Source organism: Cryobacterium sp. Y82, assembly GCF_002929495.1.
Taxonomy (GTDB): domain Bacteria; phylum Actinomycetota; class Actinomycetes; order Actinomycetales; family Microbacteriaceae; genus Cryobacterium; species Cryobacterium serini.
Genome location: NZ_PJJJ01000018.1, coordinates 1 through 50,005, shown reverse-complemented (window position 1 = coordinate 50,005; position 50,005 = coordinate 1). Strand labels below are relative to the sequence as shown.

The following is a 50,005-nucleotide window of genomic DNA, read 5'->3' as shown; positions in this document are numbered from 1 at the left end:
GACATCTCAACCCCGAAAATCAAATCTGACCAGCACCATTACAACCAACATCGGCATAGCCCCAAGGTCGGCATAGGACATTTAATGCCGACGTCGGCATTAGATGTCGCCGACGAACTTCACCCCGGGGCGGTCGGCAGTGAAGTCGCGTTTGACGAGGTCGGGCATGCTCGCCGCCGCCGCGGCATCGGCTTCGGTCGTGATGCGGAAGGGCCGTGGTTGGCAGGCTACGAGGCCGATCTGGCGCATGAGTTGCCGCACCAGCTCGGGCGAGCACTCGGTCTGCTCGGCGCCCAGGTCGGCGTGGATCCGGCGGTATCCGTAGGTGCCGTCGGACTCCTCGAAGAAGTGCCGAATCCGGGCGATCAGGGCCTCGCGGCGAGCCGCGGTCGCGGACTGCGGCCGGATTGCCCAGTGGTAGAAGCCGGACGTGGACACGGCCAGCCAGAGGCACATTTTCACCACCGAATTCTGATTTGTGGGGTCCGATTTTTGGGAGTCGATGTACTCGTACTTGCTCACTACCGCTGCTCCCGCGCGAAGTAAGCGCTGGCTTTTTTCAAGAACGCGGTCTCCGCCCGCAGCTCTTGAACTTCCTGCTCGAGCTCCTTCAATCGGGCCCGTTCCGAGACGGTCAAGTCGGCTTCGGTAGCGCCGTTGGCCTCGCGGTACCTGTTGAGCCAGTTCCGAAGAGACTCAGCGCCGACGCCGTACGCGGTGGCCACGTCCTTGATCGGTTTGGAGGTGTTGACGACCTCACGGCACAGCTCGTCTTTAAACTCCTGGGTGAAGCGCCTGCGTGCTGCGGTCATGCTGATCTCTACTTTCAGTGATCCCTCATTTTAAGAGGGCCGACTGTCCGAGATATCCGCGGCAGGTCATGTGTAAATCTGAGATATTCGGCGTGCGCTGATTACAATCGCGTGGCCATTCTTTCCGCCATCCGCCAACTGCACAACGGGGCCAAAGTGGCAGTCGACTTGCTGAAGAATCATTGAAGAGGATTTGCGGTCAGCGAAAGTCATGATGAAAGTGAGCCGAATATTCGTGGTGCATTACTTGGCCGGGCTCATCGCTCTACAGCTGAACAAGATCAGAGCCGTCGGAACCAACGCAAGAGCCTATTCGCAAATGACGAGCGAACACGTCGTGGCTTTTTCTCATCTCCAGCATCGGGCCAGCTGCCATTGAAATAGACCGAGTTATTAGGGTGATCCGAATCGGGATACCAGCCCGCGTTGCCAATCATCTGACCTGAACATTAAATCGACTATGAACAGGAATCCTCCGCGAGGACGACCTTTCAACGCCGACAGGTTTCGCCTTTTGGCCGTCCGACTTCGTCGAGATGCTGTCTGATGCTGATTCGCGCATAATCGTAACCTTCCGTTAGCCCTACTTCCTGAAGCATAGAGACATCCCCAGGCAGAATGTGAAAACGATAGGTATGGCTGTTCGTCAATCACGCGAACCTGACCCGTTAGATAATTTTACGGGTCCGTGGTTACGAGCCAATCCGTGATGCCGTTTCAGGCGGTGGCTGCGCTGCTAGCTTGCATTCACGAGTCAGCAATCGACACAGGGTTGGTTCCCAGACCCTTTCGGACGATATGAACACCGATGGTGCGATGGTCATCACTGGCCCGAACACGCCGTATTGGCGGGCCATCAGACGATTGAGGCACCTAGTGTCGCGTCGCCGACTCAAGCCGTTGCAGGCCCGGCTCAGGTGACTCCGGTGGTCGTTGCGAATGCACTAGTCAACAAGGACGTGCAGCGGCAAATGCGCAAGCTTGGGGTCGCGGATACCGCACCTGCAGGTGGTGGCCCACTATTCCCTGAGTAAATCCTTAGCTAGAACCGGAAGGCCAAGTTGTTCGAGACGAAGGCCGAGCATTCGGTCTTCAACCAGCAAGGCCACAAGATCGGCGCTGTTCGGTATCAGCATGTCGCGCCTCGTCGCGGGGCGGGAGAACGAGATCAAGTGACTCCGAATAGTCGACGCCGAGGGGCGTCAGATTTTGACCCTCACCAAGTTGGCTACGGTTATGAAATCAAAGGTGACCGTCAAGCGTCAAGATGGCATTACCGTGGGTCAGATCGTGCAGGAGGACGTTGGCGTGATGGCATCCGTGCTGGGCGGTCGGCTTAACATTCGCTTTCGCAGGGAATCCGCCGGAGTGACGCTTGGCACGATCAATGCCGAGAGTTCGCGTGCCTGGGACTTCCGCATTCAAGACCCGCAGAGCACCGAGATTGCACGGATCACTAAAACGTGGGCGGGCCTCGGCACGGAGATGTTCACGAAAGCCGACAACTACGTGCTGCATATATATATCGACCGCTCGAAGCTCCTCTGCTCTCACTCGTGGTCTCCGCGGCGCTCGCAGTGGACACAGTATTGAAGCAGGACGGCCCTACGTGATGCTCCTATAGTTGTCAATTGATCTTTTGGGTTTCCTTTTGCTCATGGAGCCAGGTCCTGAATTGGTTAGCGAGGTCGTCGTCGCGGTTGAGGCCTCGTTCGATTCGGGAGAGGGTGCCAGGCCAGGTGTTGAATTGTCCTGCAGCCTCGCGGAGGGTGATGTGGAGGTCTTCGCGCGCGGGGCGTAGGTCGGTGACTGCGGGCGCCGCGTGTGGGTTGGTGAGTTGACGGTAGAGCTCCCGGGCGACGTATCGTTTTAGGCAGCGCATGATTTCCTTTTTGGTCTTGCCTTGAGCCGTTCGTCGGGCCGCATATTCTCTCGTCCGGGAGTCTGTGCCGAGGCGTGACACGACGACGTGGTGGATTACCGCGTTGGCGGCTCTGTCGCCGCCGCGGCTGAGGCGATGCCGGCTCGTCGTTCCGGATGACGCTGGAATGGGGGCGACGCCGACAAGGGCCGCGAATTGCGCTTCAGTGGCGATGCGTTCGGGGTTGTCGCCGACGGTGACGAAGAGTTGGCTCGCGACTTCGATGCCAACGCCGGGGACGTCCCGCAACAGTGGCGCGCAGTCCCGGAGGATCTCTGCCAGCGTTTTATCGGTGTCAAGAATCTCCCGCTCGAGAAATTGGTATCGGCCGGCGAGTTTCTTCAAAGTGAGAGCCGTCGCGGTGTCAGGGTCGGTGAGGTTTCCCATTGGACGGGAGCGCTCCAACGCCGGGATGAGTTGGGCGCTGGTCAGTCCGCGAAACCTGCTGCGCACTTGCTCGGGAGCGGAGACGAGGATTCCCTTGATCTGGTTGATGGCGATGGTGCGGGCCTTCATCGCTGAACTGCGAGCGGCGCGGAGGACGCGGAGGCATTCGACGGGGCCGTCTTTGGTTTTCGGCGTCGACGTGCCTCGTTCAGCTAGGACTGATTCCGCTGCTTGGTAGGCATCCAACGGATCCGATTTTCCGCGCAGGCGCCGAGCTTGACGGTTGGGTCGGTTGACCTCGTAGACGGGGAGTCCTGCTGTCCGCAGAACTCGACTCAGTCCAGCCCCATAACTGCCCGTCCCTTCGACGCCAACGCCGATGGCCAGGCCGAAGTGGGTGATGAACGAGAGGATCTTCCGGTAACCGGACCCGACCGCCAGGAATTCTTCAGCAGTGAGGTGCTTGCCGTGCTCATCGATGATGGCGACGTAGTGAGTATCGGAGTGCGTGTCGACGCCGACAATGACACTCGGTATCTCTGTTGCCAAGATGAAATTGACTTTCCATTGCGTCCATCTGGGTAAATGATCAGTACGTTGGCCAGGTGGGCAGACAAGACGTTAAGGGGAATTCGCTTCAGGCTCCTATAAAGTGAGGGTGTCAGATGGTCTGTGTAAGGGGTTGCGGATCTTTTTGAAGGAGTGACACTCATGGTCATGACAGAACGAAATGAGAAGCTCAAAGCACCGAAGTCACCGGCTCAGCGTGCGGCCGCCGATGCGATCAAGGAGCTGCGCGATAGCGGCGCTCTCGATGGTCTCTTCGCGAAGATCGATGCCGGCACGATGCAACTCACCGGCGAGGGCGGGTTCGTGCCCGGCCTGATCAAAGCGGCCCTCGAGCGGGGCTTGCAGGCCGAGCTGACCGAGCACCTCGCTACGACAAGGGCGACCCCGAAGCCAGGTTCTACCCGAATTCGCGAAATGGAACGTCCGTGAAGACCGTCGCAGCTGAAGTCGGCGACTTGGAGCTGGAGATCCCCCGGGATCGCGATGGGAGTTTCACGCCCCGCCTGGTGCCCAAGGGCGAGCGGCGCCTCGGCGGCCTCGACGACATGATTATTTCGCTCTATGCCGGCGGGATGACGGTGCGCGATATCCAACACCACCTGGTCTCCACGATCGGCACCGAGCTGTCCCACGAGACGATCTCGAAGATCACCGATGCCGTCCTCGACGCCGTCCTGGAATGGCAGCGCCGCCAGCTGGAACCGCTCTACCCGGTGATCTATCTGGACGCGCTGATCGTTAAAGTTCGGGACGGCGGGCACGTGCGCAATAAGGCTGCGCACATCGCTGTCGGTGTCGATATGGACGGTATCAAGCATGTGTTGGGCATCTGGGTGCAAGACACCGAGGGCGCCAAGTTCTGGGCGAGCGTCCGCGCGCAGCTGGCCAACCGCGGCGTCAAGGACGTCCTCATCTTCTGCTGCGACGGCTTGACCGGGGTCCCCAAAGCGATCGAAACGACCTGGCCGCAAGCGCCCGTTCAGACCTGTGTCGTGCACCTGCTGCGGGCCGCGCTAAGGTTTGTCGGCTACAACGACCGCAAGGCCGTCGCGGCCGCGCTCAAGCCGATCTATACCGCCGCTGACGCCGAGACGGCCTGGGACGCCCTTACCGAGTTCGCGGCGTCGCCGCGGGGCGTGAAATACCCCACGGCCGTCAAAACGTTCGAAGATGCTTGGGAACGCTTCACCCCGTTTCTCGCGTTTCCGCCCGAGCTGAGGCGGGTGATTTACACGACGAACAGCATCGAATCGTTGAATTTCCGACTGCGGAAAGTGACCAAGAATCGCGGCCACTTCCCCAACGACGACGCCGTGATCAAGATGCTCTGGCTGACCATCTGCAACATCGAAGACAAACGAGCTCGAGACCGAGCCAAGGAACGCGGCCAACACCGCGGCACCAAACTCACCGCCGAAGGCCGCCTCGTCGAAGGCCAAATCACCACCAACTGGAAGCAAGCGCTCAGCCAGCTCGTGATGATTTACCCCGACCGAATCAACCCCCACCTCTAACCAATTCCCGACACTCACACAAAAAACTTGACAGGCTCTATAAAGTCATGTCCGCTTGGTCAGCGCACCTTGAGCAGCCTTGAGACCGCGGACAGATCACGTAAAAGACAGCCCTCGGAAGGACGTCAGTCAGGGTTAGGGTCACGCAGCCTCAAGACTCTTCTCATCATTACCGTCAGGGTTGGGTGAGGCCAGTAGCTCAGAGCAAGTTCGCCGTGTGACGTAGGGCGAGAATCAGGAATCATCACCATGCCTAGTTCGTCTTTGAGCGCAGTGCGCGACGATAGTCATATGAGTAGTCCCGGACCCCGAGCTGGTGGTCCGACCTCGAGAAGGTCATTCACCCCAGCGCAGAAGCTTGCGTACCTGGCCGCGTATGACACGGCCATCAAGAACAGCGAGGGCGGCGCATATCTGCGCACCGAAGGGCTTTACTCCTCACAGATCACGGAGTGGCGAAGACTGCGTGACGCGGGTGTCCTCGCGGGCAAGAAACCTTGGGGAGTAAATCGGCCGGTTATCGCCGGAGCAGGCTGAAATCGCCAGGTTGCGCCGCCAGTTGAGCAAGACCGAGCAGCGGTTGGAAACGACGGGTGGCGTTGGGGTTCTGTCAAAAATGCACGAGCTACTCGAAAGTCTTTCGAAGAGCTCGCGGGACGAAACACCGTGCGCGTTGCCGTGATGACCGCCTACCGCGAACTGGCCAGCCGAGGAATCTCGACTCGTGTCGCGGCCGACTTGGTCGGGATCCCACGAGCGACAGCCACCCGGAAACGACGCATTCCGGTGCGTCGGCTGGCGATGATTCCGGCGAATAAGATCGGCGACGAAGGCCGCCGCGAGATCCTTGACGTCGTCAATTCGAAGCCGTTCGTGGACTTGCCGCCGATCCAGATCTTCGCCCAGCTGCTCGACGCANTTCGCCCAGCTGCTCGACGCGGACACGTACTTGTGCTCAATATCAACGATGTATCGGGTGTTGAACGAGAACCAGCAGGTCAAGGACCGCCGCCGACAGGCACGCCACCCGGCCCGGGCGATCCCGGAACTGACGGCCACGGGACCCGGCCAGGTACTCAGCTGGGATATTACGAAACTCGCCGGTCCAGTCAAGGGGAAGTACTTCGATGCTTACGTGATGATCGATATTTACTCCCACTACATCGTCGGTGCGTATGTTCACGCGTCGGAGTCGGGCGAGCTGGCGGTGGAGATGATAAGGGAGATCTTCGGTATTCACGGCGTCCCGCAGGTCGTTCACGCTGACCGAGGCACGTCGATGACATCGAAGACCGTCGCGGCGTTGTTGTCTGATCTTGAGGTCACCAAGTCGCATTCCCGGCCTCGGGTGAGCAACGACAACCCCTACAGCGATTATGCCGAGGTCTTGATTATGCCGAGGACGGTCCTGAGCGAGTCTGTTTGTGCTGGTCAGCGGGCTGCGGCGGCCTGAACTCCTCGGCATAATTCAGAGCGCATCCAGGTAGGCGAGAAGCGAGTCCGGTTGGCGGTAACGGTTTGGCGAGACCTCCAGCGGTGTGGTTTTGTCCAACGCGCGTTGCTTGAGGGCAAGGTCCGCGTGCATATATATCTGGGCCGAGGTGATGCTTTCATGCCCGAGCCAGAGGGCAATCACCGAGATGTCGACGCCAGCTTCGCGTAAGAACATGGCCGCGCTATGGCGCAGGATATGAGGATAACACGCCTGCTCGCAAGCGATGGACACTGTGAAGTTGCAGCGGTGGCGTATTTGTTGACCAACCACTCAACCGCGTCAGTGCTCATCCGTGTTCCCAGCCGGCTCGGGAACAAGAATGAACCGCCCGGGGCGTCATTAGCTTTCAACCACTCCGCTAGCGCGGACACGGTGCCCTTCGTCAGGGGCGTCGAGCGCTGCTTTCGCCCCTTGCCATTGCACCGAACGCGAGGCCCTGCCGTCAGTGCGACATCTTCCCGGCGCAGACTGGTGAGTTCGGCGACCCGCAGACCGGTTTGGACAGCGAGCATGAGCAGAGCATGGTCGCGCCGGCCTATCCACGTGGCCTTGTCAGGGACGGCAAGGATCGCTTCGACCTCCGTTTTGGTCAGGAACGTCACAATGGTTCAATCGAACTTCTTCTGAGGGATTGCCAGCACGCGCGAGATCAGATCGGCGAGTTCCGGGTGCTCGAGCGCCGCGAACTTGAACAACGAATGGATCGCGGCCAGGCGGGCGTTACGACTCCGCACGCTATTGCCCCGCTCGGCTTCCAGATAGGTGAGGAACGCGCCAATGGTCGGGGCGTCGAGATCGGTAAGGTCCAGGCTCGACGGCGCAATCTTCTTGGTGTCAGCGATGAAGCCGAAGAGGAGCCGAAAGGTGTCACGGTAGGCAGCAACGGTGGCCGGGCTGACCTGGCGTTGGGTGATGAGGCGGACGGAAAAGAACTTCTGAAGGGTCGGTGCGAGGGGGCTCATGGTTGTTTTCCTAAGAATTCTTCGAGGCGCTGGCCGACAAGGGTGAAGAGCTCGGGTGCGCCCTGCAAGTACCAGTAGGTGGATTCGGGATTACTGTGGCCAAGGACAGCAGAAAGCAGTGGTCTTCGGGCATCAACATCGACATGCTGCTCGTTCCAGTCGATCAATTGACGCACCGCGAAGCTGTGTCTCAGATCGTGCAGCCGGGGCCTGGCTCGTTGTCCCCACCCAGCCAGCCCCGCCGTATCGATCAGGTGCGGGAACGTCGCATTGATTGAGTTCTTATTCAGCCGGGTGCCCCGTATCGAAACGAATAGCACCGGTGACATCGGGGCCGAGAAAACGCGATCGATGCAGTCGAAGTAGCGCTGGAGGGCCCGGACGGTTGTTTCCTGAAGCGGAACCGTGCGGCCGCCGCCTTTAGCTTGCCTGATTACCAGCGACAGCTGCTTCAGGTCGAGGTCATCACGATTGAGGGCCAGCGCTTCTCCTCGGCGGAGGCCGGTCACCGACAGCAACCCGATCAGTGTCTCGTAAGTGGCGGCACGAAGCGGCGGGTTCAGAGATCGGGCGGCCTCCATTACCGAGTCGATCTCGGCCGCGGAGTAGAAGTACGGCGCAATCCGCTGATAGCGCGCCGGCAGCAGGCCGCGTGGCGGAACCTCAATGTCTGGGTCGATGTTGCGCAGGTATTCAGCGAAGCCGCGGACGAAACCCAACCGTTGCCGCCACCACACCGGACTGGTATTGGCTGGCTGGGTTGCCCAGGCGACGGCCAGCTCCGTGGTGACGTGTCCGGCACCGTTCTCCCGCAGAAAACCGATGAAGTCGGGCAACAACGAAGCCTCATCGACCAGTGTGAAACCCAACCTCCGACGCAGGGCGAGATACGAGTCGACCGCAGACGACAGATCATTCATCGCGCACCTGGCCACGGCCGGGCCAATTCGCGTGTCAGCGCGAGGGTGACGGTGGCATAGGACGCGGTGACCTCGACGTTTCGGTGCTGGAGGATTTGCGCTATCTCTGGCCAGGTCGCGCCGGCATGCACCAGTTGCGTCGCGGTCCCGCGGCGGAGTTGGTGTGCTCCCATCACGGGGAGGCCCGCGCGATGACAGAGGCGCGCCACGATGTCACCGATACCGTAGGGGCTCATCGGGCCATCCGGTGCTCTCGTCTGAACGAACACGGCACGACAGCCCGGCGGGACGCGGCGATGCCCCTCTTGGAAGTGGCGGACGAGCGTGTCACCGACATCGATCGGAATCGGGAGAATGTCGTGGCGGTTCCCTTTTCCACGGATCGTGATTTCGCCGTGCCTCCGGTCGATGTCATCGATCAGCAACCCGCTAATCTCGCTCCGCCGCAGTCCGAGCCGCCAGAGAAGTGTCAGGATCGCAGTATCGCGTAACCCCACGTCACGGCTGGTATTGCAGCCTCCGAGCAGACGTGTGAAAGCATCTTCGTCGAGGTCACACGAAACGGTGCGGCGATGTGCGGCGATCTTAGGCAGCGCCGCAGCGAGCGGCTGATCAGTGACTCCGACGATGTGGAGGAACCGCAGAAAGGTGGCCAGCGCGGTCACAGTCTTCTTTGACCAACCGACGCTGGATCGTGCGGCGAACGCTTGTCAGCGACGGTTAGAAATTGAGCCAGAATCGACGGTGAAAACTGAGCCACCCGAGCACGATTGATGGGTGATTACGGTGGAAGAGTGGGCTTTGGTTCGTCGCCTTCATTTGAATGAGGGCGTGTCGCAACGGGAGATCGCTAAGCGGTTGGGGATCGCGCGGAACACGATCGCGAAAGCGATCAAGTCAGACAAACCGCCCCGGTATGAGGGTGTCGACCGGTCTTCGGGGATGCGGTCTCTGGAACCGCGGATTCGGGAATTGTTGTCGCAGAACGCGCGGATGCCGGCGACGGTGTTGGCTGAGCGGTTGGCGTGGACCGGGTCGATTACTTGGTTTCGTGAAACCGTTGCGCGGTTGCGGCCGGAGTATGCGCCGGCGGATCCGGCCGACCGGTTGAACTATGCGGCCGGGGATCAAACCCAGTGCGACTTGTGGTTTCCGCCGGTGAAGATCCCGTTGGGAGCCGGCCAGACGGGCTCACCGCCAGTGCTGGTGATGGTGTCCGGATTTTCCCGCTTTATTACGGCGGTGATGCTGCCCTCGCGAACGACGCCGGATTTGCTGGCCGGGATGTGGCAGCTGATCTCGACCCAGCTGCTGGCAGTGCCGCGCCGGCTGATCTGGGACAACGAGGCCGGCATCGGCCGTGGCAACCATTTCGCCGCCGGCGTCAGCGCCTTCACCGGGATGTTGGCGACGAAGATCGTGCAGCTCAAACCGTTCGATCCCGAATCCAAAGGAATCGTCGAACGTGCCAACCAATACTTGGAGACGTCGTTCTTGCCCGGCCGCAGCTTCACCAGCCCGGACGATTTCAACCGGCAGCTGGCCGACTGGCTCCCCAGAGCCAACGCCAGGACTGTCCGCCGGTTGGGCGGCAAACCGATCGAGTTTATCGGGCAGGACCGGGCAATGATGCTGCCCGTGCCGCCGCTGGCCCCGGTGGTCGGCTTCACAGCCCGGGTGCGCCTGCCGAGGGACTACTACGTGCGTGTGGCCAGCAATGATTACTCGGTGGACCCGACCGCGATCGGCCGGCTGGTCGACGTCTCCGCAGATCTGGCCCAGGTGACGGTGCGGTTGGAGGAGCGTGTGGTGGCCTGTCATGACCGGGTGTGGTCGACCGCGCAGACCATCACCGATCCCGCCCATGTGGTTCAGGCCGGCCGGTTGCGCCGGGCATTTCAACATCCGCCTGCGCCGACGGATGCGGACTTGCTGCGGGATTTGGCCGATTACGATACCGCGTTCGGCGTCGACTTCGACGTCCAAGGTCTGGATGAGGAGGCCGTGTGATGGGCGACTCGACCAGCAGTGAGATCGAGTATCTCGCTCGAGCGCTCAAAGCGCCGCGCATTCGCGACGCCGCCACCCGGCTGGCCGAGCAGGCCCGGCAGGCCGCCTGGACCCACGAGGAATACCTCGCCGCGGTCCTCTCCCGGGAAGTATCCGCGCGAGAAGCGTCCGGGGCGGAGATCCGGATCCGAGCTGCCGGGTTCCCGGCTCGGAAATCTTTGGAAGACTTCAACTTCGACCATCAGCCCGCGTTGCGCCGCGACACCATCGCCCACCTGGCGACCGGATCCTTCCTGGCCGAAGCGCAAAACGTCGTGTTGCTCGGCCCTCCAGGCACCGGAAAAACGCATCTTGCGATCGGTCTCGGCCTCAAAGCCGCCCACGCCGGCCACCGGGTGCTGTTCGCGACCGCCGTCGAATGGGTGGCCCGGCTCCAAAGCGCGCACCAACTCGGACGGCTCCCTCAAGAACTCCTGAAACTGCGCCGTTACGGGCTCGTAATCGTCGACGAAGTCGGCTACATCCCGTTCGAACAAGACGCCGCGAACCTATTCTTCCAACTTGTCTCGTCCCGTTACGAACACGCCTCACTGATTTTGACGTCGAATTTGGCCTTCGCCCGCTGGGGCGACGTGTTCGGCGATCAGGTCGTGGCTGCCGCCATGATCGACCGCATAGTCCACCACGCCGACGTCATCACCCTCAAAGGCGCCAGCTACCGGCTGCACAACACCGGGATCGAATCTTTACCTTCAGTCCGCGCCGAGAACGCGGCACAATAGAACACACAACAAGTGGCTCAGTTTTCACCGTCGAAAGTGGCTCACTTTTTAACCGTCGTCGACAACGCTTCGATATAGGCCGTCACTTCAGCCGCCGAGAGGCCCTCCACGGTGTGACCCCGGTGGCTGCAGAAATTCTCAGCGACACGCATGTCCACCCGGATGGAACTCGGCACGAGTCCCCGCTCGGTCCGCAGATACCCGCGATACTGTTCAAGAATCTGAGTAGCCTGATCGGCTCGAGGCAGGACTTCAGGCTTGACCACGCCGATCTCACGCAGATACGCGATCGGGAGTGAGAAGTTCGCCGGCGAGATCATCGTCGATCGCCCGTTGGCCCGACGTGCCGCGACCAACGGTTCACGCACTCGGCATCCAGATCCCCAACGGTCAGACCGTGATCGCGAAGCCACCGGTCCAACACGGCAAGCTGCCTGAGTCTGAACTGAATCGGTCCCGGCAGGTAACCGCGGTCTTCGAGATGCTTGCTGAATCCGTCGGCGTATAACGCGAGCAGGTTCGTGGCACTCACTGGCTGTTGCTTGGTCATCTGTGTCTCCTCTGAACGGTAAATCCGTAGAGAGAAGCATCGGCTCGTGACCTGAATTATGCCGAGGAGTTCAGGCCGCCGCAGCCCGCTGACCAGCACAAACAGACTCGCTCAGGACCGTCCTCGGCATAATCAAGACCTCGGCATAATCGCTGTTATTCCGAATTCGGGATAACAGCGAGGCGTGGTTCAAGACCCTGAAATTCGCTCCGACGTTCCCCGAACGCTTCGGCTCCCTCGCCGACGCGAAGACGTTCATGGGCTCGCCACTCCGGAATCGGCCTGAACACGCCCGCCGACGTGCACTACGGTCTCGCCGAGGCGAAGGCCATCGAACGAGCAGCGACGTTGGACGTGGCCCGCGCACGCTTCCCCGAGCGATTCAGCACCAGCCACGCACCAAAGATCTTGTCCATTCCCGCGACGGCTTGGATCAACAAACCAGCCGTCAAACCCACCGAGAATGACGGGCTCGAACTAGCGGCCTAATCTCCCACTGGTCTCATTCGCCTTGACAAATTCCGCGCGGCGCGGCGGCTTGCGGGAGGCAACGCCTTCGACGCACCAGAACTAAGTGACAACGTGGTGCTTCCGCGGGCAAGCATCCGGATCTAGAATTTTTGTCAGGAAACCGATATTGCGCGCCATCGCTCGTTGCGATGACAAGATCTGAGAGGCCGCGCCATGTTCGAATTCATTTTGGCCGCCACGGCCCGTAGCTACTACTTTTTGCGGCGGTTCATGCCGACCAATATCGTGATCGACGCCATCAACACTCGACGTGGTCTCAAGTGGGGCGTGCCCGCGATGCTCCTCGCCGTTCCGTATCGGCTGGCTGCGGTGTACTGCGGCGGGCTGGTTGAAGGCGGGGGCACGGGTTGGCTCTATGTGCTCGTGCTGCTGTTCGTGTGGAACGCGCTCAAGTTTCTCGTCGTCGGGCCTGTGAGCGTGATGCGATTGGTTTCGGTGCGCGTTCGCGAATCGCGTGGGCGCCGTAGCCTGAAGTCCTCTGAAAACGTCACGCCGGAGCGCGTCGATGAGCCGGAGCTCGCGGAGAGACGTCGCTGACGCTCGCGTTTGATTCGCCCCGCCGGTCACGGCCGGCGTACCTCCTTCTAGCGGCATGATTGGCTCATACCCGTCCGCTCACAGGAGGCTTCACTATGACGATCCCGCAGGAGCACTTCGACGACCTGCTCAGCCGCACCGCGTTGGCTGCGCTGTTCTACTACCCAGAGATTGCCGTCGACGATGACGGCCACAACCTGCAGAACGACATCGCGTACTGCTTGGAGCCCGTCGCCGGGATCGAGGACGATGACGCCGAACGGCTCCGCGTCGCGATCGGGCGCATGATCTCGAATCCCACCGCGCATCGATCTGAACTCCTTGCACTCGTCATCGAGCTGGCCCCGCCGTCTGAGTAGCAGCGATCATGAACGACCCCTCTGAAGAAAATGCCGCGCCGAGGAAAGCGCCGGTGATGCATCCGTCTGTTGATGACGAGGCCGAGAAGCGGCATCAGTATGTGGCGGCGCACCGCGACCGGATCCGCGAGATGAATCGACTCTGGCGGTCGGAACACCTGGACCGAGCCCGGCAGCTCAATCGCGACTCGATGCGTCGGGCTACGGCCCGCCGGCACCGCGCGGCCGAGGTGCGTGAGCGGGGGCGGGAGCGTGCCAAACGCTGGCGCGAAGCGCACCCGGAGCGCAGGCGCGAGTACCAACAGCGGTGGGTGGCCGAGAATCGCGAGAAGGTGCGCGAGTACTCCAACCGCTACTACGAGGCCCATCGCGATGAGGTGAACGCGCGGGCCGCTGCCAGGCGGGATGCCGACCCCGAGCGCACGAAGCAGATCACTCGCGACTGGGCCGAGCGCAACAAAGAGCGCCGGGCTGAGCTACAGCGCAACCGGCGCAGCGACCCCGGGGTCTACCAATCGGAGCTGGAGGCCAACGCCGCAGCGCGACGTCTCAAGCGCAGCCTCAGTCGGGCCGGCCTTCCGCCGAAGCGTGTTCACCCTGCGACCGCGGCCGAGCGCCGGGCCAATGAGCGCGAGGCCGACGCGTATTTCAATGACCCAACGCGGCCCGAGCATCTTCGGCAGTTCACTGTGTTTACCGAATCGCTCACCGAGCACATGGTCAAAAACGGCGCCCGCATGCGCGAGTTCGCCGAGGCCTACGTGGCGGCCAGGGCACGTATGGGGCTGCCGCTCGTGTCGGTGGAGGACATCGTCTATGCACGCGCGTCCGAGATAGTCGCAGAGCGGATGAGCCGGGTTGACCTGCTGACCGGCCGCGACGTCGCCGCAGGCGTGCGGAGCACAAAGGCCGCGGTCGGGCGCGAAGAGCATCGGCGGCAGTTTGAGAATCTTGTGAAGATGATTGTGAACGATGTGGGCAGCAATCGAGAGCGGTATCACTCCGACGCGGAATTTGAGAATAGAGCGAGGGTGAACCGCGGATTGGCGCGTGTGCCTGTAGAGTCGCTGATCGTGCAGTTCGCCTTGCAGAAAGTCCTTCAGCGTGTGCCTAGGAATATGCTCACGGCCGACGATGCCTGGGAGGCTGCCCGCATCGCCAAACTTCACATTGCAGCGTCCGCTCACAAGCCAGAGCCGACGGTCGACGATCGGATTCGCCGACGGTCGTTCAGGTAGGTGATTTGGGCGTCGCCGCTTGCTTTCACAGGAAAAGAAGAGTCAGGAAAGCCGGGCCAATTCACTCTGTCAGGATGGCGCGAAGCTTCAGCGATGCGAGCATAACAGCCTCGCGCGTTAGGTCTCACGTGCGGGCATGTTCCGGCTCGGCCCTCTTGGAGTTGTCAGGGTCGACCTGAGGTTTACTTTACGGACTGCTGCGCGGTCGGTATTACGCGATACGCCAAAGCCGACCGGCAACAGTAGGATCATCCGCGAGCGCGATCGGGAACAGGTCCTTTACCGCGGGGTCGTGGCCAGGTAATAGGATCCCGGATCCTCCATCGGCACGCAGGGCCAGCTGTCCCAGCCTATCGAAAGCATCGAACATCGTAGGCACGGTATGCGCGATGGAGAAGGGACGCCTGGCTCCTTCATTCTCATAAAAGTGGCTTGAGTCGGAAGCGATTACCACGACCTCGCCGGAGGGGAGGGCGACGCGAACCACCTGGGTGCCCGCCGTGTGACCTCCGACGAGGTGTGCGCTAACCCCCGGGGCGATCCACGCGTCACCGTCGTAGAGGTCGACGCCCCCAGCGAAGTTGGACCTCACAATAGTCACAACGTCTTCCTCGTCCACGATGTCGCGGTACATCTGCTGTTTCGCGTGGGGTCCGGTCCAGAAAGCGAGTTCCTTCTGTTGCAGGTGGATGCGGGCACCCGATAGCGCGGGCAGGTAACCCGTGTGATCATAATGGGCATGGGAGACGACGACACTCGGGATGCTTTCCAGCGGGTATCCCAGTTTGTCGGCCACTTCGAGTGGCGAGCCGAGGTGTTCGCGGCCGTGGCGGGCCAGAGCAGTCTCGGGCGTGAATCCGGCATCGACCAGGATCGCTGCGCCCGGCCCGGCAATCAGCCAAACGAAGTAGTCGATTGGCATTAAATTGTCACCGCAGTCGTCATGCCCATAGAAGTGCTCGCGGCGGAGCGCGGTGGGCCGGGTGGCATAGCGGATCGCGTAGACGGCGGATGGACGCCACTCACGATTGATGACGCTTCGGTAAGAAGGCGGAATGGTGTCGTGCATCGGTTCAACCCCTCGCGTAATGCGTAACTATAGACTTTAGCTGCGTGTAGCCGTGGAGAGCCTCGAACCCTTTCTCCCGGCCGTGGCCGGAATGCTTTACGCCGCCGAAAGGGATCTCTGCTCCTGCACCGATGAAACCATTAATCTGCACCTGTCCCGCGTCCAGCGCCTGAGCCATCCTTGTCGCGACGGTGATGTCGGACGTGAAGACTGCGGCCGCCAACCCGTAGTCAGTGCCGTTAGCGATGCGCACGGCCTCATCTTCGTCATCGAACACGATCACGCACTGTACGGGCCCAAACACTTCGGCGCTCGCCACGGTCATTGAGGGGGTAACGCCGCCGAGCACGGTGGGGGCCGCGAAGAATCCCTGTTCCAGACCGGGCGCATGAGGCGCGGTGACTCCTCCGGTAAGCAGGGTCGCTCCCTGCTGGACGGCTTCTTCGACGAGCGCGAACACTCTCTGGCGCTGTGTCTCGGAGATCAGTGGACCCACCTCGAGGTCGTCGATGCCCGGTCCGACTCTGAGCTTCTCGACGCTGTGCACTAGCAGGCGGGTGAATTCTTCCGCGATGTCGCGGTGCACGATGAACCTGGTAAGCGCAGAGCACGATTGGCCCGAATTGCGGATGAGCGCGCCGGTGGCTGTTTTTACGGCGGCGGTTAAGTCGGCATCGGGAAAAACGATGGCTGCCGATTTACCTCCGAGCTCGAGGTTGGTGGCTACAACGTTGCGAGCGCACGCCGTCGAGACGGCGATGCCAGTCCTTACCGAGCCCGTAAAAGTGAGGTGGTCGATTCGCGGATGGCTGGCGAGAGCTGCACCGGCGGTTATGCCGTCGCCTGGCACGACGTTGAACACTCCGGCCGGGAGCACATCGCGCAGTATTTCGGCGAGAAGAAGCGAGGAGAGCGGGGCAAGTTCGGAAGGCTTCACCACCACGGTGTTGCCGACCGCCAGCGAGGGGGCTACGCCCCGGGCGAGTTGACTGATCGGCGCGTTCCACGGTGTGATGTGGGCGACGACGCCGTATGGCTCTCGCTGAGTCATGACGAGCATTCCCTCGGAGGTGGGGATGCTGTCTCCGAAGAAGTGCTCAGCGGCGTGGGCGTAGTAGCGAAAGTAGCGCTCCGCTATGCGCACATCGCTGACCGACTGGTTCAGGGGTTTGCCCGTATCGAGGGTTTCGATTTCTGCCAGTGAAGAAGCGTGCATCTTGATGGCGTCTGCAACGGCTTCAAGCTGTGCTGCGCGCGCGGACGTGCTTTGTCGAGCCCAGCTGGGGAACGCCAACCGAGCCGCATCGATCGCCAGTCCCACGGTTTCGGCGGTCGAATCTGAAATTTCTGCGAGGCGGTCGCCAGTAGCTGGGTCGAGAACTTCGCGCCTGACGCCGGTCGTCGCAAGCCAAGCCCCGCCGATCATCGCGCCGTGCGGCACTAATATGTCGCCGCTCGGTAGAGATACGAAAGAGCCGGACGCTTTGTTGTGTGCACGTTGCATGCAATTAGTGTACGGTGAATGCTCATGAAGCGCAATCAGTGCTTCACCATGAATTGAGGAAGAGTTTCATGTCTGATGAAGTAGTGGCGCCCCCTTCCAGCAAACGTGACCAGGTCGGGAGCACGCCCATTGGCGTGATCGGCCTTGGAAATATGGGCCTCGCGGTCGCCGAGCGTCTCAACGGTCGCTTCACCGTGTTGGGGAGCGACCTCTCGTCCGATCGACAGGCAGAGGCTCGCACCGCAGGCATTGAGGTGGTTGACGCCAAAGAACTCACGGCCCGATGCGCGACAGTGGTGCTTTCGCTGCCACATCCAAGCGCCTCGCTCGCGGTTGCGACTGGCATCGCGCGTGAATCCGGGATCGTGACCAGAGTGGTCGAGACCAGCACGGTCACGCCGAAGGATATCTTGACTACAAAGGCAGCGCTGGCGGTCGGCGGCGTTGAACTGATCGACGCAGCCATCCTTTCGGGCGTGGCGCAGATGCGCGCCGGCACGGCGGGCCTCGTGATCGCGGGAGATTCCGCGCACATCACTTTCCTGCAGCCCTTGTTCGATGCGCTCACGGTCGAGCAGACCGTGCTCGGTGATTCCGGCACAGCAATGGCCGCGAAGGTCATTAACAATGCAGTCGCTCACGTCGTGATGGTGCTCCTGAGCGAGGCGGTCGCCATGGCAAAGGCCACCGGACTCGATCCTCAAATCTTGGTCGATATTCTTTCCACGCCCAGCGGAGGCCTCATGCGTCCTTTGACGCACCGCATTGGCGAGCGGGTGTTCTCGGGCCACTACGACGGCGGGATGTCCCTCCAAGCGGCCCTCAAAGACTCGGTACTCGCCCAACAGCTGGCCCAAAACGAAGGCATTCCGATCTTCACCATCCCCGCGGCACACAGCGTATTCGAGATGGCTATGGCGGAGGGCTGGGCACGCGAGGACTACGCGGCCTTAACGAAATTGTGGGAGAATTGGTCAGGCCGCTCGTTCATGCAGGCACGCATAGAGGGCGAGTAGAGGCGGGAACGATGGAAGCGAACGACGAGGTGAGTGTAGAGCCGCCATCCCTGTCTTCCTATAGGTTCGCTCGGGGCGGGCGAGGCAATGCGGTTGCCGACACAACGAGGGCGCTTCGAGAGGCCATACTCGATGGGGTGCTCGCGCCCAATGAGTGGTTACGTGAAGAGTCTGTCAGGGAGGTGCTTGGCGTGTCCCGCACTCCGGTGCGAGAGGCGCTCAATCGACTCGAAGAAGAAGGCTTGATTCACCGCACGCCCGGTCAAGGGGCACGCGTCACCACGCTCACCATCGAGGACATGTTGGTGGTCTACAACGTACGCGGTAGTCTCGAGAGCCTAACCGCGCGGATGGCAGCCGAAAACGCCCCTCGGCCTGAGAAAATTGCCCTCGAAACGCTGCACAGAGCCATGGCCGTGGCAGCCGATCGGGGCGACCCGGTGGAATTTTCACGGATTAACATCGGATTTCATGCCGCCCTCACTGCCATGGCCGACAACGCTTACCTCGACCGACTGTTGAGTACTGTCGAGACGGCCATTCGCCGCTTCGGCACCCGAAGCTTCAGCGCCGAGCGGATGGCGCACATCGTGCTCGAACACGAGGCCATAGTGAGTGCCGTAATCGACGCCGACGGTGCCCGTGCTGCGCAGGCGGCACTTGATCACGCCGAATTTGCCCGCACATCTACCCTCGATCGCTTCCTCGCGCGCACGGCCACTCTCAATCAGCTTCTGGCCCTGCCTCGAACTCGAGAGAAGCACCCTTAATAACCAGGATCTAGTCGTTATGCCCCACTGCGTTGATTTCCAATCGCGGTGAGGCGTTTATGAAATTGGAGCCGTTATGCGGTTCCGATGATGACGGCGTTATGGGGAAGAATGGTGCATTTCGACAAGAGGATCTCTCAATCCCGCTCAAAGTTGAGTGCCCGATGACGTTTGAACTGACGCCTTAACACTCTTAACCGCCATTGGTCCATTAGGTGATTGACACCCCTGCACGACTCTGGGATACTAATTGCATACAACGCTGTATACAAGGGAGCATACACATGCACATTCTGCAAAAATCCGCCGTAGCTTTGGCCGCGACATGTCTTTTGTTGTCTACGGCTGGATGCGCTGTCGCTGGTACTTCAGGAAATTCGAGTGGCAGTGAGGCCTCTATTGATGGACCCATCAAAATTGGATACATCGGGGCGCTAAGTGGTGGATCCGCGTATATGGGTGAACCTGGTGGAAACGGTATGAGCTTGGCAGTCAGCGAGATAAACGAGGCTGGAGGCATTGCCGGCCGCCAGCTAGAACTTATCGCGATCGATGACAAGGCTGACCCGGCGACATCAGCGACGGCCGCGCAAAAGCTCGTGTCTGAGGACGGCGTAGTAGCAGTAATTGGTGGTCCAAACTCCGGAACTGTCAAAGCTAACAACGTAATCATTGCTGGCGCGGGCGTTCCGCAGCTGATCGCTATAGGTAGCGAAGACACCCTCATTGATCCGAGCAACGAGAATTTTGGGCTGACATTTCGGACCACGGAAAACAACTCTTATGACGTGGGTGCGATTGCCAGTCTCTTTGAGAGCGAAGGATACAGATCTATTTGTATACTCGCCGACACTACTGCTTACGGCGAGGGTGGCATCGCAAGCATTAAAAGGGTTTTCGGGGCTCGAGGCCTGGAGATTCACTCGGTGCAGCAACACCCTGTAAACGCTACTGATCTCACCTCCCAGACCCTTAGCTTGCGTGATGCCGGCTGTGACTCCATTTACCTATTTAGCCTTGCCCCTGATGGCGCCCTCTTCTTCAAGACCATGCAGCAGATAGGTTGGGACGTGCCCGTGGTCGGCGGTCGCGGTCTGGCCGGTGCCTCGTTCATCTCGCTCGGGGGAACAGCGGCCGAAGGCCTTATCGTGCCCGGTGTGGTCGACCCAAACAAGGCAGAGGGTGCTGCATTTATCAAGGCCTATGACACTAAATACGGTGCTGAAGGTGATCCGACTCATTCGTATTCAGCTCTGGGTTACGACTCGATTCAGCTCCTTGCGGCAGCACTTGAATCCACAGGTGGCGCAGGAGGAGACAAACTAGCAAAGGCCCTGGAAGCCACCAAGCTCACAGATGGCGCAACAGGCAAAAAGGGCTCATCGCTCTCTTTCAACGGCGATAAGCACGAGGCTCCGAGTGAGAACTACGTAGTTTTCTATGAACTTCGTGACGGCACCTACCAGTTCTTGACGAGCGACGTCGAGTCGGGCCAGTAGCAGTTAGCTTAGGTGAGAAAAAGAAGGTATCCATATGGAAACTGCACTCCAACTTCTGCTCGCAGGGGTAGCCACGGGAAGTATCTATGGCCTCATCGCCTTGGGCTTCCTCGTGATCCATCACGCCACCGGCATAGTCAACTTCGCCCAAGGCCAGATGTTGATGATCGGAACGGTGTCAAGCTACATTATTCTCAGCCAGCTGGGTATTGGCTATCTCCTAGCTGTTCCTTTGATCGTGATCATCGGAATAGTACTTTCGCTCGCGTTCAATAATGTGCTCGTCAAACCGCTCGTGCGGCGCAACGCTCCGGTTTACAGTGTTGTTGTGGGTACCATCGCCGTCGGGTTGCTTCTCGAAGAAGGAGCAGCCCTTATCGTCGGAGATCAGATGCATGGGGTCCCGCCCGTTATGCCGAATGTCCCCATTCAGGTTGGTTCGCTGACCGTCCTACCTCAAACCGTAATTACGGTCGTTGTCGCCTGGGCTATAGTCGGCGCCATCTGGTTGTTCTTCAACCGCACGATCACAGGTGTCTCTTTGCGCGCTGTCGGCATTAATCGCACGGGAGCGGCCGTGAGCGGTATCTCCGTTCCGCGCCTCATAGCCATAGCGTTCGGCATCAGCATTGTTGTTACAGTCATTGCGGGAATGCTGATCGCACCGACGCTAGGAGCTGGGCCCCACCTCGGGTTCGACATTGGGGTGAAAGCGTTCGCAGCGGCAATTCTTGGTGGTTTTGACAGTGTCTATCGAGGAATGATTGCAGGAGTGTTCATTGGGGTGTTGGAAATATTCACCGCATACTACGTTTCCAGCGCTTTTGCACCAACGATCGCCTACGCGGTGTTGTTGCTCGCGTTGTGCTTGCAGCCCCTGCGTTCAGGCGCTGTACGCATGCCGCGCCGTCGAAAGCAGCAGCTCGCATGAGCGCCGTGAATATGCTCATGTCACGCTATGTTTCTCGCGCTCCGACCGTGGGTGGGCGAAAGGGTCGGCGATTAGTGTGGGTCGAGATTCTGCTGAGCATCGCAGTGGTTGTGCTGCCCGGATTGCTGACCAGCGCTTACCAGGTTCGGATGCTGGAGAATATCGCGATCTTTTCTCTGCTGGCGATCGGGCTCAACCTCGCCTTTGGGTTTACCGGGCAGATTTCCCTCGGGCACGCTGCCTTCTATGCGGTGGGTGCTTACGGATCGGCCATTCTCGAAACTCGGTTCGGTTTACCAGCGATGATCGCATGGCCAGCTGCCGTGGCTCTCGGGATGCTGCTGGCGCTATTGATTAGCCTTCCCGTTATGCGGCTAAGTGGCCATTATTTAGCCATGGCCACTCTGGCATTCGGTTTGATTGTCGAGAAGTTACTTTCGCAGGGGGGCGCGGTGACTGGCGGTCATGACGGGATCATTATTCCCGTTTCGCAGGTCATGGGGCAAGCGCTGCAAGATCGCTTCGTTTACGTCATTGTTATCGTCGCTGTGCTCGCCTACTGGCTATTGCGTAACGTGACCCAATCCTCGGTTGGGCGTTCACTTCGAGCGCTTCGGGACGATCCAGACGGTGCGGCATCTCTTGGCATTCCTGTGGCTCGATATCGCACGATGTCGGTCGTGGTTGCCGGGGGGCTGGCCGCAGTCGCCGGAATCTTTTATGCGCACGTTGCGCAGGTCATTACCCCCGAGGTCTTCGCGGTTGATACGTCCATTCAAATTTTGATGATGGTCATCATCGGAGGTATGGGTCACCGGCTGGGCGGTGTACTCGGCGCCGCTGCCGTGCTCATTATTCCAGAGCTTCTCTACGGCCTCGACGAGTACCGCAACATCACTTTTGCGGCCCTCGTTCTCGGTGTTCTCATCTTTTTGCCGCGTGGAATCGCTGGATTGCCTGAGGCAATTCGGTGGTTGTACCGCCGTCTACCCGGTGACCATCGTCGGGGTGCGAACGGCACCCTTGGTAGCAGCCGCCCGGAGGTCAAATCATGAGGCTAGAGGTTCACACTGTCTCGAAGAGGTTCGGCGGACTGCATGCTCTAGACGATGTCTCGTTCACCGCTAAATCGGGAGAACTGACGGCGTTGATCGGGCCCAACGGTGCGGGCAAAACCACCATGTTCAACTGCATCTCAGGTTCGTACCCGCTTACGGCCGGAGAAGTTCGACTCGGCGGCACATTGTTGACCGGAATGCGGCCGGCGCAAGTATTGACGCATGGCCTGGCTCGTACCTTTCAGCTGGTGCGGCCTTTTGAGGGGCTGACCGTGCTCGAGACGGTTATGACGAGCGGGCACTGGCGCAGCGGCCAGACCTTCTGGGGCGCGATGCTCCCCACGCCAGCGGGATTCCGAAGCGAAAAGCGGCTGCGTACCGAGGCGATGCAGACTCTGGCAGCACTGGGTGTGGATCATCTGGCCGATCAACACGTGCATCAGCTGCCCTATGGGCAGCAACGGCTCGTCGAGATCGCTAAGGTTCTAGCGACTGGGGCCGATACGCTGCTTCTCGATGAACCGGCCGCTGGTCTTCACGCCACGGAGCTCGAGGCGCTCTCAGGTGTTCTCATCGACATTCGACGGGCTGGGCGGACCATTCTCATGGTGGAGCACAACATGGCTTTTCTCATGAGCCTTGCCGATCGCGTCGTCGTATTGGACTTCGGTCGCAAACTCGCCGAAGGCACACCGGAAGAAGTGAACGCGAATCAAGATGTGATCGACGCCTATCTAGGTAAGGGGACTGACAATGCTAAAAGTTGATGGGGCTCATGCCGGCTACGGCGAAGGTCCAGACGTGCTCGGTGACGTGTCTATTGAGGTCAATGCCGGCGAAGTTGTTGCATTGGTCGGTTTAAATGGTGCAGGCAAGTCAACTGTCGTCAAGATTGTTGGGGGGTTGCTGCCCACAAGACAAGGCACCGTAACCTTCCTCGATAACGATATTACTCAGCTGAAAGCCGACGAACGGGTGCGCCGCGGACTCGCGCTCGTGCCGGAGGGTCGTCAGCTTTTTTCTTCGATGACGGTTGCCGAAACGCTTCGTTTGGGGACGGTGCCGCTGCTACGGGCGGACCGAAAGCGACAGGCGGCAGGGGCATACGAGAAAGTCTTTAGCCTCTTTCCCCGGCTCGCCGATCGACGAGCCCAGTCGGCCGGAACGTTGAGCGGAGGCGAACAACAGATGCTGGCCATCGCGCGTGCGCTCATGTCATCGCCTCGGCTACTCGTGCTTGACGAGCCGTCGCTCGGTCTCGCGCCACAGCTCGTGGACCAAATTTTCACTGTGCTTCGAGGGCTGAACAATAATGGCCTGGCAATCTTGCTGATCGAACAGAATGCCACCATCGCGCTGGAAGTAAGCAGCCGGGCCTATGAACTCACCCTTGGCCGGGCGTCGGCCTCAATTGCCAGCTCCGAGATGCGTGCGTCCGGAGTGATGCCGCAAATTGCTGCCGCCAACGACAGCGTCTCCTCCGAGATGAGCGCGCCGGTGCCGGGGGACGCTTCAATTCGCCGTCCGGGGCTTCCTGAGTACAGCGGTGTTCCGTCGCTGGTTCGTGGCGGTGATCGTCCGTGACGGGGCGCAAACTGCAGCCCCGCAGGAACTGGCGAGAATTCGTTGCAGCGTGGGGGACAGTCGCTCACGGTGATGGCGACCTGATCAGGCTAATTGGTGTGGCGCAGGTGACCTTTGCTATCGCTTACGGTGCCGAGACGGTCGTGTTCACTGCGGCAAACGGCAAACTAGATGTAAGCGAGGGTGAGCCCGCATTCACGTTGAAGGCGGAGGAAGGCGACTGGGACTTTTTTCTTGAAAAGCTCCCCCCGCCCGCATACCAGAATTTCTTCGGAATGCTCATGCGGGTGGAGAGCGCCAGAGTCGAGGGTGACGAGCTCGCCTTCGTGCAGCACGTGCACATTGTTCGACGGATTCTTGAACTGGCCAGGGGCGTTGCCTCGGGTAGCCCAGACCGCGCACCCGCCGCCGTTGTCGATGCCGTAGCCGACGCGCGCTCTGGCTCTTACATCCCGATCGCGCTGGGGACTGGGACCACAACGATCTATGTCGAGCAAGCGGGTGCTGGCCAAGATGTACTGCTGCTGCACACGGCTGGCGCCGATTCGCGCCAATTTCGACACCTGATGAACGATGCGCGCATTACCGATCACTTTCGCCTCGTTGCGTTCGACCTTCCCGGTCACGGCCGCTCAGATCAGCTTGATGGTGTGCGGCCAGGCGCCCAGGCTTTGACTACAGACAGCTATATCGATTGCATTATGAGCGTCGTGCGCAGCCTGAAGTTGGCGCAGCCTATAGTTGTGGGTGCTTCGATGGCTGGCGCTATTTGCCTCGAACTCGCGTATCGCCACCCGGATGAAATCGGGGGAGTCGTACCGTGTGAGGCCAGTGAGAAGATCGAAGGACGTCAGGTTGCGTGGGCGCAGCATCCGTTGGTGAACCAGTCGTTATTTGTGCCCGAATGGGTCGACGGGCTGATGGCCCCGCACAGTCCAAAAAAGTACCGAGACGAAATCTGGTGGGGGTACTCCCAGGGTGGCTACGGCACCTTTTACGGCGACATTTTCTTTTACAGCGCAGAATGGGACGGGCGCGACCGTGTGGCGCACATCGATACCGCCCGGTGCCCGGTGGTGATGCTGACGGGAGAATACGACTACTCCTGCACCCCCGAAATGTCCCGTGCGACGGCGGAGAAGATTCCGGGAGCCGTCTTTTCGGTCATGACTGAGCTTGGGCATTTTCCCCATGCCGAAAACCCGCCACGATTTCGGGACTATCTGCTGCCGGCCCTGGCGCAGATCGTCAACGCCCCAAGGCAACTGTCGTGATCGACCTCGACACGACCACCTCAGACTCCTTGATGGCGGGAACCGAGCGATGAACTCACCGATGGATACCGATGGTGACCGGGGCAGCGCCCTACCAACCGACGGCGTTGTGGCGCTCTGCGGCCTGGGCAATATGGGAGCCGCAATAGCTTCCCGCCTCGTGCGCAGCTATCGCGTTATCGGCTTTGATCTCGATGCGGCGCGCCGAGAAGACGCCCGACGCATGGGAGTGCAGGTCGTCGACGAGGCAGCAGAGTTGGCGCAGGCATCCGTTGTCATACTTTCATTGCCGGTGCCCGCGATCTCCCTCAACGTGGTGACAGCCCTCGCGCCCGGGCTGAAACCCGGAAGCGTCATCGTGGAGACCAGCACCGTCAATCCGGCAGACATGGCGACGCTCGTCGGTGCTGCCGGCGAGAGCGCCGTGGTCGACGCCGCAATCTTGAGCGGCGTCGCTGGAATGAGCGCCGGTAATAGCACTCTCCTGACCGGTGGCGATGGCGAGGTGCTCGACCGGCTCGACGATATGTTCGGCACCATGAGCAGCCGCATCATTCGCATTGGGCCAAGTGGCAGCGCCATGGCCGCGAAGGTGATTAACAATGCGGTCGCTCATGCGGTTATGGTCGTTCTAGTTGAGGCCTCGACAATGGCCGTCAAATCGGGACTGCGAATCGAGCAGCTGGTAGACCTGCTGCGAGACCCGAACGCAGGGCTGATACGCCCCCTCACTCACCGGGTCGCCGATCGTGTAATGAACGCTGACTACGACGGTGGAATGCCCACCGAGGCCGCCAGGAAAGATTCAACACTCGCTCTGCAGCTGGCACAAAGTGTCGGAGTGCCGCTGTTTGCGATTCAAGGTGCACACACGGCCTATGAACTTGCCCTGGCGCAAGATCTCGGCCGGCTTGACTACGCCGCGATCGCGAAACTGTGGGAGCACTGGACGGGGGCGAGCCTGGTAGCGGGCGGTGGCCCCGTGACCAAAACCGAGAATGCCCAGAACATTGAAACCTCTGAAAGTGGTGTCGCTTATGAACAGTGAAAAAACGGAAATTGCCGAGCGCGCAGACGTGGTTATTGTCGGCGGGGGAAACGCCGGGTTCAGTGCGGCGCATGCGGCGATCGAGAACGGTGCTTCTGTTGTTCTGCTCGAGAAGACCAGCGAGGCGGCGGCCGGCGGTAACAGTTTTTATACGGCGGGCGCGTACCGGGTGATCTATGACGACATCCGCGATCTCTTGGATGTGCTCGACGACGATCTCACCGGCCAGCGGATAGCCAAAACGGTTGTCCCGCCCTACCCGGCCGAGGAATTCGCGGCCGACATGGTGAGAATAACGGACGGACGCTGCGATCGGCGCCTGACGGACACTCTGGTGTCGCGCTCGACCGACACCTTACGATGGTTGCATTCTAAAGGCATCCAGTTTCGGCTCATGTATGAACGTCAGTCTTTTGAGCGCGACGGCGGCTGGACTTTCTTCGGCAATCTTGTTGTCGGAACGGTAGACGGCGGTCGTGGTTTGATCGCTCAGCACACGAGCGCCGCTCGGGCATCCGGCGTCGACATTCGGTACCGCGCCACCATGACGTCTTTACTGCGCGGCCCCGACGGGGAGGTGGTCGGTGTGGAATACACCGATGCTCACGGTGAAAAAATAACGGTTCACGCTGCTAGCGTAGTGTTGGCCGCTGGCGGCTTTGAAGCAGATTCCGAGCGCCGAGAAAAATATTTGGGTCCAGGGTGGGGAAAGGCCCTCGTACGAGGAAACCCATCGAATACCGGAGAGGTGCTCGACATTGCGCTCGCTGCCGGTGCACAGCGATTTGGCGATTGGTCGTCGTGCCACAGCGTGGCGTGGGACGCGGGCGGGCCGCCGAACGGCGGCAATCGCGAACTCACGAACCAGATGACTCGGCAGAGCTATCCGCTGGGCATCGTGGTGAACGTCGAAGGAAACCGTTTCGTCGATGAGGGCGCCGACTACCGCAACTACACGTACGCGAAATATGGTCGAGAAATCCTGCGTCAGCCGCAGGGGATTGCCTTCCAGCTCTTCGACGCCACCACGCGACCGATGCTTCGTACCCAGGAGTACGACTCCGCCCCGATCACCTGTGAAACGGCGGACACTGTTGAAGAATTGGCGGCAAAGCTCAACATTAATGTGGCGGGCTTGAAGCAGACTGTCGATGAATTCAATGCGTCGATTGTCGAGATGCCATTCGATCCGGCGGTCAAAGACGGGCGGGCGGCTCGCGTGAGCCTCCCCAAGTCAAACTGGGCTTTAGCGTTGGAAACGGGGCCGTTTTACGGCTACGCGGTCTCATGCGGCATCACGTTCACCTTCGGCGGGGTCAAGATCAATGACAACGCACAAGCCGTTGATGACCACGATGTGCCTATCCCCGGCCTTTACGTGGCCGGCGAGATGGTGGGCGGGCTCTTTTCGGGCAACTATCCGGGCGGGAGTGGCCTTACCTCGGGGTCGGTTTTCGGCCGAATTGCCGGTACGAGTGCTGCGGAAGCGGTGAAGTCCCGATGACCACATTCGTGCTTCGCAGGATCCAGCCTCTTGTGGTGGGGCTATAACTGTCCGCCCCCGTGCAGAGCCAAGTATTTGCAGATGACCCGTGGCGAGCTATCCGTTTCGAAACCCCCTCCATTCCGGAGCGGCATGCTGCTGGGGCTGATGGAACGCCGCTACGGGGAGAACTCAACGGTGTTCTGCACGCAGTTTCAGCAGAAGGCCTGGCAACAGCGCCCCGGCTCGGGTGTTCACGCCGACGCGATCATGGACCGCATTAATCACAACACCGTCTGGGTTGATAGCGGCACCGACAACATGAGGAGGTAGCGGCCCTCACTATCGCCTAAGAATCGGGCGGAGAAAGCCAGCGGCCCACAGCCGCACCAACGCTGGCTCTCTTCGGCACGACCGGTGGCTCTGAACCGCACGACTTCGTGGCTCTGGAGGCATCAAATACTCATCTGAATATTGAGCTCTATGAGCTCCACCTGTGGCGCGGGTGAGCGTCGTCTCCCATGAGCTCGATTGGCGTGGTTGCGCCTCACCGCTGGTCTGCTCGAGCACCAGCGAAAAGACTCCTTCTCAACTTGGTGGTGGCCACCTTGTCGCTAGCCAGTGATATGGGACCACCCTGTTGACAGGAGTATGGGACCACCTGGAGCTGTCACCGAGCATCGCGACACCTCGATCCGTGTCAAGGGCGACACGCGGGACTGTAAATTATTTGGTGTAAATCCTGGAATGGAGATACGCAGATGATCGATGCAAGTGCAGACCTGATGGAGGTGGACGCCGTTGCGACGGTGAAGACGGATGACGTAGTTGATGGCCGGCTGGTCGGCCTGCTGACCGGCCGCGACGTCGCCGCGGCAGTGCGGAGTACGAAAGCCGAGGTTCGGCGTATCGAGCGGCAGCAGCAGTTCGATGGACTTGTTGTTGTACGTCTCCCGGGGTGACGATGAGGTCGTCACGGTGCGTGACGATGGGGCGTCGAGTGGTTCTCTACGTCGGCGGCGTCATCGTGACGAGCAGCGACGCTCGCGGACGAACGCGCGGGCCGGGATCGTCGCGTTGATTCTGGCCGGGCTGGCCGGCATGGTGACGGCGACCGCGAAACCCTCAACACGAGATGGCCCCTTCCCCGGTCTGGTGTGGTAATGAAGACTTACTGACATGACCTGGTGGCAGCAGAACGGAGCTGGACGCGATGTTCGTGGTTGCCTCGCCGGAGCACGCCTCGGCTCTGCTCGACGCGGGGAAGCTCGGCTGTCCCGGTGGCGCTGGCGCGTTGCGCCCGCACGGGTATGGCCGCATCCGCAGGGTGCGCAGCCTTGGCCACACACCCGTCACAGTGCGCCCGCGCCGTGCCCGTTGCTTCTCGTGCGCGGTCACCCACGTGCTCCTGCCCGCCGGACTGGTTCTGCGGTGGGCGGACACGGTCGAGGTGATCGGTACTGCCCTGGCGGCGAAGGCGCGCGGCGACGGGCGCCGCACGATCGCGGCCCGGCTGGACCGCCCGGCCTCCACGGTGCGCCGCTGGCTGTGCCGGGCACGGGGCCCTCACGCCGACTGGCTGTATGAACAGGGCGTGCAGCACGCGTACCGTGCCGATCCTGACATCCTGAACCACGACGTGATCTGGCCAACCGCGCTCGGCGACGCACTGAACCTCCTGGCCGGCGCGGCGCTGGCCTGTCAGCAGCGTTGGGACAGCCCGCTGCCGGTGTGGACGCTGATCGGCCTGTTCACCCGCGGCCGACTCCTGCCCCCACCCCTGCGAATCTGAAAACTCGCGCCGGGTTGTTTCCGCGCGCCCAAAAACCGCCGTCACCGTGACGACCACGACAATCCCCGCCGTCACCACTGACGATCACCACGTCACCGTGCCGACCACACCCCCAAACCCATCGTCAAACACGATGACGCCGCCATCGTCAAATAACGTGACGGACAACACTCGTGAAAACGGTCGTGGTGCAGGTGCACCGCAATAGTGCGCGGTACGGCGTCGATGCAGAGATGGAGAACCAGGCGAGGGCGCATCAGGGAAAGCCGCGTGCACCCACCGATTCCTTGGTCGCGATGCTCGCGATGCAAGAAGTACTTGGGGAGGTGCCCACGAGCCTGCCTACGATCGAGGATGCTCGGAGTGCTGCCCGCATCGTGAGTCTGCGGATTTCGATGTCCCGTACGACTCGTCCGAACGTGGTGGACAATTTGGTTCACCGACGGCTATTCCGGGAGCTGACCGGTGGATAAGTACATCGTATTCGGCACGACTCGGTACGCTGTGACAGAGTTACAGCGTGCTCTGGATGGATCCGACCAGCCACGAACTCCACGAGCGTTTGCACCGCGCATATACCTTGAGGCCGTTCCTTTTTCCATTTCTCGCGGAGAAATCCAGAGTGCGAGCCAGGTCGCCCAGCGTGGGCGGACGTGTAGCCCCGCTATCGAACTATGCGGGTTCCGGTGGGCGCGATACATGGCGCCGGTGCCCGCAACGGCGCGCTGGTCGGGTATTCTTCCTAACTGAGAGGCGGCCACATGAAGATTATTCCTGTCGTGACGCTCGGAGCCAGCGTTGGCGGAACCGAAACGGCCGACCGCGTCGCCGATATCCTGCTGCTATTCAGTCAGGCCGAAGGGGCTCTGGGCGGAAGCGAAATTTCCCGAAGCCTGGGCCTGAGCAAGGCAGTCGTGCATCGCATTCTGCAGTCACTTAATTCACGCGGGCTGTTGCAATCGGCTCCCGATTCCCCCGGTTACGTGCTCGGATCCGTCGTGATCGGCATGGGCAACAAAGCCTGGAACCAGCTCGACATTCGCGCGGTCGCCGGTCCCATTCTGCGTCGGCTTCGTGACACGACCAACGAGACGACGACACTTTCGGTTGTCTCGAGCCACGAGCGGGTCTACCTCGATCAATATGAGAGCACCCAAGAATTCAAGATGGTGGTGGAACTCGGGGTGCGTTACCCCCTACATTCGGGAGCATCCAGTCGTGCGATCCTCGCCCACCTCTCCGACGTCTATGTGCGTGAGGCCCTGAAGCAGCTCGCGGTCTTACACTCCGATTTCTCGGAAGCCGACTACCTCGCAACCCTCGCTAGCGTGCGCCGCAACGGGTACGCGATGTCGCTCAACGAGCGTGAAACGGGCGCAGCAGCCGTTGCGGCCCCGTTCTTCGACAAGGCCGGGATCGTGCTCGGTTGCATCAGTGTCTGCGGCCCGGCGTTTCGGTTTCAAACGGAGACCGCTGAGCGCCAAGCCCACCACGTCGCTGAGGCAGCGCGCACCATCACTTCCCTTCTCGCTCGCTGAACAGAAAGCTCCCCATGCACCACACCGCTGTACTTCCGCGTTCATTCCTCTACGTTCCCGCCGACCGCCCCGAACTCTTCGCAAAGGCGTGCAACGGACCGGCGGATGCGCTGATCTTCGATCTCGAAGACGCAGTACCACTCGGCCGCAAAGATGAGGCCCGGCGGGCCCTGCGCGACTGGTTGGCCGCCAACCCTACGAGCCGCCAGCAGATCTGGGTGCGCATCAATCAAGCCAGCATCATGGCCGATTTGCAGGCCGTCGTCAGCCCGGGCCTAACCGGCATTATGCAGGCGAAATGCTCCCCGGCTGTGCTGCTGGAGGCGACTGCTGCGCTCACCGACCTCGAGCGTAGCCGCGGCCTCGAACCGATCGGCATCATCGGCCTGGTCGAAGATGCCCGGTCGTTGCAAGCTCTCGACTCCATGGCCACCAATCCCCGTCTCGTCACTTTTGCCATTGGCGAGGTCGACCTGATGGCCGACCTGCGCATGGCCCGCACTCTCGCCGCCGAGCCCGCGCTGGACTCAATCCGGGCGCGCTTCGTCATCGCCTGCGCCGCGGCCGGTCTACGCCCGCCGCTTGCGCCCACGTCGACCGCCATTCGCGAGCTCGATGCCTTTGAGCAGTCCAGTCAAAAGATGCTCAACCTGGGATTTCGTTCCCGTACGGCCATCCACCCCGCACAACTAGCCGTCATTCACGCAGTCTTCAGCCCGAGCCTGGCAGAGCTAGCCGCAGCGCGTGACGTCATTGATCGCTTCGATCTGGCCGGCGGCGGGGTAGCCCTCGATGTCGCTGGACGCATGATTGATGCCGCCGTGGTACGGGGTGCTCAGGAGACGCTCAGCCGTACCGCCGAGCGGAACGATTAATCCGCGTCGCTTCGACCAGTAGACCGGAATTGCGGTTCGATCTCCTATTTTTCGACACGATGCGCGATAAATCGGCAATTTACATGGTCATTTCTACAAAATCTCGTTAGGCTCATACTCGAACCTGTTTCTTTGAGCGGAACGAGCAAATGCAATGATGCCAAATCTTCCCCTAGCCGGGCTTCGGGTTCTTGATGCCTCCACCATTCTCGCGGGCCCCTTGTGCTGCCAGATTCTGGGCGATTTCGGTGCCGACGTGATCAAGATCGAGCACCCGAAGCAGGGCGATAGCATGCGTGGGCATGGCGAGAGCAAGAACGGTGTACCGCTGTGGTGGAAGGAGATCAGCCGCAACAAGCGCACTTTGGGACTAAGCCTGAGTACCGTTGACGGCGCCGATATCTTTCGCAAGCTGATCCAGACCGCCGATGTCTTGGTCGAGAATTTTCGGCCGGGCACCCTCGAGCGCTGGGGCATAGGCCCCGAACTGCTTCTCGAGCTGAACCCCGGACTGGTCGTTCTGCGCCTCACCGGTTTTGGACAGACCGGCCCGTATGCCTCCCGCGCGGGGTTCGGCACCCTTGCCGAAGCGATGAGTGGGTTCGCCCACCTCACCGGCGAAGCGGATGGCCCTCCCACGCTGCCAGCATTCGGCCTCGCTGACAGCATTGCCGGCATTGCCGCTTCATCGGCCGTGCTCATGGCTCTTCGTCACCGTGACGCCACCGGAGAAGGCCAGGTGATCGACATCAGCATTCTGGAGCCGATCATGACAGCCGTTGGTCCAGGTCCTATGGTCTACCAGCAACTCGGCCTGATCGGGCAGCGCAATGGCAATCGCTCCACCAACAACGCGCCGCGCAACACCTACCTCACCAAAGATGATCGCTGGGTCGCTATCTCGACGAGCGCCCAACGCATTGCCGAGAAGGTCCTTGAGGTCGTCGGTCACGCCGAAGTCATCACTCAACCGTGGTTTGCTACCGGCAGCGGGAGGGTCCAGCACGTCGACCTGCTCGACGGTTACGTGAGCGATTGGGTGGGGCAGCACGAGCGAGCCGAGGTGCTCGCCATTTTCGCCGAAGCTGGTGCAGCCGTAGCCCCGGTATACGACGCCCGCGACATTGTCGAAGATCCGCACATCCAAGCCACAGAGATGCTCGTCGAGATCCCCGATGACGACCTGGGCCCCTTGCTGCAGCACAACGTCATGTGGCGTATGAGCAAAACGCCGGGAAGTATCCGGTTCACGGGACGCGATCTCGGCCAAGACACCGACGGCATCCTGAGCGAGCTTGGGTATGACAGTTCTGCCATCACAGCCCTGAAAGAAAGCGAGTCCGTTCGATGAGTGACCTTCTGTTGGATGCCGTTGTAAGCGGGGTCCAGGTCATCGACCTGGGGCGGCAGCTCAAGGTGGGAATGCCGCAATCGCCGAACCACCCGCAGTTCTGGCACACCATGCCGCGCCGCCACGGCGACGTGATGCGCAGCGACGGGGGAAGCGCTGCCAACGACATGATCACCACCGGCACGCACGTCGGCACGCACATCGATGCCCTCGCGCACGTGAGCCAGGATGGCAAACTATTCGGAGGGGTAGACGCCTCGGCGTCCTGCTTGGGCGGAAAGTATGTTGAACACGGGGTGCACACGATCGAACCCATGATCCGACGGGGCATCCTGATCGATCCGCCGACCTGGCTGGGAGTCTCCGATCTGGAGGGCGGCCGAGAAATCACCGTCGACGACCTTCAGCAATCGTTGCAGAGTCAGGGAACGGTCATCCGCGCCGGAGACGTTGTACTCATTCGTTCTGGCTGGGGCAAAAAGTTTGCCGAGGGAGCCCCTTATCTTGGTGGCACCTCTGGCGTTCCTGGCATCAGCGAGGAAGGTGCCACCTGGTTGGCCGCTCAGGGAATTCATACCGTCGGCGCCGACACCATCGCCTTCGAGCGGCTCGCCCCCGGCGGTGGCCACGCCCACCTGCCGGCGCACCGCATTTTTCTCGTTGAAAACGGTATCTACATAGTCGAGGCGCTCGACCTCGAAGAACTCTCCGCGCGTAAGATCTACGAGTTCACCCTGGTGCTCGTTCCTCTCAATATCTTCGGGGCAACGGGTTCGCCCGTGCGCCCCCTGGCCGTGGTGGCCGCATGAGCGCCGATCAGAATATCACCCTGGCGCAGTCACTCGCGCGTTTCGCTGTGCAGACGCGCTTCGACGATCTGCCCGAGGGCGTCGTGGAGAGCGTCAAGTCGCGGGTGCTGGACATCCTCGGAATCTGCGCCGCGGCATCTGCTCTCGACACGAGTCGCGCGGTGCGTCAATGGGTGGAATCTCAAGGCGGTGTCGCCCAGGCCAGCGCCGTCGGTGTGGCTGGTCGCTTGCCCGCCGCGCAGGCAGCTTTCGTGAACGGGGTGCTCGCGCACTCGCTCGACTACGACGACACCCATCTTCCCTCGGTGCTGCACCCCAGCGCGAGTGTCATCCCCGCCGTTCTCGCTGCGGCTGAAGCCTCCGGCGCCAGCGGTAAAGACGCGATTCGAGCCATTGCTATTGGCCTGGAGGTGTGTGTGCGCATCGGCATGGCGGGATACAACACTGAGACGAAGAACTCAACCTTCTTTGAGCACGGCCAACACGCGACGTCGATCTGTGGTGCGATGGGTGCCGCCGCCGCGGTCGCGGCTCTCGCGGGCACCGAAGCCGACGTCTGCAACGCGCTTGGTGTAGCGGCATCGATGGCCTCGGGAATCATCGAGTCGAACCGAACCGGCGGTACCGTCAAGCGTATGCACTGTGGCTGGGCCGCTCACTCGGCCGTCACCGCCGTCGAACTCGTGCGTGTTGGGCTCACCGGGCCGCCCACAGTACTCGAGGGGCGGTTCGGCTTCTTCGAGGCATGGCTGCATGGCGAGTTCGACGCCACCGGGATCACGGCCGGATTGGGCGCGGAGTGGTCGATTGAAGGTATATTCTTCAAGCCCTACCCGGCGAACCACTTCACCCACGCGGCCGTTGACGCGGCCGCCGCGTTACGTCGCGCGGGCATCGTTCCTGCCGACATAGCGTCGGTGACGCTCGGGGTGCCATTACCGACCTTGCGCACGATCGGGCAACCGATCGAGGTCAAACGTCGCCCTGAGACGGGCTATATGGCGCAGTTCTCTGGCCCGTATGCAATCGCCGCCGGACTGCTCGGCGGTGGTGGACTTGAGGTGGGCCTCGACGACTACACAGACGAACTCGCCCGGGATGCCGATCGGCGCGCGCTGATGGACAAGGTCGACGTCGTGGCGGATGACCGCTGCAGCGCAATCTTCCCCTCCCAGTTTCCGGCCGTGGTCACGGCCCGTCTCAATGACGGCAGCACAGTCGTTGAGGAAGTTCTGGTCAATCGCGGCGGACCGGGCAATCCGCTGAGCTTCGATCAGCTCACGCGCAAGTTTCGCGACAATGCCCGGCGCGTGATGTCAGAGGGGGCGATGGACTCTCTGGAACGGACCTGTCGCACTTTGCAGGACACGACCAGCGTTCAGCTCCTCTTCGCGGACTTGATCGCGGTCGACCCCCTGCTGTCGGCCGCTTTCGCCGATGCAACTCACTCTCGTTTAGACGATTAGAAAGAGAACCATGTCTACCTATGACCTCATCATCAAAAACTGCATAGTCGTTCGGCCAGACAGCGATTCCACTGAGAGGCTCGATGTTGCCGTAAAGGACGGCAAGTTCGCGGCGATCGAGCAGGACCTCGACGCGAGCCTCGCCGCCAAGGTCGTCGATGCAGGGGGCAAGCATCTCTTCCCCGGAGTCGTCGACGCGCACCAGCACTGGGGCATCTACAACGAGCTCAGCGAAGATACCGACTCTGAGAGCCGCGCGAGCGCGCAGGGCGGCGTCACGAGCGGCATTACCTACATTCGCACCGGCGCCTATTACATGAACAAGAGTGGCCCTTATCGGGAGATCTTTCCACAGATTTTGGCCGCTGCTGAGGGACGCGCCTTCATCGACTACGGTTTCCACGTTGCCCCCATTCTCAAGGAACATATCGACGAGATCTCCGATCTGATCGATATGGGCGTTCCGTCATTCAAGATCTTTATGTTCTACGGAATTCACGGTCTGCACGGAAACTCGAACGATCAGGGTAAGTTCCTCATGATCCCCGAAGACGAGTCGTATGACTTTGCGCACTTTGAATTCGTGATGCGTGGCATAGAACAGGCTCGGCGCGATCCCAAGTACGCGAAGATCAAGGACCAGATCTCACTTTCCCTGCACTGCGAGACAGCCGAAATTATGCGTGCCTATACCAAGCTGGTCGAGGCTGAGGGAACCCTCACCGGCCTCGAAGCGTATAGTGCGTCCCGGCCGCCGCACTCTGAGGGTCTCGCTATTACAATCGCCTCGTATTTGGCCTACGAGACCGAGCTCCCCAACATCAATCTGCTCCACCTCACCTCGCGCAAGGCGATCGAGGCGGCCATGATGATGCAGGCAACCTTCCCACACATCAACTTTCGCAGGGAAGTGACCGTGGGACACTTGCTGGCCGACTTCACGACGGCCAACCTCGGCGGCAAGGTGAACCCGCCCCTACGTTCTCGCGAAGATGTTGACGCGCTCTGGGATCACCTGCTGGCCGGTCACTTCTCCTGGGTGACCTCCGATCACGCCTGCTGCAAAGATGAGACCAAGTTCGGTGACCCGCGCGACGACGTCTTTCTGGCCAAGTCCGGTTTCGGCGGCGCGGAGTATCTCCTGGCTGGGCTCATCAGCGAGGGGCGCAAGCGCGGGCTTTCGTACAACTCGATCGCGCAGCTGGTCTCCAAGAACCCGGCCGAGCGCTTTGGGCTGGCGGGCAAGGGCAATGTGGCTGTTGGCTTCGATGCCGACTTCTGCCTCGTTGACGACACAACCACCTACACCGTTCGGGCCGAGGACTCGCTCTCGAGCCAAGGCCATACGCCGTTCGAGGGCTTCGAGCTCACGGCCAAGGTTACCGATACCTACCTGCGCGGATCCGGAGTGTTCGCCGACGGTGAGATCGTTGGCGCACCACGCGGGCGATTCCTTAACCGGTCCGGCGAATAGAGTCTCTGCTTCTTTCCGCTGAGCGAAACCAGCATTGGTTCGCTCAGCGGAATAAGGGTCTCGGAGAAATTTCAAATAATTGTAAGTAAATAAGGCGGTAAGTCGACAGAATAGGAATTGAGAGATTCCTCGAATCGATTCTCGGTCCGCTAAGCGGAACTGGTTATGAAGCAAAGGAGCATCATGAAAAAACACACATTGGTTGTAGTGGCCGTAGCGGTCGCACTGGGCATGTCAGGTTGCAGCGGGACCAGCAATGTGGCAGCTGGTGGGGACAGCGTGGACAGCGTAACCATCGGTTCCATCCACCCGCTCAGTGGCTCGCTCTCCGGTGTCGGTGGCTTGATGAATGCGGGCGCCAAGATGGCTGTCGCCGACATCAACGAGGCCGGCGGCATTGAAAGCCTTGGCGGCGCGACCCTCGTTCTCAACGAGGGTGACAGTCAGGGTAAGGCCGAAATCGGCCAGAGCGAAGCGCAGCGGCTGATCAGTGAGGGCGCGGTGGCCCTGATTGGTACCTACCAGTCAGACGTTACGCAAAACGTGGCCTCCGTCGCGGAACGTGCCAAGGTGCCGCTGGTCATCGACGTTGCCGTCGACGACAAGATTCTCGAGCAGGGGTACTCGTACAGCTTCCGCATCCAGCCGGATGCCACGAGCATGGGAGCCTCCGGTGCGCGTTCGCTCATCGCGATGGGCGAGGCTACCGGCACGGAGATTGACACGGTCGCCTACATCCACATCGAGGGAGCCTTTGGCGGCAGCGTATTCGAGGCTTTCAAGACCGAGGCTGAAGCTACTGGAATTACAGTTGCCGACGAGATCACCTACTCCGGCGCAAACTTCTCGGACGCGACTACGCAGGTCACCCAGGCCCTCGCCAGCGACCCTGACGTCATCGTGGTCACCGGCTACTTTCCTGACAACCTGCTCATAGCCGAGGCAGTGAACGCGCTGAAGCCCGACATCAAGGCGGTATTCGGCATCGCCAGCGGCGCCTACGACGACAACTCGTTCCCGGCAGCGGCGGGCGAAGCGGCCAGCAACATTCTGAGTGCCAACTACCACTACAGCGCGACGAGCGATCGTGTCGCTGACATTCGCACCCGCTTCGAAGCCGCCAACGGTGAGTCAATGGAGACGGCGTCGATGCTGTCGTACCAGGCCGTAGAGGTCATCGCGGCAGCCCTCGAAGAGAGCGGTTCAGTTGATCCAGAGGTGCTGCGCGATGCCATCTCGGCTCTGAGCCTGACCGACCCGCTGCTGGAATTCAACGGGCCGATCGAGTTCGACGAGAACGGTCAGAACATCAATGCCACGGTCGTGGTCATGCAGGTTCAAGACGGTGCCGTAGAGCAGGTCTTCCCGACCGAAATCGCAACGAAGGAAGCAATCCTTCCTGCGTTCAGCCGGTAGCCGCCATGAGCGTAGACGTCTCCATACCGGTCGAAACACCGACCAGGAGTGTGAACTTGTTGACGACCGAGCGGGGACGAATTGTGTTGGGCCTGTTCGCCATCACTGTGCTCGGAATCGCTGCGGTGTACCTTTTCGGCGGCAAGGACAGCAATCTGGTCACTCAAACGGTTGTAACGGGCCTGCTGCTCGGTGGCGTCTACGTTTTGGTTTCACTCGGTCTCACCCTCATTTTCGGGGTGTTGGGCATTGTCAACTTCGCCCAGGGCGCCATGCTGGCCATGGCCATGTACCTGGTCTATTTCATGGTGTCGTCCGCGGGTATCAATCCCTATCTGGCCGTGGTCCTTAGCGCGCCCATAATGTTCGGCTTTGGCTGGCTCGTGCAGTCGACCCTCATGAATAGGCTCATAACGGATGTCGGTCACTCACGACCGCTTCTCGTTACCCTTGGCCTGTCTCTTTTGATCTCGAACACGTTGCTGATGATCTTCGGCGGCCGCCCGTTGAACGTGCCTTCTCCCTACGCGGGTTCCGTACAGATTCTCGGTGCGATCGCCGATGTTCCCCGCATCATCGCCTTCGTCGGAGCGGTAATCGTCGCGGGCGGGCTCATCGTGATTCTGCGCAAGAGTCCACTCGGTCTCGCCATTCGTGCCGTCGCGGCGAACGGAACGGGCGCGTCGCTCGTAGGGGTAAACGTGAAGCGTATCTACGCGATGACCTTCGGTCTTGGCGCGGCATCCGTTGGTGTTGCCGGGGGACTGCTGGCCCCGTTCACCAGCCTCGTGCCGTCGGCGGGCGACCAATTCACCACGCTGGCCTTCGTGATCGTGGTCCTGGGTGGGTTGGGCAGCGTGCCTGGCGCGCTCGTGGGCGGCATTTTCATTGGGCTGCTGCAGACGGTCGGCTCGTTGTTCCTGCCGGGAAGCGGACCGCTCCTGTTGGTGTTCGGCATGTTCGTGCTGGTGCTATTTCTTCGACCTCAAGGACTGTTTGGAGCTAACAAGTGACTGCGTTAGGAGTTGCCGCGCCAGAGCGTCTGGCCGACCTGAAACGACGCCTTCCCACCGGCGCTCGGTTACATTTTTCGGTACTGGCACTCGTGCTGGTCGTGATGGCTTTCTTGCCCCTCGTCGTGCCGGAATCTGCCCTTCCCGTGGCGATTCGCACCCTAGTCTTCGCCATCATGGCCGTCGGCTGGAACCTGATGAGTGGGTACGGCGGCATGTTCAGCTTCGGCCACGCCGCATTCTTCGGAGTGGGCGCGTACACCAACGCCTATCTGCTCACCGCCTTCGGCGTCTCTCCCTGGATCGGCATGATCGTGGGTGCTGGTCTTTCGGCGGGTGTGGGCGTTCTCATCGCTTACTTGTGTTTGAAGTACAAGCTGGCCGGCTCGTACTTCGCGCTGGCGACGTTCGCCTTTGCTCAAATGTTCTTGCTCGTCACGCTCAACATGGAGTTTCTCAACAAGAGCGAGGGCATCAACATTCCGCTTCTGCCCGAGGAGTCGTGGTCCATGCTGCAGTTTGACCAGGGCAGTCTGTACTACTACTGGATTCCGCTCGTTCTATTGGGCGTCGCGGTGGCCGTCTCTATCTCGTTCGTTTACTCGCGACCGGGCCAGTTTGCCCAAGCCATTCGCGACGACCCTACGGCGGCGGAGTCGCTCGGTATCAAGGTAATGAAGTATCGCTTGATTCCGGTGGCATTGAGCTGCGCGGTGACCGCCGTCGCCGGTGCCTTCTACACCCAGTACTACCTCTTCATTGGGCCAGATCAGGCGTTTGGGCTGCACGTCTCGACCGATGCGATCATCCCCGCTGTCATCGGCGGCATCGGAACGATCTGGGGACCGCTTATCGGCGCCGCCGTGATCGGTCCGCTCTCCGCTGTCGTGGCCGGATTCCTGCGGGACCCGCCGCCATTCTTGGAGTTTCTGTACGGTACGAGCGGTCTCGACATCGCCATCTACGCCATCCTGCTCATCCTGATCGTGGTGTTCCTCCCCAAGGGCATATACGGCACAATCCGTGAAAGAAGGCGCAAATGAGTCTTCTCGTTCTTGACGGGCTCTCCAAGTCGTTCGGCGGCTTGGTCGCCCTCGGCAATGTGAACCTCGAAATCGCCGATCGTGAGTATCTCGGCATCATTGGCCCCAATGGTGCCGGCAAGACCACGCTGCTGTCGGTGTTGGCCGGCCAATTGCGCCCGACCTCAGGCAAGATCGTGTTTGATGGGCAGGACATCACCGGCTGGTCGGCCGATCGAGTGGCCTCGGTCGGACTCGTGCGCACCTTTCAATTGATGCGGCCTTTCGAAAGCATGACGGTGCTGGAAAACGTGGCGATCGCCTCGCACAACAAGATTCGGTCCATTCCAAAAGCGCGCGACCATGCCGCCGACGTGATCGACCGCGTCGGACTCGGGACCTATAAAGATGCGATGTCGGGTACTTTGCCGACCGCGGGTCTCAAGCGCCTTGAACTCGCCCGGGCGCTCGCCCTCGAACCGCGCGTGCTCTTGCTCGACGAGGTTCTGGCCGGTCTGGTGCCGACGGAACGGGCACCAATCATCGACCTGCTTCGCGAGATTCACCAGGACGGCGTCACAGTGTTGTTCGTGGAGCACATCATGGCCGCCGTGCTGGCTTTGTCGGAGCGACTTCTGGTGATGCACGAAGGCCAACAGCTGGCACTGGGTGTTCCGGCAGACGTTATCCAGGATGTAGCGGTCGTGGATGCCTATCTAGGAGAGGACTACTGATGCTGCTCGAGGTCAAGAATGTTCGTGCAGGCTATAGAAAACTGGAGATTCTCCACGAGCTGTCGCTGCACGTCGGCAGCGGCGAGATCGTATCACTGATCGGCGCCAACGGAGCCGGCAAGACGACCACCTTGCGCTCGCTGGCCGGTCTCATCCACCCCAGTAGCGGGGAAATTCTGTTCGAGGGTGTTCCCCTGCAGAGCGCCCGACCGGATCAGATCGTGCGGGCCGGTCTCGTGCACGTCGCCCAGGACCGGGCGCTGTTCGGTGGGCTTCAGGTCATCGAAAACCTGGTGATGGGTGCGTATACGCAGCCGAAATCGTCGGTTCGTGCATCCCTCGAGCGTGTCTTCGACTTGTTTCCCATTCTGCAATCCCGGCGAACCCAGCGTGCCGAGACCATGTCAGGCGGGCAGCAACAGATGTTGGCCATCGGTCGTGCGCTCATGGCGCAGCCCAAATGTCTCACGCTCGATGAACCGTCGATCGGACTTGCGCCCAACTTGGTCGCTCAGGTCTTCGCGGCGATCCAGAAGATTCGCGACGATGGCGCGACCGTGCTGATCGTGGAGCAGAACGCATCACAGGCGTTGGCGATCTCCGATCGTGCCTATGTGCTCGAGAGCGGTTCTGTCGTGCTTGAGGGCACCGGGCAAGAGCTTGCCGACAGCGCCGAGGTTCGCAAAGCCTATCTCGGTATGTAAGGGGCACGGCATGGAATTTCTCGTTCACATTGACATAGCCTGGCCGGCCGACGGTGACGCGGCCCGCAAGGAAGCAATCTTTCAGCGGGAGCTTGAACAGGGCCAGGTTCTTGCCCGCGCCGGGAAACTCAGGCGAATATGGCGCATTCCTGGGCGCTGGGCCAACTGGAGTCTCTACGAGGTGGCCGATGCCACCGAACTTCATGAAGCCCTATCCTCGCTGCCGCTGTATCCCTGGATGTCGATCACCGCGCATCCACTCGCCCTCCACCCGAACGATCCCCGTGTCCTCGGGATCGTTCCCCAACTTCAGAGCTGAGGTTGTTTTGCAGTTACTTGCCATCACTCCGATTGCCGTGAGCGTGGAAGAAATCGCCCGGCGCCAGCATCGCTACGACCGGCTCGTGCCGGCGGGCGTGCGTGTGCTCGTGGAAAACTTGGGTGCCGGTTCCGAAGTACCCCGATCACTCGAGACGCACGACGACATCGTGGCGTCGGAGCAATGTCTCATTGCGCGCTATCGCGCCGTCGACGGTACGGGCTGGAGCGGTTTCCTGCCGGATTGCGTTCTCGACCCGGTAGTCGACAGCCCGCCCGGCCTGTTTGCCCGGCCGGTCTACGGCATTCTCAAACTCACGACTACCTTTCTACTCGGCCAGGGCCTCACTGTGGGTGCCGTCGCTCGCAACGATACGATTGCGCGGGAGCTGGATCGCAAGCTCGCGCTCTACGGCGCCGCCATCAGCACCGCAATTCTCGGACTTTCTGTCGATGACATCTCCGACGAAGCCCGGTGGGCGAGAGCTACGCGCGACCTCCTGTCCACCGCCACTGACGATGCGGTCATCAACGGATGCTCTGCGGTGGAAGTACCGGACGTCGGGACCAAGCTCGTCGACCCCACGTCCCTCGCGCTGCAACTGCTCGGCCTCAGCGCGAAACTACACTTGTCGCCGCGGGCAGTCGCGTGGGCATGACCGACCGACCCGCGTTGGTCCGTGCCATCGACCAGCTGGCCGAATTCGCGGCCGCGCTCACGTTTGAGAGCCTGCCCGAGAGCGTGCGCGAACGACTGCTCCTGCTGCTCACTGACTTGTGGGGCGTCACCGTGGCCGGTGCCCGCACCCCTGAACTGACGCGGCTGTTCGCCGAGTGGGACGCCGAACCTGGCCGTGCCCCCATCCTCGGAACGAGCGACACTACGACCGCTGAGGAGGCCGCTTTTCTGAACGCCGTCTCGGCCTGCGTGCTTGAGCTCGACGAAGGTAACAAGCATTCGCAGGGCCACCCGGCGGCGCACATCGTCTTCGCCGCCATGGCCGCAGTGCAACGCTCCCGCCGGGCAGTGACCGGGGCGGAGTTCCTGGTGGCTGTGGTCGCGGGGTACGAGGTAGCCGCACGGTGTGGCCGGGCCCTGGATCGACATCCGCTGTGGCACCCACACGGACACTGGGGTGCAGTGGGAGCGGCGTGCGCCGCGGCACTGGTTGCCGGGCACCCGGCCGAGCGCATCGCGGCGGCGATGGATGCCTCGGGTGGGCTTATGACGGTGACGCCGTGGTCCATGGCGCTCGAGGGCAACTTCACCCGAAACCTGTGGGCCGCCAACGCCGGCACAGCGGGGTTGCACGCCGCGCGGCTGGCCGGGTCAGGACTGGTCGCCAACACCGGTGCCCTGGCAAGCAGCCTGGGCACCATCATCGGCACCCTCGACGCCGCAGCCCTGGTCGACGACCTCGGTGAGCGCTGGTTTATCACCGAGGGCTACGTAAAGTCGCACTCAAGCTGCGCTTTCACGCACGGCGCGATCGACATCATCCAGGCGCTCAAGGCGCGGCGCGCCTTCGCCATGGCCGATGTGGCCGATGTGCTCGTGACCACCACAGCCCTGGCACGGCCGCTGTTCGACGGCACCGCCCACAACCGGCTGTCGGCCATGTTCTCCTTCCCCTTCGTTGTGGCGGCCGCCCTGCTTAATGAACGCGTCGACCCGCAGGCAATGAACCCGGCGCTGCCGGCCTTCGCCCAAGCGCGGGCGCTCAGCACTCGGGTGCGCATGGCCGCGTCGGACGATTTCGACAGGCTGCTGCCCGACGCTCGCTGGGTTCGGGTCGATATCACCCTGAGCGACGGAACGGTGCTCACTGACTCAGCGCCCAACGCCATTGGGGATGCCGACAACTCTCCGCTCGGTGCCGAGCAGATCACCGCCAAGCTCGATGCCCTTATCGGGTCTGCCGACACCGCACACCTTGCCAGCCTGGTCGCCACCCTTGTCGCCAGCGCCGACGCCGCGGCAACCCTGGCCGCTCTCACGCCCACGATCCAAGGAGCAGCACTATGACCGACAATACCGAAGAAGAGGGTGTCGACCTCGTCGTCGCCGGGGGAGGGGGCGGCCTGGCCGCCGCTATCCGGGCGGCGCAGCACGGGCTGTCCGTGCTCGTCATCGATGCCAGCGAGCACTTTCTCAGCGCGAACAACACGGCAATGTCCACTGCGATGATCCCCGGGGCGGGCTCGCGCTGGCAGTCCGAGGCCGGCATCGCGGATTCCGCCGACACGTTCTACGCCGACATCGTGGCCAAGACCAAGGGGCAGGCCGACGAGAATCTCGCGCGGGCCCTCGCCGAGGTGAGCGGCCCCCTCGTGGAATGGCTTGCCGACGAGGTGGGCCTGCCCATGTCCCTCGTGACCGATTTTCCCTACCCGGGGCACTCTCAGCTGCGCTGCCATACCGTGCCCGGCCGCGCCGGCGCCGTGTTGCTCAAGCACCTGGCCGAAGCGGCGCAGAGCTCACCACTCATCGATTTCTTCGTGCCGGCCCGGCTTATCGATGTGATCATGACCGACGGCACCGTGTCGGCGGTGGTCGTCGATACACCTGCGGGGCTCGAGACGATCCACACCCGGGCCGTGCTGCTCGCCACCAACGGGTTCGGCGCTGACGCCGAGCTCGTGGGCCGGTACCTGCCGGAGATCGCCGGCGCCGTTTACTACGGCAGTGACGAGTCCACCGGAACGGCGCTTCAAATCGGCGCCCGGCTCGGCGCCGCGACGGCCTATCTCGACGCCTACCAGGGACACGCCGCCCTCGCGATGCCCTCGGCCACCCTTGCCGGCTGGGCCACGGTCATGCACGGCGGGTTTCTCGTAAACGAGGCGGGTGCACGGTTCGGCAACGAGACCAGCGGCTATTCCGAGTACGCGCAGGAGTCGCTCCGGCATGCGAACGGCCGGGCGTGGATCATTCTCGACCGGCGTATTCACGAGGCGTGCCTGTCGTTTCAGGACTACCAGGACACCGTCAATCTCAACGGGATCCGCTGGGCCACCACCGCGGCCGAGCTAGCCGAACTCGTGAATATCGACTCCGCGGGTCTCACCCAAACCCTCGCCGAGACTCGCGAGTACGCCGCGGCGCGGGCAGCGGATGCCTTCGGTCGCACCCTTTGGGAGGCGCCACTGAATGGCGAACTCGCCGCCATCTTCGTGCAGCCCGCCCTGTTCCACACCCAGGGTGGCCTGCGAGTGGACGGTCAAGGCCGGGTACTGCGCGACACGGGTGACGCGATCACCGGACTCTACGCATCCGGTGGCGCTGCAATGGGCATCTCTGGTCACGGCGCCGCCGGCTATCTCGCCGGTAACGGGCTGCTTCCTGCACTCGGCCTGGCCTATCTGGCCGCCGAACACCTGCACGCTAACGCTGGAGTTGTGTCATGAAAATTGTTGTACTGGTTAAACACGTGCCCGACACTTGGAATGAGCGCACGCTCGATCTGAACACCGGATGGATTGACCGCACTGGCGCGGCTGTGATCGACGAGATCAATGAACGTGCCCTCGAGGTAGCGCTCGCGTACCAGGATTCGCACGATGCCGAAGTTGTGGTGCTCACCATGGGACCAGAGCAAGCCAAAGACTCGCTGCGCAAGGCGCTCGCTATGGGCGCCGATTCTGCCGTGCACGTGCTCGACCCCTTGCTGGCTGGGGCCGATCTGGTGCGCACCGCCACAGTGCTGGCCGCAGCGCTGCGTCAGACAGGTTTCGGCCTGGTGATCGCTGGCAACGAATCGACGGATGGTCGTGGAGGCGTCATTGCCTCAATGGTGGCCGAGCTACTCGGCGTGTCACAGGCCACAAATCTAAATTCGGTCGTGATCGGAGTCGACGCCTTGCATGGGGAGCGCGCCACTGAGGCTGGCACCCTCACTGTGAGCAGCGTTCTGCCGGCGGTCATCTCGATAACCGAGCTGTCAGCCACACCTCGGTTCGCCACTTTTCGAAACATCATGCGCGCCAAGAAGAAGCCCGTCGTGGTGATGACCCTCGCAGACCTGGCAGTCGACACTGCTCCCCGAGCGGATGCCATCACTCTCGCTGCCCAACGCACCCCCGCACGCGCCGCCGGGATAAAGATCGTCGACGCCGGCGACGCCGGAACCGAGCTGGCCGGCTTTCTCGCTGGCAAACGCCTGATCTAACGCTGCCGGCTGCTCATCTCACTTGTAAGGAGACTCACGTGTCACACATCATCACCCTCATCGACATCACACCCGCTGGCGAGATCGCTAACACTGCTGCCCAGCTCCTGAGTGCAGCGGCGCGGCTCGGAACCCCTGTGGCTGTCGCCGCAGTGCGTGCCGAGATAACGAATAACCGGCAACTGGTCGCACGCATCAGCGAGCACCTCGGGACGCTCGGAGCCGAGCAGGTCTACCTGGTTGCGAGCGAGCACGTCGGCGTGATCATGCATTGGCCGCAACTTGAGGCACTGGCTACTGCCGCCACCACGCTCGCCGCCTCCGGTGTTCTGCTGTGCAATTCCATCGAGGGTAGAGAGATCGCCGGTCGCCTGGCGGTGCGCCTCGGCGGCACACTCCTCGTGGATGCCCTCGACGTACGGCAGGACAACGATCGAATAGTAGCGACGCACTCCATTTTCGGCGGCTCCTATCTGGTCGACGCGGCGGTCACCGGGAAGCCGGCTATTTTGACCCTGCGGCAGAGTACGGCCGACGAGACTCCTGTAGTTCAGCATCCGGTCGCGACAATCAACATTTTGGATACGGATGTGGCCGGAGCCCACTCTGCCGTGATCGAGGCATTTCATGCCGTTGAGGCCGGCGCCGACCGCCCCGACCTGCGTGGCGCACGCGCAGTGGTGTCAGGGGGCCGAGGCATGCAATCCCGTGAACAGTTCGCACTCGTAGAACAGTTGGCCGCAGCGCTCGGGGCGGCGGTCGGGGCATCTCGCGCGGCAGTCGACGCCGGCTTCGCCGAGCAAACTACCCAAGTGGGCCAGACCGGCGTGACTGTGTCGCCCGAGCTCTACGTAGCTCTGGGCATCTCAGGTGCTATCCAGCACCGCGCGGGCATGCAGACAGCGAGCACCATCGTGGCCATCAACACGGATGCCAACGCCCCCATTTTTGACATCGCCGACTTCGGTATCGTCGGCGATGTTTTCGCTGTGGTGCCGCAACTTATCGCGGCCATCGCCGCCCGCGACAGCGCCGCATGACACGACCGTCGAAAACTCTCATCCGATTGCTCTGGGCGATACCCCTCGCCCTCGTAATACTGCTGGCTTTGGTTCTGGCTGCCCGGGCTCTGCGGGAGACCGCGGCCGGCCAGAACTTTCTCGCGGCCTACCCGGGGACCGCTACGTTACCGGAGACCGCGCCGGTCGGCATCCCCGCTTGGCTCGCCTGGCAGCACGGCCTGAACGTATTTTTTCTGCTGTTCATCGTGCGATCCGGTTGGCAAGTGCGCACCTCCACCCGCCCAGCAGCGTACTGGCAGCGCAACAATACAGGGCGCATTCGCACCAAGCGAGCGCCGACCCGCATCAGCCTCAACCTCTGGGCGCACCTCACATCGGACACGTTGTGGGTCATCAACGGTGTCGTTTTCTATGTACTGCTGTTCGTGACGGGGCAGTGGGTGCGCATCGTTCCGCTTGATTATGAAATCATTCCGAACGCATTGTCGGCGGCGCTGCAATACCTGTCATTGAACTGGCCGGTCGAAGACGGCTGGGTCAACTACAACGCACTTCAGACGCTCAGCTATTTTGCGGTCGTGTTCATCGCCGCTCCTCTGGCGCTGATCACGGGGCTGCGAATGTCACCCGCCGGCATCTCATCCCGATTCAGCAAGCTCGTGCCGATCACGGTGGCGCGCGCAATTCACTTTCCGGTCATGATCTTTTTCGTGGCGTTCACGGCGGTGCACGTGACCCTTGTGCTGACGACCGGGGCGCTGCGAAATCTCAACCATATGTACGCCGCTCGCAGTGACGACAGCTGGGTAGGGTTTTGGATCTTCGCAGCGTCGCTTGTTCTCATGATCATTGTGTGGGTGGTAACAAGGCCGTTGGTGCTGCGGTCTATTGCCTCGCTGACCGGCTCGGTGTCCCGCTAGTTATAGATGATCAGGGCCGTCATTGAAAGTTTAGATTCTGAGTGTTGACTCGTTAGTCCAGCCAAGGAAAGGCAATAGAAATGCTGCTCAAGTCACGTAAGTCAAGTTTGTCATGGGAGTCGCGAGCCGCTCCAACCGTATCCAGACCAGAGTTTTCGTCCAGTGACGGCGTTGGAACGATGCACCATTCCGTTCCTCCAGCTGCCCGCCGTAGGGTTCGGTAACGCATGATCGGCACTGCGGGCTGGTACCCGGATTCGAGCGATTCAAATCGTTCAGTCTATTTCAATGGCAGCTATCCAGAAGTCACCCGCCAGCCAACCGAGCGCCAAGGCGATCAGGGTACTTTTGCATTTCGTCTGTGGTCATTGCTGAAAGGTCATTGATTCCGGGCTGACATGCTGGCCCCAGCGGTTGCCTCGTTTCTCGCGTTTGTCGTAGCAGTCGGGTGCCTCGACGCGTCTCACGGACCGGATCCGCGAGCTGAATCATCTCTGGCGGTCGGAACACCTTGACCGGGCCCGGGAGCTCAATCGCGACTCGATGCGTCGGGCCGCGGCTCGTCGGCACCGTGAGGCGCAGGTGCGGGAGCGGGCGAAGCGGTGGAGGGAGCGGGCGAAGCGGTGGCGGGTGGAGCATCCGGAGCGCTGGCGGGAGTATCAGCAGCGGTGGGTGGCGGAGAATCGCGAGAAGGTGCGCGAGTACTACAACCGTTACTACGAGGCTCATCGTGACGAGGTGAACGCCCGGGCCGCGGCCAGGCGGGATGCGGACCCCGAGCGCACCAAGCAGATAACCCGGCAGTGGGCCGACCGCAACAAGGAGCGCCGGGCGGAGTTGCAGCGCAACAGGCGCAGCGACCCGGAGGTATATAAGTCCGAGCTGGAGGCTATCGCGTCAGCGCGACGCCTCAAGCGGAGCCTGAGTCGGGCCGGCCTCCCGCCGAAACTTTTGCACGCGACGCCTGCGGCTGAGCGTCGGGTGAACGAGCGCGACGCCGACGCCTATTTCAATGACCCGTCGCGGCCTGAGCACCTGCGGCAGTTCACCGTGTTCGCTGAATCGCTGAATCGCCGACCGAGCACATGCTCAAGAACGGTGCCCGCATGCGCGAGTTCGCCGAAGCCTACGTGTCGTCACGGGCGCGCGTTGGGCTTCCGACTGTGTCGGTAGAGGACGTTGTCTACGCCCGAGCTGTGGAGGTAGTCGCGGAGCGGATGCGCCGGGTCGACCTGCTGACCGGCCGCGACGTCGCCGCGGCTGTGCGGAGCACGCAAGCAGAGGTTCGAAATGTGGAGCGGCGGAAGCAACTCGATCAGCTCGTGAAAATGCTCGTAGCGCACGTTCACCGCCACAGTGCACGTCTCGAGTTCGCTGCGCAGGAGGAAAACACAGCAAGGGCTCACCGGGGAAAGCCGACTTTGCCGACCGAATCACTCGTAACGAAGTTCGCACTGCACGAGGTCCTGGAGCGTCCCGGAATTTGTCAAGGTGAATGAGGCCAGTGGGAGTTTAGGCGGCTAGTTCGAGTCGGTCATTCTCGGTGGGTTTGTCGGCT

The 50,005-nt window shown here is 61.4% G+C and carries 49 protein-coding genes and 4 pseudogenes; 43 read left to right on the top strand and 10 right to left on the bottom strand.

Going from position 1 to position 50,005, the window contains the following annotated elements:
- Positions 1-102 precede the first annotated feature (102 nt).
- Positions 103-812: pseudogene (locus tag CXY70_RS01265) on the bottom strand (IS3 family transposase); the annotation flags it as partial.
- A gap of 1,182 nt (positions 813-1,994) precedes the next feature.
- Here CXY70_RS01265 and CXY70_RS01260 point away from each other — a divergent pair.
- Positions 1,995-2,405: a phospholipid scramblase-related protein gene (locus CXY70_RS01260; protein ID WP_104190587.1), complete on the top strand. Its 411-nt coding sequence runs from the start codon at positions 1,995-1,997 to the stop codon at positions 2,403-2,405.
- Positions 2,406-2,439: 34 nt separating this feature from the next.
- Here CXY70_RS01260 and CXY70_RS01255 read toward each other — a convergent pair whose 3' ends face one another.
- On the bottom strand, positions 2,440-3,669 hold the full coding sequence (locus CXY70_RS01255; protein WP_104190586.1) for an IS110 family transposase: 1,230 nt from the start codon (positions 3,667-3,669) through the stop codon (positions 2,440-2,442).
- A gap of 162 nt (positions 3,670-3,831) precedes the next feature.
- Here CXY70_RS01255 and CXY70_RS01250 point away from each other — a divergent pair.
- Both CXY70_RS01250 and CXY70_RS18115 read left to right on the top strand, forming a co-directional pair.
- Positions 3,832-5,204: pseudogene (locus CXY70_RS01250) on the top strand (IS256 family transposase).
- A 291-nt stretch (positions 5,205-5,495) separates the two neighbouring features.
- Positions 5,496-6,579 (top strand): annotated as a pseudogene (locus CXY70_RS18115) (DDE-type integrase/transposase/recombinase); the annotation flags it as partial.
- 93 nt (positions 6,580-6,672) lie between these two features.
- Here CXY70_RS18115 and CXY70_RS18450 read toward each other — a convergent pair.
- From CXY70_RS18450 to CXY70_RS01230, 5 genes are all read right to left on the bottom strand, one after another.
- On the bottom strand, positions 6,673-6,873 hold the full coding sequence (locus CXY70_RS18450; protein ID WP_199183329.1) for an integrase: 201 nt from the start codon (positions 6,871-6,873) through the stop codon (positions 6,673-6,675).
- On the bottom strand, positions 6,837-7,301 hold the full coding sequence (locus CXY70_RS18595) for a tyrosine-type recombinase/integrase (protein ID WP_199183328.1): 465 nt from the start codon (positions 7,299-7,301) through the stop codon (positions 6,837-6,839). Before CXY70_RS18595 ends, CXY70_RS18450 begins: the two co-directional genes overlap by 37 nt.
- A 6-nt stretch (positions 7,302-7,307) precedes the next feature.
- On the bottom strand, positions 7,308-7,661 hold the full coding sequence (locus CXY70_RS17930; RefSeq protein WP_199183327.1) for a site-specific integrase: 354 nt from the start codon (positions 7,659-7,661) through the stop codon (positions 7,308-7,310).
- Positions 7,658-8,497 (bottom strand): tyrosine-type recombinase/integrase, encoded by an 840-nt coding sequence (locus tag CXY70_RS01235; protein WP_158250871.1) that lies wholly within the window; start codon positions 8,495-8,497, stop codon positions 7,658-7,660. The genes CXY70_RS17930 and CXY70_RS01235 overlap by 4 nt, the downstream gene beginning before the upstream one ends.
- An 80-nt stretch (positions 8,498-8,577) precedes the next feature.
- Positions 8,578-9,246 (bottom strand): tyrosine-type recombinase/integrase, encoded by a 669-nt coding sequence (locus tag CXY70_RS01230; RefSeq protein ID WP_104190583.1) that lies wholly within the window; start codon positions 9,244-9,246, stop codon positions 8,578-8,580.
- Positions 9,247-9,358: 112 nt separating this feature from the next.
- Between CXY70_RS01230 and istA the strand changes: the two genes are divergently transcribed.
- Both istA and istB read left to right on the top strand, forming a co-directional pair.
- Positions 9,359-10,591, top strand: coding sequence for an IS21 family transposase (gene istA, locus CXY70_RS01225; protein ID WP_146066020.1), 1,233 nt, complete (start codon positions 9,359-9,361; stop codon positions 10,589-10,591).
- Positions 10,591-11,373 carry an IS21-like element helper ATPase IstB gene (istB, locus tag CXY70_RS01220; protein ID WP_104190582.1) on the top strand — a complete coding sequence of 261 codons (783 nt, stop codon included), beginning with the start codon at positions 10,591-10,593 and terminating at the stop codon, positions 11,371-11,373. The genes istA and istB overlap by 1 nt, the downstream gene beginning before the upstream one ends.
- 41 nt (positions 11,374-11,414) lie before the next feature.
- On the opposite strand, the gene CXY70_RS01215 is transcribed toward istB, so the two are convergent.
- Complete coding sequence (locus CXY70_RS01215; RefSeq protein ID WP_158250870.1) at positions 11,415-11,741, bottom strand: hypothetical protein; 327 nt, start codon at positions 11,739-11,741, stop codon at positions 11,415-11,417.
- A gap of 358 nt (positions 11,742-12,099) precedes the next feature.
- On the opposite strand from CXY70_RS01215, the pseudogene CXY70_RS18110 reads away from it, so the two are divergent.
- The 4 genes and pseudogenes from CXY70_RS18110 to CXY70_RS01185 all read left to right on the top strand — a co-directional run.
- Positions 12,100-12,412 (top strand): annotated as a pseudogene (locus CXY70_RS18110) (IS3 family transposase); the annotation flags it as partial.
- A 195-nt stretch (positions 12,413-12,607) separates the two neighbouring features.
- Positions 12,608-12,991 carry a sulfate permease gene (locus CXY70_RS01195; protein ID WP_104190577.1) on the top strand — a complete coding sequence of 128 codons (384 nt, stop codon included), beginning with the start codon at positions 12,608-12,610 and terminating at the stop codon, positions 12,989-12,991.
- Between the two features lie 95 nt (positions 12,992-13,086).
- Positions 13,087-13,350, top strand: a complete 264-nt coding sequence (locus CXY70_RS01190) for a hypothetical protein (RefSeq protein ID WP_104190576.1) — start codon at positions 13,087-13,089, stop codon at positions 13,348-13,350.
- 8 nt (positions 13,351-13,358) lie between these two features.
- On the top strand, positions 13,359-14,588 hold the full coding sequence (locus CXY70_RS01185; RefSeq protein ID WP_146066019.1) for a hypothetical protein: 1,230 nt from the start codon (positions 13,359-13,361) through the stop codon (positions 14,586-14,588).
- Positions 14,589-14,799: 211 nt separating this feature from the next.
- On the opposite strand, the gene CXY70_RS01180 is transcribed toward CXY70_RS01185, so the two are convergent.
- Positions 14,800-15,657 carry an N-acyl homoserine lactonase family protein gene (locus CXY70_RS01180; RefSeq protein ID WP_104190574.1) on the bottom strand — a complete coding sequence of 286 codons (858 nt, stop codon included), beginning with the start codon at positions 15,655-15,657 and terminating at the stop codon, positions 14,800-14,802.
- A 4-nt stretch (positions 15,658-15,661) separates the two neighbouring features.
- Complete coding sequence (locus CXY70_RS01175; protein ID WP_104190573.1) at positions 15,662-17,161, bottom strand: aldehyde dehydrogenase; 1,500 nt, start codon at positions 17,159-17,161, stop codon at positions 15,662-15,664.
- 68 nt (positions 17,162-17,229) lie between these two features.
- On the opposite strand from CXY70_RS01175, the gene CXY70_RS01170 reads away from it, so the two are divergent.
- The 34 genes from CXY70_RS01170 to CXY70_RS01015 all read left to right on the top strand — a co-directional run bounded on the left by CXY70_RS01170 (position 17,230) and on the right by CXY70_RS01015 (position 49,620).
- A complete protein-coding gene (locus CXY70_RS01170) occupies positions 17,230-18,177 on the top strand; it encodes an NAD(P)-dependent oxidoreductase (protein WP_104190572.1) in 948 nt (315 codons plus the stop codon).
- Positions 18,178-18,188: 11 nt separating this feature from the next.
- The gene (locus tag CXY70_RS01165; RefSeq protein WP_104190571.1) at positions 18,189-18,947 is read left to right on the top strand and encodes a GntR family transcriptional regulator; all 759 of its coding nucleotides are present in this window, start codon (positions 18,189-18,191) and stop codon (positions 18,945-18,947) included.
- Between the two features lie 284 nt (positions 18,948-19,231).
- Positions 19,232-20,446, top strand: a complete 1,215-nt coding sequence (locus CXY70_RS01160) for an ABC transporter substrate-binding protein (RefSeq protein ID WP_104190570.1) — start codon at positions 19,232-19,234, stop codon at positions 20,444-20,446.
- Between the two features lie 34 nt (positions 20,447-20,480).
- Positions 20,481-21,377, top strand: a complete 897-nt coding sequence (locus tag CXY70_RS01155; RefSeq protein ID WP_104190569.1) for a branched-chain amino acid ABC transporter permease — start codon at positions 20,481-20,483, stop codon at positions 21,375-21,377.
- Positions 21,378-21,481: 104 nt separating this feature from the next.
- Positions 21,482-22,432 (top strand): branched-chain amino acid ABC transporter permease, encoded by a 951-nt coding sequence (locus tag CXY70_RS01150; RefSeq protein ID WP_233205662.1) that lies wholly within the window; start codon positions 21,482-21,484, stop codon positions 22,430-22,432.
- Positions 22,429-23,202, top strand: coding sequence for an ABC transporter ATP-binding protein (locus CXY70_RS01145; RefSeq protein WP_104190567.1), 774 nt, complete (start codon positions 22,429-22,431; stop codon positions 23,200-23,202). The genes CXY70_RS01150 and CXY70_RS01145 overlap by 4 nt, the downstream gene beginning before the upstream one ends.
- Positions 23,189-24,019 (top strand): ABC transporter ATP-binding protein, encoded by an 831-nt coding sequence (locus CXY70_RS01140; RefSeq protein WP_199183326.1) that lies wholly within the window; start codon positions 23,189-23,191, stop codon positions 24,017-24,019. Before CXY70_RS01145 ends, CXY70_RS01140 begins: the two co-directional genes overlap by 14 nt.
- A gap of 98 nt (positions 24,020-24,117) precedes the next feature.
- The gene (locus CXY70_RS01135) at positions 24,118-25,293 is read left to right on the top strand and encodes an alpha/beta fold hydrolase (protein WP_199183325.1); all 1,176 of its coding nucleotides are present in this window, start codon (positions 24,118-24,120) and stop codon (positions 25,291-25,293) included.
- Between the two features lie 61 nt (positions 25,294-25,354).
- A complete protein-coding gene (locus CXY70_RS01130; RefSeq protein WP_233205661.1) occupies positions 25,355-26,341 on the top strand; it encodes an NAD(P)-dependent oxidoreductase in 987 nt (328 codons plus the stop codon).
- Entirely contained in the window at positions 26,331-27,845 is a 1,515-nt protein-coding gene (gene tcuA / locus CXY70_RS01125) for an FAD-dependent tricarballylate dehydrogenase TcuA (RefSeq protein ID WP_233205660.1), read from the top strand. The genes CXY70_RS01130 and tcuA overlap by 11 nt, the downstream gene beginning before the upstream one ends.
- Positions 27,846-27,926: 81 nt before the next feature.
- Entirely contained in the window at positions 27,927-28,157 is a 231-nt protein-coding gene (locus tag CXY70_RS01120; RefSeq protein WP_104190565.1) for an ATP-binding protein, read from the top strand.
- Positions 28,158-28,585: 428 nt separating this feature from the next.
- A complete protein-coding gene (locus tag CXY70_RS01115) occupies positions 28,586-28,786 on the top strand; it encodes a hypothetical protein (RefSeq protein ID WP_104190564.1) in 201 nt (66 codons plus the stop codon).
- Positions 28,755-28,988 carry a hypothetical protein gene (locus CXY70_RS17675; RefSeq protein ID WP_158250868.1) on the top strand — a complete coding sequence of 78 codons (234 nt, stop codon included), beginning with the start codon at positions 28,755-28,757 and terminating at the stop codon, positions 28,986-28,988. Before CXY70_RS01115 ends, CXY70_RS17675 begins: the two co-directional genes overlap by 32 nt.
- 49 nt (positions 28,989-29,037) lie before the next feature.
- Entirely contained in the window at positions 29,038-29,616 is a 579-nt protein-coding gene (locus tag CXY70_RS01110) for an RNA polymerase subunit sigma-70 (RefSeq protein WP_104190563.1), read from the top strand.
- 173 nt (positions 29,617-29,789) lie between these two features.
- Positions 29,790-30,089: a hypothetical protein gene (locus tag CXY70_RS01105; RefSeq protein WP_146066018.1), complete on the top strand. Its 300-nt coding sequence runs from the start codon at positions 29,790-29,792 to the stop codon at positions 30,087-30,089.
- 288 nt (positions 30,090-30,377) lie between these two features.
- The gene (locus tag CXY70_RS01100) at positions 30,378-31,154 is read left to right on the top strand and encodes an IclR family transcriptional regulator (protein WP_104190561.1); all 777 of its coding nucleotides are present in this window, start codon (positions 30,378-30,380) and stop codon (positions 31,152-31,154) included.
- 14 nt (positions 31,155-31,168) lie between these two features.
- Positions 31,169-32,029 carry a CoA ester lyase gene (locus CXY70_RS01095; RefSeq protein WP_104190560.1) on the top strand — a complete coding sequence of 287 codons (861 nt, stop codon included), beginning with the start codon at positions 31,169-31,171 and terminating at the stop codon, positions 32,027-32,029.
- Positions 32,030-32,183: 154 nt separating this feature from the next.
- Positions 32,184-33,380 carry a CaiB/BaiF CoA-transferase family protein gene (locus CXY70_RS01090; RefSeq protein ID WP_199183323.1) on the top strand — a complete coding sequence of 399 codons (1,197 nt, stop codon included), beginning with the start codon at positions 32,184-32,186 and terminating at the stop codon, positions 33,378-33,380.
- Positions 33,377-34,189 (top strand): cyclase family protein, encoded by an 813-nt coding sequence (locus CXY70_RS01085; protein ID WP_104190559.1) that lies wholly within the window; start codon positions 33,377-33,379, stop codon positions 34,187-34,189. The genes CXY70_RS01090 and CXY70_RS01085 overlap by 4 nt, the downstream gene beginning before the upstream one ends.
- On the top strand, positions 34,186-35,655 hold the full coding sequence (locus CXY70_RS01080; RefSeq protein ID WP_104190558.1) for an MmgE/PrpD family protein: 1,470 nt from the start codon (positions 34,186-34,188) through the stop codon (positions 35,653-35,655). The genes CXY70_RS01085 and CXY70_RS01080 overlap by 4 nt, the downstream gene beginning before the upstream one ends.
- Before the next feature lie 10 nt (positions 35,656-35,665).
- A complete protein-coding gene (locus CXY70_RS01075; protein WP_104190557.1) occupies positions 35,666-37,129 on the top strand; it encodes a dihydroorotase family protein in 1,464 nt (487 codons plus the stop codon).
- A 183-nt stretch (positions 37,130-37,312) separates the two neighbouring features.
- The gene (locus CXY70_RS01070; RefSeq protein WP_199183322.1) at positions 37,313-38,545 is read left to right on the top strand and encodes an ABC transporter substrate-binding protein; all 1,233 of its coding nucleotides are present in this window, start codon (positions 37,313-37,315) and stop codon (positions 38,543-38,545) included.
- Positions 38,546-38,601: 56 nt separating this feature from the next.
- Positions 38,602-39,558 (top strand): branched-chain amino acid ABC transporter permease, encoded by a 957-nt coding sequence (locus CXY70_RS01065; RefSeq protein WP_233205659.1) that lies wholly within the window; start codon positions 38,602-38,604, stop codon positions 39,556-39,558.
- A complete protein-coding gene (locus tag CXY70_RS01060) occupies positions 39,555-40,601 on the top strand; it encodes a branched-chain amino acid ABC transporter permease (RefSeq protein ID WP_199183320.1) in 1,047 nt (348 codons plus the stop codon). The genes CXY70_RS01065 and CXY70_RS01060 overlap by 4 nt, the downstream gene beginning before the upstream one ends.
- Positions 40,598-41,314 (top strand): ABC transporter ATP-binding protein, encoded by a 717-nt coding sequence (locus tag CXY70_RS01055; protein WP_104190554.1) that lies wholly within the window; start codon positions 40,598-40,600, stop codon positions 41,312-41,314. Before CXY70_RS01060 ends, CXY70_RS01055 begins: the two co-directional genes overlap by 4 nt.
- A 2-nt stretch (positions 41,315-41,316) precedes the next feature.
- A complete protein-coding gene (locus tag CXY70_RS01050; protein ID WP_092452808.1) occupies positions 41,317-42,018 on the top strand; it encodes an ABC transporter ATP-binding protein in 702 nt (233 codons plus the stop codon).
- 10 nt (positions 42,019-42,028) lie between these two features.
- On the top strand, positions 42,029-42,337 hold the full coding sequence (locus CXY70_RS01045) for a muconolactone Delta-isomerase (RefSeq protein ID WP_092452713.1): 309 nt from the start codon (positions 42,029-42,031) through the stop codon (positions 42,335-42,337).
- Between the two features lie 37 nt (positions 42,338-42,374).
- Complete coding sequence (locus tag CXY70_RS17670; RefSeq protein ID WP_158250867.1) at positions 42,375-42,995, top strand: hydantoin racemase; 621 nt, start codon at positions 42,375-42,377, stop codon at positions 42,993-42,995.
- Positions 42,992-44,362 (top strand): MmgE/PrpD family protein, encoded by a 1,371-nt coding sequence (locus tag CXY70_RS01040; RefSeq protein WP_158250866.1) that lies wholly within the window; start codon positions 42,992-42,994, stop codon positions 44,360-44,362. The genes CXY70_RS17670 and CXY70_RS01040 overlap by 4 nt, the downstream gene beginning before the upstream one ends.
- Positions 44,359-45,744: an FAD-binding protein gene (locus tag CXY70_RS01035; RefSeq protein ID WP_104190552.1), complete on the top strand. Its 1,386-nt coding sequence runs from the start codon at positions 44,359-44,361 to the stop codon at positions 45,742-45,744. The genes CXY70_RS01040 and CXY70_RS01035 overlap by 4 nt, the downstream gene beginning before the upstream one ends.
- Positions 45,741-46,505: an electron transfer flavoprotein subunit beta/FixA family protein gene (locus CXY70_RS01030; protein ID WP_104190551.1), complete on the top strand. Its 765-nt coding sequence runs from the start codon at positions 45,741-45,743 to the stop codon at positions 46,503-46,505. The genes CXY70_RS01035 and CXY70_RS01030 overlap by 4 nt, the downstream gene beginning before the upstream one ends.
- A gap of 38 nt (positions 46,506-46,543) precedes the next feature.
- Complete coding sequence (locus CXY70_RS01025; protein WP_104190550.1) at positions 46,544-47,545, top strand: electron transfer flavoprotein subunit alpha/FixB family protein; 1,002 nt, start codon at positions 46,544-46,546, stop codon at positions 47,543-47,545.
- A complete protein-coding gene (locus CXY70_RS01020) occupies positions 47,542-48,447 on the top strand; it encodes a cytochrome b/b6 domain-containing protein (RefSeq protein ID WP_104190549.1) in 906 nt (301 codons plus the stop codon). The genes CXY70_RS01025 and CXY70_RS01020 overlap by 4 nt, the downstream gene beginning before the upstream one ends.
- A 672-nt stretch (positions 48,448-49,119) precedes the next feature.
- Positions 49,120-49,620: a hypothetical protein gene (locus tag CXY70_RS01015; protein WP_146066017.1), complete on the top strand. Its 501-nt coding sequence runs from the start codon at positions 49,120-49,122 to the stop codon at positions 49,618-49,620.
- Positions 49,621-50,005: the final 385 nt, after the last annotated feature.

Coding starts and splice junctions, on each gene's coding strand:
- istB (WP_104190582.1), top strand. CDS start 10,591: ATGGGCGACTCGACCAGCAGTGAGATCGAGTATCTCGCTCGAGCGCTC.
- CXY70_RS01090 (WP_199183323.1), top strand. CDS start 32,184: ATGATGCCAAATCTTCCCCTAGCCGGGCTTCGGGTTCTTGATGCCTCC.
- CXY70_RS01070 (WP_199183322.1), top strand. CDS start 37,313: ATGAAAAAACACACATTGGTTGTAGTGGCCGTAGCGGTCGCACTGGGC.
- CXY70_RS01020 (WP_104190549.1), top strand. CDS start 47,542: ATGACACGACCGTCGAAAACTCTCATCCGATTGCTCTGGGCGATACCC.
- CXY70_RS18450 (WP_199183329.1), bottom strand. CDS start 6,873: ATGTTCTTACGCGAAGCTGGCGTCGACATCTCGGTGATTGCCCTCTGG.
- CXY70_RS01080 (WP_104190558.1), top strand. CDS start 34,186: ATGAGCGCCGATCAGAATATCACCCTGGCGCAGTCACTCGCGCGTTTC.
- CXY70_RS01110 (WP_104190563.1), top strand. CDS start 29,038: ATGTTCGTGGTTGCCTCGCCGGAGCACGCCTCGGCTCTGCTCGACGCG.
- CXY70_RS01170 (WP_104190572.1), top strand. CDS start 17,230: ATGTCTGATGAAGTAGTGGCGCCCCCTTCCAGCAAACGTGACCAGGTC.
- tcuA (WP_233205660.1), top strand. CDS start 26,331: ATGAACAGTGAAAAAACGGAAATTGCCGAGCGCGCAGACGTGGTTATT.
- CXY70_RS01085 (WP_104190559.1), top strand. CDS start 33,377: ATGAGTGACCTTCTGTTGGATGCCGTTGTAAGCGGGGTCCAGGTCATC.
- CXY70_RS01100 (WP_104190561.1), top strand. CDS start 30,378: ATGAAGATTATTCCTGTCGTGACGCTCGGAGCCAGCGTTGGCGGAACC.
- CXY70_RS01130 (WP_233205661.1), top strand. CDS start 25,355: ATGGATACCGATGGTGACCGGGGCAGCGCCCTACCAACCGACGGCGTT.
- CXY70_RS01180 (WP_104190574.1), bottom strand. CDS start 15,657: ATGCACGACACCATTCCGCCTTCTTACCGAAGCGTCATCAATCGTGAG.
- CXY70_RS01115 (WP_104190564.1), top strand. CDS start 28,586: ATGATCGATGCAAGTGCAGACCTGATGGAGGTGGACGCCGTTGCGACG.
- CXY70_RS01120 (WP_104190565.1), top strand. CDS start 27,927: ATGACCCGTGGCGAGCTATCCGTTTCGAAACCCCCTCCATTCCGGAGC.
- CXY70_RS17675 (WP_158250868.1), top strand. CDS start 28,755: ATGGACTTGTTGTTGTACGTCTCCCGGGGTGACGATGAGGTCGTCACG.
- CXY70_RS01095 (WP_104190560.1), top strand. CDS start 31,169: ATGCACCACACCGCTGTACTTCCGCGTTCATTCCTCTACGTTCCCGCC.
- CXY70_RS01165 (WP_104190571.1), top strand. CDS start 18,189: ATGGAAGCGAACGACGAGGTGAGTGTAGAGCCGCCATCCCTGTCTTCC.
- CXY70_RS01045 (WP_092452713.1), top strand. CDS start 42,029: ATGGAATTTCTCGTTCACATTGACATAGCCTGGCCGGCCGACGGTGAC.
- CXY70_RS01145 (WP_104190567.1), top strand. CDS start 22,429: ATGAGGCTAGAGGTTCACACTGTCTCGAAGAGGTTCGGCGGACTGCAT.
- CXY70_RS01195 (WP_104190577.1), top strand. CDS start 12,608: ATGTTCGAATTCATTTTGGCCGCCACGGCCCGTAGCTACTACTTTTTG.
- CXY70_RS01175 (WP_104190573.1), bottom strand. CDS start 17,161: ATGCAACGTGCACACAACAAAGCGTCCGGCTCTTTCGTATCTCTACCG.
- CXY70_RS01190 (WP_104190576.1), top strand. CDS start 13,087: ATGACGATCCCGCAGGAGCACTTCGACGACCTGCTCAGCCGCACCGCG.
- CXY70_RS01160 (WP_104190570.1), top strand. CDS start 19,232: ATGCACATTCTGCAAAAATCCGCCGTAGCTTTGGCCGCGACATGTCTT.
- CXY70_RS17930 (WP_199183327.1), bottom strand. CDS start 7,661: ATGAGCCCCCTCGCACCGACCCTTCAGAAGTTCTTTTCCGTCCGCCTC.
- CXY70_RS01040 (WP_158250866.1), top strand. CDS start 42,992: ATGACCGACCGACCCGCGTTGGTCCGTGCCATCGACCAGCTGGCCGAA.
- CXY70_RS01075 (WP_104190557.1), top strand. CDS start 35,666: ATGTCTACCTATGACCTCATCATCAAAAACTGCATAGTCGTTCGGCCA.
- CXY70_RS01035 (WP_104190552.1), top strand. CDS start 44,359: ATGACCGACAATACCGAAGAAGAGGGTGTCGACCTCGTCGTCGCCGGG.
- CXY70_RS01155 (WP_104190569.1), top strand. CDS start 20,481: ATGGAAACTGCACTCCAACTTCTGCTCGCAGGGGTAGCCACGGGAAGT.
- CXY70_RS01030 (WP_104190551.1), top strand. CDS start 45,741: ATGAAAATTGTTGTACTGGTTAAACACGTGCCCGACACTTGGAATGAG.
- CXY70_RS01055 (WP_104190554.1), top strand. CDS start 40,598: ATGAGTCTTCTCGTTCTTGACGGGCTCTCCAAGTCGTTCGGCGGCTTG.
- CXY70_RS01140 (WP_199183326.1), top strand. CDS start 23,189: ATGCTAAAAGTTGATGGGGCTCATGCCGGCTACGGCGAAGGTCCAGAC.
- CXY70_RS01185 (WP_146066019.1), top strand. CDS start 13,359: ATGAACGACCCCTCTGAAGAAAATGCCGCGCCGAGGAAAGCGCCGGTG.